54 protein-coding genes (2 of these 54 cut by a window edge) are annotated in these 56752 nt (G+C 58.4%); 26 read left to right on the top strand and 28 right to left on the bottom strand.

Going from position 1 to position 56752, the window contains the following annotated elements; all coding sequences use genetic code 11:
* The 3 genes from parC to ftsP form a co-directional block, all read left to right on the top strand.
* Positions 1 to 206: the 3' portion of a DNA topoisomerase IV subunit A gene (gene parC / locus QCD69_RS00520; protein WP_253458256.1), read on the top strand. It extends 2068 nt beyond the left edge of the window; 206 of the gene's 2274 nt are visible here — the last part of the coding sequence; the start codon falls outside the window, past its left edge; it ends in the stop codon at positions 204 to 206.
* 135 nt (positions 207 to 341) lie between these two features.
* Positions 342 to 1079: a 1-acylglycerol-3-phosphate O-acyltransferase gene (locus QCD69_RS00515; RefSeq protein ID WP_253458259.1), complete on the top strand. Its 738-nt coding sequence runs from the start codon at positions 342 to 344 to the stop codon at positions 1077 to 1079.
* A gap of 88 nt (positions 1080 to 1167) precedes the next feature.
* Positions 1168 to 2583, top strand: a complete 1416-nt coding sequence (ftsP, locus tag QCD69_RS00510) for a cell division protein FtsP (RefSeq protein WP_253458262.1) — start codon at positions 1168 to 1170, stop codon at positions 2581 to 2583.
* Between the two features lie 123 nt (positions 2584 to 2706).
* Here the strand turns inward: ftsP and QCD69_RS00505 are convergent, their stop codons facing one another.
* Positions 2707 to 2976: a YdgH/BhsA/McbA-like domain containing protein gene (locus QCD69_RS00505; protein WP_253458266.1), complete on the bottom strand. Its 270-nt coding sequence runs from the start codon at positions 2974 to 2976 to the stop codon at positions 2707 to 2709.
* A 408-nt stretch (positions 2977 to 3384) separates the two neighbouring features.
* Entirely contained in the window at positions 3385 to 4209 is an 825-nt protein-coding gene (dkgA, locus tag QCD69_RS00500) for a 2,5-didehydrogluconate reductase DkgA (protein ID WP_125287221.1), read from the bottom strand.
* A gap of 264 nt (positions 4210 to 4473) precedes the next feature.
* Here dkgA and QCD69_RS00495 point away from each other — a divergent pair, with 264 nt between their 5' ends.
* Positions 4474 to 5367 (top strand): AraC family transcriptional regulator, encoded by an 894-nt coding sequence (locus tag QCD69_RS00495; RefSeq protein ID WP_125287222.1) that lies wholly within the window; start codon positions 4474 to 4476, stop codon positions 5365 to 5367.
* Between the two features lie 36 nt (positions 5368 to 5403).
* Here the strand turns inward: QCD69_RS00495 and QCD69_RS00490 are convergent, their stop codons facing one another.
* Complete coding sequence (locus tag QCD69_RS00490) at positions 5404 to 6060, bottom strand: DedA family protein (protein ID WP_253458269.1); 657 nt, start codon at positions 6058 to 6060, stop codon at positions 5404 to 5406.
* A gap of 90 nt (positions 6061 to 6150) precedes the next feature.
* The gene (gene metC / locus QCD69_RS00485; RefSeq protein WP_253458273.1) at positions 6151 to 7353 is read right to left on the bottom strand and encodes a cystathionine beta-lyase; all 1203 of its coding nucleotides are present in this window, start codon (positions 7351 to 7353) and stop codon (positions 6151 to 6153) included.
* A 243-nt stretch (positions 7354 to 7596) separates the two neighbouring features.
* Here metC and exbB point away from each other — a divergent pair, with 243 nt between their 5' ends.
* A complete protein-coding gene (gene exbB, locus QCD69_RS00480) occupies positions 7597 to 8322 on the top strand; it encodes a tol-pal system-associated acyl-CoA thioesterase (RefSeq protein ID WP_253458276.1) in 726 nt (241 codons plus the stop codon).
* Between the two features lie 5 nt (positions 8323 to 8327).
* Entirely contained in the window at positions 8328 to 8750 is a 423-nt protein-coding gene (gene exbD, locus QCD69_RS00475) for a TonB system transport protein ExbD (protein WP_301250630.1), read from the top strand.
* Positions 8751 to 8854: 104 nt separating this feature from the next.
* Here the strand turns inward: exbD and QCD69_RS00470 are convergent, their stop codons facing one another.
* The 6 genes from QCD69_RS00470 to QCD69_RS00445 form a co-directional block, all read right to left on the bottom strand.
* Positions 8855 to 10174 (bottom strand): MFS transporter, encoded by a 1320-nt coding sequence (locus QCD69_RS00470; protein WP_253458282.1) that lies wholly within the window; start codon positions 10172 to 10174, stop codon positions 8855 to 8857.
* 139 nt (positions 10175 to 10313) lie between these two features.
* A complete protein-coding gene (locus QCD69_RS00465) occupies positions 10314 to 11312 on the bottom strand; it encodes a Csu type fimbrial protein (RefSeq protein WP_301250629.1) in 999 nt (332 codons plus the stop codon).
* Complete coding sequence (locus QCD69_RS00460) at positions 11309 to 13705, bottom strand: fimbria/pilus outer membrane usher protein (protein ID WP_301250628.1); 2397 nt, start codon at positions 13703 to 13705, stop codon at positions 11309 to 11311. The genes QCD69_RS00465 and QCD69_RS00460 overlap by 4 nt, the downstream gene beginning before the upstream one ends.
* Before the next feature lie 3 nt (positions 13706 to 13708).
* Entirely contained in the window at positions 13709 to 14425 is a 717-nt protein-coding gene (locus QCD69_RS00455) for a fimbrial biogenesis chaperone (protein ID WP_253458288.1), read from the bottom strand.
* Between the two features lie 18 nt (positions 14426 to 14443).
* The gene (locus tag QCD69_RS00450; RefSeq protein ID WP_301250754.1) at positions 14444 to 14923 is read right to left on the bottom strand and encodes a Csu type fimbrial protein; all 480 of its coding nucleotides are present in this window, start codon (positions 14921 to 14923) and stop codon (positions 14444 to 14446) included.
* 74 nt (positions 14924 to 14997) lie between these two features.
* Positions 14998 to 15564, bottom strand: coding sequence for a spore coat protein U domain-containing protein (locus tag QCD69_RS00445; protein ID WP_125287232.1), 567 nt, complete (start codon positions 15562 to 15564; stop codon positions 14998 to 15000).
* 539 nt (positions 15565 to 16103) lie between these two features.
* On the opposite strand from QCD69_RS00445, the gene QCD69_RS00440 reads away from it, so the two are divergent.
* Both QCD69_RS00440 and QCD69_RS00435 read left to right on the top strand, forming a co-directional pair.
* Positions 16104 to 18236 carry a putative bifunctional diguanylate cyclase/phosphodiesterase gene (locus tag QCD69_RS00440; RefSeq protein WP_301250627.1) on the top strand — a complete coding sequence of 711 codons (2133 nt, stop codon included), beginning with the start codon at positions 16104 to 16106 and terminating at the stop codon, positions 18234 to 18236.
* 57 nt (positions 18237 to 18293) lie between these two features.
* A complete protein-coding gene (locus tag QCD69_RS00435) occupies positions 18294 to 19721 on the top strand; it encodes an aminotransferase-like domain-containing protein (protein ID WP_301250626.1) in 1428 nt (475 codons plus the stop codon).
* Between the two features lie 4 nt (positions 19722 to 19725).
* Here the strand turns inward: QCD69_RS00435 and QCD69_RS00430 are convergent, their stop codons facing one another.
* Positions 19726 to 20208 carry a YlaC family protein gene (locus QCD69_RS00430; RefSeq protein WP_125287235.1) on the bottom strand — a complete coding sequence of 161 codons (483 nt, stop codon included), beginning with the start codon at positions 20206 to 20208 and terminating at the stop codon, positions 19726 to 19728.
* Positions 20209 to 20852: 644 nt separating this feature from the next.
* On the opposite strand from QCD69_RS00430, the gene QCD69_RS00425 reads away from it, so the two are divergent.
* The 12 genes from QCD69_RS00425 (at position 20853) to QCD69_RS00370 (ending at position 33509) form a co-directional block, all read left to right on the top strand.
* On the top strand, positions 20853 to 21755 hold the full coding sequence (locus tag QCD69_RS00425; RefSeq protein WP_301250625.1) for a hypothetical protein: 903 nt from the start codon (positions 20853 to 20855) through the stop codon (positions 21753 to 21755).
* Positions 21756 to 22433: 678 nt separating this feature from the next.
* On the top strand, positions 22434 to 23018 hold the full coding sequence (locus tag QCD69_RS00420) for a cupin domain-containing protein (RefSeq protein WP_301250624.1): 585 nt from the start codon (positions 22434 to 22436) through the stop codon (positions 23016 to 23018).
* A gap of 353 nt (positions 23019 to 23371) precedes the next feature.
* Positions 23372 to 25027, top strand: coding sequence for a malonate decarboxylase subunit alpha (mdcA, locus tag QCD69_RS00415; RefSeq protein WP_253458301.1), 1656 nt, complete (start codon positions 23372 to 23374; stop codon positions 25025 to 25027).
* Entirely contained in the window at positions 25027 to 25884 is an 858-nt protein-coding gene (locus QCD69_RS00410) for a triphosphoribosyl-dephospho-CoA synthase (protein ID WP_253458304.1), read from the top strand. The genes mdcA and QCD69_RS00410 overlap by 1 nt, the downstream gene beginning before the upstream one ends.
* A 9-nt stretch (positions 25885 to 25893) precedes the next feature.
* Positions 25894 to 26193: a malonate decarboxylase acyl carrier protein gene (gene mdcC, locus QCD69_RS00405; RefSeq protein WP_253458307.1), complete on the top strand. Its 300-nt coding sequence runs from the start codon at positions 25894 to 25896 to the stop codon at positions 26191 to 26193.
* Entirely contained in the window at positions 26186 to 27022 is an 837-nt protein-coding gene (locus tag QCD69_RS00400) for a biotin-independent malonate decarboxylase subunit beta (protein WP_253458311.1), read from the top strand. The genes mdcC and QCD69_RS00400 overlap by 8 nt, the downstream gene beginning before the upstream one ends.
* Positions 27019 to 27810 (top strand): biotin-independent malonate decarboxylase subunit gamma, encoded by a 792-nt coding sequence (gene mdcE / locus QCD69_RS00395; RefSeq protein ID WP_301250623.1) that lies wholly within the window; start codon positions 27019 to 27021, stop codon positions 27808 to 27810. Before QCD69_RS00400 ends, mdcE begins: the two co-directional genes overlap by 4 nt.
* Before the next feature lie 57 nt (positions 27811 to 27867).
* On the top strand, positions 27868 to 28824 hold the full coding sequence (locus tag QCD69_RS00390; RefSeq protein ID WP_253458318.1) for an AEC family transporter: 957 nt from the start codon (positions 27868 to 27870) through the stop codon (positions 28822 to 28824).
* A 2-nt stretch (positions 28825 to 28826) separates the two neighbouring features.
* Positions 28827 to 29429 (top strand): malonate decarboxylase holo-ACP synthase, encoded by a 603-nt coding sequence (locus QCD69_RS00385; protein WP_301250622.1) that lies wholly within the window; start codon positions 28827 to 28829, stop codon positions 29427 to 29429.
* On the top strand, positions 29426 to 30331 hold the full coding sequence (gene mdcH, locus QCD69_RS00380) for a malonate decarboxylase subunit epsilon (protein WP_301250621.1): 906 nt from the start codon (positions 29426 to 29428) through the stop codon (positions 30329 to 30331). The genes QCD69_RS00385 and mdcH overlap by 4 nt, the downstream gene beginning before the upstream one ends.
* A gap of 542 nt (positions 30332 to 30873) precedes the next feature.
* Entirely contained in the window at positions 30874 to 32100 is a 1227-nt protein-coding gene (locus tag QCD69_RS00375) for a cupin domain-containing protein (protein ID WP_301250620.1), read from the top strand.
* 137 nt (positions 32101 to 32237) lie between these two features.
* Positions 32238 to 33509, top strand: a complete 1272-nt coding sequence (locus QCD69_RS00370) for an acid phosphatase (protein WP_253458324.1) — start codon at positions 32238 to 32240, stop codon at positions 33507 to 33509.
* A gap of 41 nt (positions 33510 to 33550) precedes the next feature.
* Here the strand turns inward: QCD69_RS00370 and QCD69_RS00365 are convergent, their stop codons facing one another.
* From QCD69_RS00365 to QCD69_RS00355, 3 genes are all read right to left on the bottom strand, one after another.
* Complete coding sequence (locus QCD69_RS00365) at positions 33551 to 34078, bottom strand: hypothetical protein (protein ID WP_301250619.1); 528 nt, start codon at positions 34076 to 34078, stop codon at positions 33551 to 33553.
* A gap of 144 nt (positions 34079 to 34222) precedes the next feature.
* Entirely contained in the window at positions 34223 to 35749 is a 1527-nt protein-coding gene (abgT, locus tag QCD69_RS00360) for a p-aminobenzoyl-glutamate transporter (protein WP_301250618.1), read from the bottom strand.
* 204 nt (positions 35750 to 35953) lie between these two features.
* Positions 35954 to 37267, bottom strand: coding sequence for a M20 family metallo-hydrolase (locus QCD69_RS00355; RefSeq protein ID WP_301250617.1), 1314 nt, complete (start codon positions 37265 to 37267; stop codon positions 35954 to 35956).
* A 126-nt stretch (positions 37268 to 37393) separates the two neighbouring features.
* Here QCD69_RS00355 and QCD69_RS00350 point away from each other — a divergent pair, with 126 nt between their 5' ends.
* The 3 genes from QCD69_RS00350 (at position 37394) to QCD69_RS00340 (ending at position 39315) form a co-directional block, all read left to right on the top strand.
* Positions 37394 to 38305 carry a LysR family transcriptional regulator gene (locus tag QCD69_RS00350; protein ID WP_301250616.1) on the top strand — a complete coding sequence of 304 codons (912 nt, stop codon included), beginning with the start codon at positions 37394 to 37396 and terminating at the stop codon, positions 38303 to 38305.
* Between the two features lie 68 nt (positions 38306 to 38373).
* Positions 38374 to 38808, top strand: a complete 435-nt coding sequence (locus QCD69_RS00345; RefSeq protein ID WP_253458333.1) for an SRPBCC family protein — start codon at positions 38374 to 38376, stop codon at positions 38806 to 38808.
* Positions 38809 to 38823: 15 nt separating this feature from the next.
* Entirely contained in the window at positions 38824 to 39315 is a 492-nt protein-coding gene (locus QCD69_RS00340; RefSeq protein ID WP_253458336.1) for a GNAT family N-acetyltransferase, read from the top strand.
* A gap of 106 nt (positions 39316 to 39421) precedes the next feature.
* On the opposite strand, the gene ftnA is transcribed toward QCD69_RS00340, so the two are convergent.
* The gene (ftnA, locus tag QCD69_RS00335) at positions 39422 to 39928 is read right to left on the bottom strand and encodes a non-heme ferritin (RefSeq protein WP_253458339.1); all 507 of its coding nucleotides are present in this window, start codon (positions 39926 to 39928) and stop codon (positions 39422 to 39424) included.
* Between the two features lie 522 nt (positions 39929 to 40450).
* On the opposite strand from ftnA, the gene QCD69_RS00330 reads away from it, so the two are divergent.
* Positions 40451 to 40699 (top strand): helix-turn-helix domain-containing protein, encoded by a 249-nt coding sequence (locus QCD69_RS00330; protein WP_253458341.1) that lies wholly within the window; start codon positions 40451 to 40453, stop codon positions 40697 to 40699.
* An 18-nt stretch (positions 40700 to 40717) separates the two neighbouring features.
* Here QCD69_RS00330 and QCD69_RS00325 read toward each other — a convergent pair whose 3' ends face one another.
* From QCD69_RS00325 to QCD69_RS00285, 9 genes are all read right to left on the bottom strand, one after another.
* Positions 40718 to 42361 (bottom strand): methyl-accepting chemotaxis protein, encoded by a 1644-nt coding sequence (locus QCD69_RS00325; protein WP_253458345.1) that lies wholly within the window; start codon positions 42359 to 42361, stop codon positions 40718 to 40720.
* Between the two features lie 135 nt (positions 42362 to 42496).
* Positions 42497 to 44965 carry an insulinase family protein gene (locus tag QCD69_RS00320; protein ID WP_301250615.1) on the bottom strand — a complete coding sequence of 823 codons (2469 nt, stop codon included), beginning with the start codon at positions 44963 to 44965 and terminating at the stop codon, positions 42497 to 42499.
* Positions 44962 to 46095 carry a pyrroloquinoline quinone biosynthesis protein PqqE gene (gene pqqE / locus QCD69_RS00315; RefSeq protein WP_253458351.1) on the bottom strand — a complete coding sequence of 378 codons (1134 nt, stop codon included), beginning with the start codon at positions 46093 to 46095 and terminating at the stop codon, positions 44962 to 44964. The genes QCD69_RS00320 and pqqE overlap by 4 nt, the downstream gene beginning before the upstream one ends.
* The gene (gene pqqD / locus QCD69_RS00310; protein WP_125287256.1) at positions 46082 to 46366 is read right to left on the bottom strand and encodes a pyrroloquinoline quinone biosynthesis peptide chaperone PqqD; all 285 of its coding nucleotides are present in this window, start codon (positions 46364 to 46366) and stop codon (positions 46082 to 46084) included. The genes pqqE and pqqD overlap by 14 nt, the downstream gene beginning before the upstream one ends.
* Positions 46366 to 47118 (bottom strand): pyrroloquinoline-quinone synthase PqqC, encoded by a 753-nt coding sequence (gene pqqC / locus QCD69_RS00305; RefSeq protein WP_253458354.1) that lies wholly within the window; start codon positions 47116 to 47118, stop codon positions 46366 to 46368. Before pqqC ends, pqqD begins: the two co-directional genes overlap by 1 nt.
* Before the next feature lie 7 nt (positions 47119 to 47125).
* Positions 47126 to 48037 (bottom strand): pyrroloquinoline quinone biosynthesis protein PqqB, encoded by a 912-nt coding sequence (pqqB, locus tag QCD69_RS00300; protein ID WP_301250614.1) that lies wholly within the window; start codon positions 48035 to 48037, stop codon positions 47126 to 47128.
* A gap of 52 nt (positions 48038 to 48089) precedes the next feature.
* Entirely contained in the window at positions 48090 to 48161 is a 72-nt protein-coding gene (pqqA, locus tag QCD69_RS00295) for a pyrroloquinoline quinone precursor peptide PqqA (protein ID WP_071789594.1), read from the bottom strand.
* Between the two features lie 154 nt (positions 48162 to 48315).
* Positions 48316 to 49356 (bottom strand): dipeptidase, encoded by a 1041-nt coding sequence (locus QCD69_RS00290; protein WP_301250613.1) that lies wholly within the window; start codon positions 49354 to 49356, stop codon positions 48316 to 48318.
* A gap of 440 nt (positions 49357 to 49796) precedes the next feature.
* A complete protein-coding gene (locus tag QCD69_RS00285; protein ID WP_301250612.1) occupies positions 49797 to 50756 on the bottom strand; it encodes an AraC family transcriptional regulator in 960 nt (319 codons plus the stop codon).
* A 107-nt stretch (positions 50757 to 50863) separates the two neighbouring features.
* On the opposite strand from QCD69_RS00285, the gene QCD69_RS00280 reads away from it, so the two are divergent.
* Entirely contained in the window at positions 50864 to 52039 is a 1176-nt protein-coding gene (locus QCD69_RS00280) for an MFS transporter (protein WP_125287261.1), read from the top strand.
* A gap of 116 nt (positions 52040 to 52155) precedes the next feature.
* Here QCD69_RS00280 and QCD69_RS00275 read toward each other — a convergent pair whose 3' ends face one another.
* The 4 genes from QCD69_RS00275 to QCD69_RS00260 form a co-directional block, all read right to left on the bottom strand.
* Positions 52156 to 52344, bottom strand: a complete 189-nt coding sequence (locus QCD69_RS00275; RefSeq protein WP_253458365.1) for a YjfB family protein — start codon at positions 52342 to 52344, stop codon at positions 52156 to 52158.
* Between the two features lie 451 nt (positions 52345 to 52795).
* Complete coding sequence (locus QCD69_RS00270; protein WP_301250611.1) at positions 52796 to 53233, bottom strand: Shiga toxin A subunit; 438 nt, start codon at positions 53231 to 53233, stop codon at positions 52796 to 52798.
* Complete coding sequence (locus QCD69_RS00265; protein WP_253458369.1) at positions 53230 to 53592, bottom strand: tlde1 domain-containing protein; 363 nt, start codon at positions 53590 to 53592, stop codon at positions 53230 to 53232. The genes QCD69_RS00270 and QCD69_RS00265 overlap by 4 nt, the downstream gene beginning before the upstream one ends.
* Before the next feature lie 1857 nt (positions 53593 to 55449).
* The gene (locus QCD69_RS00260) at positions 55450 to 56031 is read right to left on the bottom strand and encodes a DUF4142 domain-containing protein (protein WP_253458373.1); all 582 of its coding nucleotides are present in this window, start codon (positions 56029 to 56031) and stop codon (positions 55450 to 55452) included.
* A 609-nt stretch (positions 56032 to 56640) separates the two neighbouring features.
* Between QCD69_RS00260 and QCD69_RS00255 the strand changes: the two genes are divergently transcribed.
* On the top strand, positions 56641 to 56752 hold the 5' end (the start) of the coding sequence (locus QCD69_RS00255) for an NAD-dependent epimerase/dehydratase family protein (protein WP_253458375.1). The gene runs 932 nt beyond the window's last position; only the first 112 of its 1044 coding nucleotides appear in the window; the start codon lies at positions 56641 to 56643; its stop codon lies beyond the right edge, outside the window.

Below are 56752 nucleotides of genomic sequence, written 5' to 3'. Positions count from 1 at the left end.
TGGCCTGGCTGCTGCTGCTGACGCCGCAAACCGCCATCACGCTGCACGTCGGCAAACGCAAGCTGACGCTGCGACCGGAAGACCTGCAGAAGTTCCGTGCCGAGCGCGGCCGTCGCGGCACGCTGCTGCCGCGTGGCCTGCAGCGTATCGATCGGGTAGAGGTGGACGGGCCTGCACGGCCTGAGGCCAGTGAAAGCGAAGAGTGATCCGGGCCGCGCCGCGCGGTGAAAAGCAGCATAGCCTGCTGATTTCAGGATATACTTCACCCGGCGCGCCCGATAAGGCGTAATGCCGGAGCGCCTGCCTTAAGGCGTCTCCGGCCCGGCAATAATGAGGATGTGATGCTGTCAATTTTTCGGATCGTCGTGACGATCGTTTATTCAATCCTGGTGTGCATTTTCGGCTGCATCTGGTGTTTGTTCAGTCCCCGTAATCCCCGCCACGTGGCGACGTTTGGCCATCTGTTCGGTCGCCTGTCGCCGCTGTTTGGTCTGAAGGTGGAAATCCGCAAGCCGGCAGGGGCGGAAAACTATCCTAATGCGATCTACATCGCCAACCATCAGAACAACTACGATATGATCACGGCGGCAAAAGTCGTACAGCCAACCACGGTGACGGTAGGCAAAAAAACGCTGCTGTGGGTGCCGTTCTTTGGCCTGCTTTACTGGCTGACCGGCAACCTGTTGATCGACCGTGACAACCGCAACAAAGCGCACGGCACCATTAACCAGCTGATCGACCAGTTTAAAAAGAAGAAGATCTCCTTCTGGATGTTCCCGGAAGGGACGCGCAGCCGTGGACGCGGGCTGTTGCCGTTTAAAACCGGCGCGTTTCACGCCGCTATGGCCGCAGGCGTACCTATTATTCCTATCGTGGTCAGCAATACGCACGATAAAATCAAGCTGAACCGGCTGCATAACGGTCTGGTGATCATTGAGATGCTGCCGCCGATCGATACCGCCGCCTTCGCCGACCAATCCGTGCGCAAGCTGGCGACCCATTGCCGCGAGCTGATGATGGAGAAGCTGGCTGAACTCAACGCGGAAGTCGCCGCGCGGGAAGCCGCAGGCGAAAAGTAAACCGATCGCCTCGCGGTCGGCACACGGCAAACAATCATAAAAAATGGATAGCGGCCCGCCGGGCCGCATTTTGGGTTACGGAGTTTTTATGTCCTTCAGTCGACGTCAGTTTATTCAGGCATCGGGCATAGCGCTGTGCGCCAGTGCGCTGCCTGCACGCGTACACGCCGCAGGGCCGGGTAATCCTTTGCCGGTGCCGCCGCTTATCGAATCCCGCCGTGGACAGCCTATCTTTTTGACGCTGCAACGCAGCCACTGGTCGTTTACCAGCGGCAGCAAGGCGCAGGTGTGGGGCTTTAACGGGCTCTACCTGGGGCCGACGGTCAGGGTCTGGAGCGGCGATGACGTCAAGCTCATCTACAGCAACCGGCTGAACGAAGCGGTGGCGATGACCGTTGGCGGGCTTCAGGTGCCGGGCGCGCTCGCCGGCGGCGCGGCGCGCATGATGTCGCCTGGCGTCGACTGGGCGCCGGTGATCCCGGTGCGTCAGGCCGCCGCGACCTGCTGGTATCACGCCAACACGCCTGGTCATATGGCGGAGCACGTTTACAACGGCCTGGCGGGTATGTGGCTGGTAGAAGACGAGGTCAGCAAAACGCTGCCGCTGCCGAACCACTACGGCGTGGATGATTTTCCGCTGATTATTCAGGACAAGCGTATCGATAACTTCGGTTCGCCGGACTACAGCCCGCCAGCTAACGGCGGTTTTGTGGGCGATACCCTGCTGGTGAACGGCACGCAGAATCCCTATGTGGAAGTCTCTCGCGGCTGGGTACGCCTGCGGTTGCTCAACGCTTCAAACTCGCGTCGCTACCAGCTAGCCATGAGCGACAAGCGGCCTTTTAACGTCATCGCCAGCGATCAGGGCTTTTTGCCCGCGCCCGTGGCGGTGCAGCAGCTTTCTCTGGCGCCGGGCGAGCGCCGGGAAATCCTGGTGGATATGAGCCAGGGCGACGAGGTATCGATCACGGCGGGTCAGGCGGCAGGCATTGTCGACAGGCTGCGCGGGCTGTTCGAGCCGTCGAGCATTCTGACCTCGACGCTGGTGCTGACGCTGCGTCCGACCGGCCTGCTGCCGCTGGTGACCGACACGCTGCCGATGCGTCTGCTGGCCGATCAGGTCATCGAAGGCGGCGTCAGCCGTACGCGCGAATTCCGTCTGGGCGACTCGGAGCCGGGCATCAACGGCGCGCTGTGGGATTTGGGCCGCATCGACGTCCAGGCGCAGCAGGGCAGCTTTGAACGCTGGATTATTCATGCCGACCTGCCGCAGGCGTTTCATATTCAGGGCGTGATGTTTTTGATCAAGAACGTCAACGGTGCACAGCCGATGGCGGAAGATCGCGGCTGGAAGGATACCGTCTGGGTTGACGGCAGCGTGGAGCTGTTTGTCTCCTTTACGCAGTCCTCTTCCGACCACTTCCCGTTTGTCTACTATAGCCAGACGCTGGAAATGGCCGATCGCGGAACGGCGGGCCAGCTGCAGGTACAGCCGGCGCCGTAGCGTAAAGCGCTGGTTGACCAGAGCGGCCAGCCAGCGAGGTTTTGCAAGGATCAAGTCAGTCGGCGCGCCCGACGGGAACCAAAGAAAGCGGGGCGAATTAAGGCAGGGAGGGCTGAGGAACGATTATTTCTTTTCCAGTACGATAGCCGTACCGCGCCAGTGGCTGGAATTGCCAGGACGGTCCAGCGAGGTAATATACATATATTCGCCGCCTTTTTTATCCACTTCCGTGCGCAGTGCCTCAAGCGCTTTTGATTTTCCACCCATCACGTTAGAAATGGATACGCGTTCTTTTTTAACGTAATTATCCAGTTCATTACGCGGCACGATCTGTGCGGCAAAAGCGGAACCCGTCATCAGCAACAGCAGGGCAGCCGAAATAATCTTTTTCATTAAATTTCTCCAGTAAATTAATCAGAAATATTTTCGGCTTCAGTATACTGATTTTGTGCGCAATATAATTCGGTTATTAATAATAAGAAATACCGGTTTGATTAGCTAAACCTATTATAAATATTACCAATGCATTATTTTTTAAATTTGGCGCAAACATTTATTAGCAAATTAAATTTACCTTGCTGTATTTATTCGCTTTTCAGAGGAGGGTAAAGTCTTTGCCGCTGCCGGCGCTTAATAATAATATTAACATTATTCAGAAAAAATAATGAAGGTGGTTTATCTGAGGTTTAAATTAACAGGGCATTACGTAAACAGTTCTTGTTTCTTAATGCATGATAAAGGCAGGTCGCGCGTCAGAAAGGCGGCCGCCCGTCTGTTTTCTGTCAACGGGCGGCCGGGCGCTTAGTTCAGCTCGTCAGGGTTGGGGCCAAGACGGTTGCCGGCATCCAGCGAGGCGATTTCACTGATTTCCGGTTTTTCCAGGCGGAAATCGAACACTTTAAAGTTTTCTTCAATGCGGGAAGGCGTGACCGATTTCGGGATCACCACCAGGCCGCTGTCCAGATGCCAGCGAATAACAATCTGCGCAGGCGTCTTGCCATATTTTTTCGCCAGCGTTTTGATCACGGCCTGATCGAACACGCCTTTACCACCCTGCGCCAGCGGGCTCCAGGATTCGGTCTGGATCTGATGCATGGCGTTCCAGGCGTGCAGCGTGCGCTGTTGCAGCATAGGGTGCAGCTCGATCTGGTTGATCACCGGACGCACGCCCGTTTCATCTATCAGCCGTTTCAGGTGCGCTTCCTGGAAGTTACAGACGCCGATGCTTTTAGTCAGCCCTTGTTTTTGCAGCTCGATCATCGCTTTCCAGGCGTCAACGTAGTTGTCCTTCGCCGGGCAAGGCCAGTGCATCAGATAGAGATCGACGCTTTCCAGCTGCAATTTCTTCAGGCTGGTTTCCAGCGCCTGCGGCGCGTTCAGCTGATCGTCATTCCACAGCTTGGTGGTCACGAAGATATCGTCGCGCGCGACCGACGTTTCCTGTAGCGCCTGACCGATGCCCTCTTCGTTTTTATAGATGGCGGCGGTATCGATCGAGCGATAGCCCACATCGAGCGCTTTCAGCGCAGCCTGACGCGCTTCGTCAATGCTTGCCTGCCAGACGCCCAGGCCGAGCTGGGGCATCATATTGCCATCGTGAAGCTTGATTACGGGTTGCTCTGCCATTGTTCTCTCCTTTGCAGCCAGGGGGGCCGACGCCTCTGCGCCGGCAAGTAACGCTAAGTCTGGTTAAGACTGCTGGTCTTAGTTTAGTTGAAATTATTAACCCTTTGCGCAATTCGGATTATTGAGCCGATAGCCAGCGTAGCGGCCAGTCCCGGTATATATCCTGCCCGTTTCTGCTTTCTTCTTGCCTGTTTCTCCAGGAGGCTGGACGATTACGCCAGGCTTCGGCATGATGCCGGCTCTGCTTTTTTTCAGGTGAACATCATGGATCGCACTATGCTGTGCGCACGGCTTGCCCGCCAGGTCGTGCAACTGATCGACGCAAAACCGGATGTGCAGACGCTGCTGCCCGATATCCGGCTTTTCCACGCCAGCCAGCCCAGCGGGCGCACGCCGGTGCTCTATTCTTCCGGTATCGTGATCCTGTTTCAGGGCAGAAAAACCGGCTATCTGGGCAACCATGTTTTCCATTACGACGCCACGGAATACCTGATGCTGACCGTGCCGCTGGCGGTAGAGTGCGAGACGTTCGCCACGCCGGAAGCGCCGCTGGCGGGCATGCTGCTGAATGTCGATCCGGTTAAGCTCCAGGATCTGCTGATTGATATTGGCGATGACGACAGCTTTCAGCCGCAGCCGCAGACGCGCGGCATTCACTCGTCGCCGCTGACCGAGCCGATGCTGTGTGCGGCGGAACGTCTGCTGGATGCGATGGCGGATCCGCGCGACGCGCGCGTGCTTGGCCCGCAAATCGTGCGGGAGATCCTCTATCACGTGCTGCTGGGGCCGTGCGGCGGCGCGCTGATGGCGCTGGTCAGTCGACACACGCAGTTCAGCCAGATAGCGCGGGCGCTGCGGCGCATCGAGCATCACTATACCGACAACCTGAGCGTGGAGCGGCTGGCGGCGGAGGTGAATATGAGCGTCTCCGCCTTTCATCACAACTTTAAAGCCGTCACCAGCACCTCGCCGTTGCAGTATCTGAAAAGCTATCGACTGCATCAGGCGCGAATGCTGATGCTGCATGAAGGCCTGAAGGCCAGCGCGGCGGCGATGCGGGTCGGCTATGAAAGTGCCTCGCAGTTTTCCCGCGAGTTTAAGCGCTATTTTGGCGTCACGCCGGGGGAAGAGATCGGCAGAATGCGTCAGATGGAATAAGAGGGCCGCCGGGCGACCCTCGGAAGGCGGGGTGCGCTAAGCGACTTTTTTCCGCTTAAAGAACAGCGCGAGGCTGCCAATCAGGCCGATGCAAAGCAGCGCCAGCGGCAGGATCATCAGAATGGACATCACCTGATCCTCATGGCGCTTGATAAAGGGCACCTGGCTTATCGCATAACCCAGCGAGACCAGGATGCCGACCCACAGCAGGCCGCTGAGCCAGTTAAAAAACTGGAAGCGCGTCTGCGTCAGGCCGGAAATGCCCGCCATGGTCGGCAGCAGCGTCCGCACGAAGGCCAGAAAGCGGCCAATCAGCAGCGCCATCAGCCCGTGCCGGTGAAACAGGCTCCAGGCGCGCTGGTGATACTGCGCGGGCAGGTGCATCAGCCAGCCTTTGACCAGGCGGGTATTGCCCAGCCAGCGGCCCTGCAGGTAGCTCAGCCAGCAGCCCAGGCTGGCCGCCAGCGTCAGGATGGCAACGGTAGGAATAAAGCCCATCACGCCCTTGGCGATCATCGCGCCAGCCAGCAGCAGTAAACTGTCGCCGGGCAGAAAGGCGGCGGGCAGCAAACCATTTTCCAGCAGCAGCGTGAGAAACATAATTCCGTAAACGATCCAGATTACATCGGGATTGGCGAGGGCAGCAAAATCCTGATGCCAAAGCGCCTGCACAATCTCATGGAGTACCGCCATTTTTTATCCTGTTTACCGCATCAATAGCACTAGTGTACTCGTAAATGGCCTGTCACAACGTGGTACAGGCCAGAGCTGTTGCCTTTTTGTTTAATTTTTTGACGATCCCGCGACGCGCGCGAAACCGGCGGCCAAATCCGCCAGCAAATCGTCAACATTTTCCAGCCCTATATGCAGCCGGATCAGCGTGCCGCTGAAGTCAACGCCGCCTGCCGGACGGATGGCGGCCAGCTCGTCGGGCTGGTTCGCCAGAATAAGCGATTCAAAACCGCCCCAGGAGTAGGCCATGCTGAAATGTTCAAAGTGGTCAAGGAAATCGGCCAGCTGCCGATCGCTCAGCCGCGCCTTCAGTACAAAGGAGAACAGGCCGCTGCTGCCGGTAAAATCCCGCCGCCAGAACTCGTGGCCCTTGCACTGCGGCAGCGCCGGATGGTTAACCACGGCCACTTCCGGGCGCTCGGCCAGCCAGCGCGCGACCCGCAGCCCGCTTTCTTCGTGCTGGCGCAGACGTACTGCCAGCGTGCGCAGGCCGCGGCTGGCCATATAGGCGGTGTCCGCGTCCACCATTTGCCCCATCAGATAAGAGTTTTCACGCAGCTGCGCCCAGCAGCGTTCGTTGGCGACGGCGGTGCCGATCATCGCGTCGGAATGACCAATCAGATATTTAGTCCCGGCCTGAATGGAAATATCGATACCAAAATCCAGCGCGCGGAACAGAATGCCCGCCGCCCAGGTGTTATCGATCATAATGACCGCTTCCGGCGCTTTGGCCCGCACGGCCGCCACGATGGCTGGAATGTCCTGCACTTCCATCGTAATGGAAGCCGGCGATTCCAGAAAAACGACCCGCGTTTCCGGCTTCACCAGGTCGCCGATTTCCGCGCCGGCGGTATGGCTGAACCAGGTGGTGGTCACGTTCATTTTACTGAGGATTTTGCTACAGAAATCCTGGGTCGGTTCATAGACGGAACCGGCCATCAGCACGTTATCCCCGGCGGAAACAAAAGCGAGAATGGCATTGGCGACCGCCGCCGCACCGCAGGGATAAAGCACGCAGCCCGCGCCGCCCTCCAGCTCGGTCATGGCTTCCTGCAGCGAGAAATGGGTCAAGGTGCCGCGACGACCATAAAACAGTTCGCCTTCCGCTCGCCCGGCCGTGGCGCGTTTCTTCTCGGCCACGCTGTCGAACACCAGCGAGGAGGCGCGCTGAATAACGCTGTTAACGGAACCCTGGGTATAGCGTTTGCGGCGGCCGGCGCTGATTAACGCCGTTTCAATATGTTTACTGGTCATCGGTCTGCTCGGTTTAAGGATCTCGCTTAACGTTAACACGGCTGGCGGCGGGGCGAAATTCGTCATCCCGCTACGTGACAAAGTTTCAGGAAAAACCCTGGCGATAAAAAGGAGATGGCGGGAAAAGTGTAAAAAGTATTGCGTTAAGGGTAAATAGTAATGATAACTACTATCAATTCGGGTTCGATTTGGTATGATCCGACCTGTATTTTCGCTATCGGTAACTGACGTTGGAGAGACAGCGTGACGAATGATTTGATGCAGACGGACCTCTCCGTCTGGGGCATGTATCACCATGCGGACATCGTGGTAAAAGTGGTAATGATCGGTCTGCTGCTGGCTTCGGTCGTTACCTGGGCTATCTTCTTCAGCAAGAGCGCGGAGCTCAGCTCGGCGAAACGCCGCCTGAAGCGCGAGCAGCAGGCGCTGGCGGGCGTTCGTTCCCTGCAGGAAGCGAGCGATATCAGCGCCACGTTTAACGCTAACAGCCTGACCACGCAGCTGTTGAAAGAAGCCGAAAACGAACTGGAGCTGTCGCAGCAGTCCGCCGACAACGACGGCATTAAAGAGCGTACCTCGTTCCGTCTGGAGCGCCGCGTCGCCTTCTTCAGCCGCCACGCCGGTCGCGGCAATGGTTTTCTGGCTACTATCGGTGCTATCGCGCCGTTTGTTGGCCTGTTCGGCACCGTTTGGGGCATCATGAACAGCTTTATCGGTATCGCCCAGACGCAGACCACGAACCTGGCGGTAGTTGCGCCCGGCATCGCAGAAGCGCTGCTGGCCACGGCTGTCGGCCTGTTCGCTGCGATTCCGGCCGTAGTGATCTATAACGTCTTTGCCCGTACGATCGCCAGCTATAAAGCCTCGCTGGGCGACGTCGCCGCGCAGATTATGCTGCTGCAAAGCCGCGATCTGGATCTGGCCGCCAGCGCGCCGCAGCATCCAACGCAGAAGCTGCGGGTAGGGTAAGCGTCATGGCCATGCGATTAAATGAAGATCTCGATAGCAACGGCGAAATGCATGAAATCAACGTTACGCCGTTTATCGACGTGATGCTGGTGCTGCTGATTATCTTTATGGTCGCTGCGCCGCTGGCTACCGTTGACGTTCGCGTCAATCTGCCAGCCTCTACCAGCAAGCCTCAGCCGCGCCCGGAAAAACCGGTCTACCTCTCAATCAAAGCGGATAAACAGCTGTTTATCGGCAATGAGGCGGTGACGCAGGAAACGCTGCTGTCGGCGCTGGAAAGCCAGACGCAGGGCAATAAAGACGCCACTATCTTCTTCCAGGCGGATAAATCGGTGGATTACGAAACGCTGATGGGCGTGATGGACAAGCTGCGTCAGGCGGGCTATTTGAAGATTGGCCTGATGGGCATGGAAACCGTCGCGAAATAATCGGCATCAGAAAATAAAAAATCCGTAACGATCGTTGCGGATTTTTTTTGCTTAAAATTTGGGGCAGGCGGCCGCAGCCTTGCGCTACGGCCGCACCTGCGGCGCTACATTTGCGCCACAGGCTCGCTGGTCTGGCGGGTTTGATACTGCTGCACCAGGCGTTTGATCAGCAGCGTGCCGAGCAGGCCGCAAACGGCAGCGAAGGTCAGCCAGACGCCGGGCATCGCCTTGTCGCCGGTGGCGTGGATCAGATAGCTGGACATCGCTGGCGTAAAACCGCCGAACAGCGCCGTCGCCAGGCTGTAGGCCAGCGAAAAGCCGGTCGCGCGCACCTCTGCGGGCATCACTTCCGCCAGATAGACCACCATCGCGCCGTTATAGCTGGCGTAGAGAAACGACAGCCACAGCTCGGCCTCCAGCAGATGAGAGAAGGTTGGCGAGCCGACCAGCCAGTGCAGCACCGGCCAGGCGGTGGCGATCATCAGTACGGTAAACAGGATCAGCAGCGGACGACGGCCGTAGCGATCGGAGACGGCGCCCATAATCGGCAGCCAGATCAGGTTTGACAGGCCAACGCACAGCGTCACCAAAAAGCTCTGCTTATCGCTCATCATCAGCACCGTTTTCCCAAAGGTCGGGGTAAACGCGGTGATCATATAAAACATCACGGTGGTGGTGACCACCATCAGCATCCCTGCCAGCACCAGCGCCCAGTTGCTGGCGACGCCGCGCACGATCTGACGCATGGAAGGGTGCACCTTACGCTGGCTGAAGGCTTCGGTCTCTTCCAGCATTCTCCTGACCCAGAACAGGAAAGGCACAATCAGGCAGCCGATGAAAAAGGGAATACGCCAGCCCCAGTCGGTCACCTGATCTTTCGCCAGCAGATGGTTCAGCCCCAGGCCCAGCAGCGCGGCGAAAATCACGGCGACCTGCTGGCTGCCGGACTGCCAGCTGACAAAAAAGCCCTTGCGGTTTTTCGGCGCGATCTCGCTGAGATAGACCGAAACGCCGCCCAGCTCCACGCCCGCCGAGAAGCCCTGCAACAGACGGCCCAGCAGGATCAGGATTGGCGCCGCCGCGCCCAGCGTGTTGTAGCCCGGCACGATAGCAATGGTTAAGGTGCCGATCGCCATCAGGCCCAGCGTCAGCAGCAGCCCTTTACGCCGTCCGTGATGGTCAATATAAGAGCCGAGGATAATCGCGCCCAGTGGCCTCATCAGGAAACCTGCGCCGAACGTCATCAGCGTTAACATTAGCGAGGCGAAAGGATCGTCACCCGGAAAAAAGGTTTTGGCAATCGCCGTGGCGTAGTAACCAAACACCATAAAGTCGTACATTTCCAGGAAGTTGCCGCTGGTCACATTGAAGATGGTGCGGGCGCTGCCCTGCGGCTTTTTCGCCGAAGAAGAAAAAGATGTCATCGCCTGTCCTTTCAGTTTTTCTTATCTTTTATCGCGCCCGCGCGGACATTAATGTGACAGGCATCACCGTTAAGGCGCCGGATGTATACGTATTGGTAACAAATAATTAACAATGCACTATCCGGGGGCAAACCGGGCCCTAAAAAGAAAGATCCACCACCACGCTGTCGCTGTAGTTGCCCGCAGGCGGCGTGGCCTGCGAAGTCAGTATGCGCGCCGTATAATTAAAAGTGCGGGTCAGGCCGTCGGTGGTAATGCTGTTGGCCGCCGAGCTGGCGACGCGCTCCGTACCTGTCGGCCCCCAGCGCGAGGTCGTGGCATTTTTATAAATTTCATAGGCGAGCCGGTTGTTGCCGCTGGCCATATAGCGCTGCGCGCCAACCGCATAGCCGCCGTTGCTCAGGCCAACCGTATAGGTGCTGCCTTTAGTGCAGATCACATTAATGGACTGCGAAACCGCGTTAAAACTGCCGACCAGCGGCGCGCTGCCAAAGCTGACGTTAGGCGCGGTAATAGTGGTGCAGTCGTTGGTGACCACCAGCGTGGTGGTGATGGGCACCGTGCCGGAACCGGTCTGCTGACTGCCCAACAAACAGGCGCCCAGCGCGCCAATGCCGGTACAGATGTTATAGCTGACCAGAATATTCAGCGTCACCGTGTAGGTACCGGCGGCCACCACCTGGCCGGTCAGCGTCCTCAGATAAAGCGGGATAGCGAAGTTCTGTCCGCCGCCTGTTCCCAGCAAATTAAGCAGCTGCGCCTGACTGTAGTTAACCGTGGTGCCGCCGATTAGCATCTCGGTGGCGCAGGCCGTATCGCTGCATACGCGCAGCGGAATAAGATCCGTCCCGGCGCTGGAGGTTTTCAGCGCGCCGCGCGTGCTGCTGGTGTAGGTGGCGCTGGCCAGCTGAAACCGGATGTAATCGCTGGACAGCAGCGACAGCACGCTGCCCGAACCGCAGTTGACGTTAACGGTGGCGGTGGTGTTGCTCACCGTGGTGTTTACCGTAAAAGAGCTGACGCTGCCAAAGGTAGCCGTAGAGGTCGGCAGCGTGCAGGCCGCCCAGCCGGATAGCGAGCAGAGCATCAGCAGCGAAAACAGCGCCAGGTGGAAGATCGATCTTATTGGCAAAGTCATGGTGAGGTTCCTGAGGCAGCGGAAAGGGCGCAGGTCAGCGGCCCGTAAGTTTGTAGCGACGTCGGGCGACCGCCCGGCACGTCGAGCTTCGCTTCGCAATGGCGTCCGTCCGGCGTTTCCGCGCGGAAAGGGTTAACGGCAGCCAGGTTTTCCATCCAGACGATACCGTCCCAGCCGACATAGGTCGTCGCGGCGCCCGCGCGAATAATTTGGGTGGAAACGGGCAGCGGTTCGCCGTTCTGGTCGTGCAGGATCACGCTGGCCGCGCGCAGCGGTTCAATCGGGAAATGCAGCAGATAGCCGCTGTTGCGCTTGACGGCAAAACGCTGCTCGACGCTGGAGGTGGTCATATCGGCCGGCAGATCCAGCGTGTCGATATCATATTTGGCCGGATAATAGGAGCTGATGCCCGGCACCAGCAGATGACCGCCGGCGTCCGTTTTGCCCATCAGCTGGTTTTCGTAGCGCACGTTGATATTGGGATAGTCGGTTTTCACCACCACAAAGGCATCGTTAACCTCATTGGCAGCGAAGTAGCTGCCGTCCATCAGCACCAGCGAGCCGCTCACGTCGGCCCATTCGGTGGTGTAATCGCCATCGCCGTAGAAGCCCGCTGAAGTCTCAATCTTCTGGTTGCGCCAGCTCAGGCTGGCCTGCTTATAGTCGCCGCCGCTGCTCTGGTTGGCCCAGGAGGCGTCGTAAGCCAGCCCGCCGTCGGTAGGCATGGAGCGCGAAACCGTTACGCGCTGCGAAGTGGTGCCCTGCTGGTCGCGATCCAGACTCAGGCTGGCGTTGCCGCGCTCGCTGAACGGGATCACCAGCGAAATGGTGCCCGTCCAGTCGCCCTGTCGCTGGTCGCGGCTGGCGGAAACGTAAAGGCTGCTGTTGCCCCAAATATTTTTGCTCCAGGAAAGGTTCCACAGCTGGGTGCGGTCGCCGCTGCCGCTGACGATGTCGATAAAGGCCGCGCCAAGGCTGCCGAAGCGATCGAGCGAGACGCTGGCGCTGTACTGGGCGCTGCGGCGGCTAAGGGTGTATTCCGTGCCCGCCAGGCCGCTGTTGCGATCGCCGTACAGCGCCAGGTTGCTGAAGCCCGCCGAGCGGATAATATGCTGCGTGCCGATGTTGAAGCGGCTGTTGCTGTACTGATAGCCCCAGCTGTATTGATTGCCATGTTCGCCGCTCATCTGGCTTTGCGCCAGCGCCGCATTGACCACGCCGAGCGACCCCAGCCTGACCTGGCCGCCCGCGCCGCCCAGCGCCAGCGCGTCCGCACCTTCGGCATGGCTTTCCAGCGTCAGCCAGTCGGTCAGGCCGTAGCGCCAGGAGCCGCTGGCGGCGGCGGAGCCATAGTCAAAGCTTTTGATGCCGTAATTATTGCGCAGCGCCCCGGCGGAAAAAGAGAAGTCAGAGAGGCCGGGCTTCAGCAGGCTGCTGGAGACGTAAAAGGGCATGGTGGTAGAGACGCGTCGCCCTGCGGCGTCGGTCGTTACCACTACCGCTTCGCCCGCGCCGTTAACAAACGGCATATTGGTCATCGACCAGGGGCCGGGCTGTACGTCATTGCTGCTGTTCTTATAGCCGTTGACGAAGAGATCGACCGTGGAAGGTACCGCCGCCTGGCCGGAGAAAGAGGGCAGCGGATAGGTCACCAGATCCGGGCGCACGGAGAAGTCGCGCGCGATCTGAATGCCGCCCAGCCGCACGCTGCTGCTCCACGCCAGTGAATCGGTGATCAGATCGCCCACGCGCCAGCTCAGCGAACGGGTTTCATCCTGATTGCTCCAGTAAGTGTCATAGCGCAGATAGCCCTCGTTCTGCGAGCCTGCCGTCTGGCCGGAAAGCTGCTGCTGCCAGACGCCGTTGCTGGAAAACTGTCCCAGCGCGCCAAACAGGCGAAACTCGTTAAAGGCGGAAAGGCGGCTGCCGCTGGCAGAGGTACGGCTGGTGTAGAGATCGTAGTTAAACAGCGCGCCGGTAGAGGTTCTGCCAGGAAAGCGCGGGCCGTTCCGCTCCTCGTTATTCAGTTTCTGGCGCGGCAGCCAGCCGGGCGGCACCGTCAGCAAGAGGCGCTGGCGGGCCTGATCGTAGTCGGCTTTTACCTGCGGCATGGCGGAAACATCCATCATCGACGAGGTGATCAGCGCCGAAGGGATGCCGGCCCGCTGCAAATCGCCGGCGCGCAGATAGTAATGGTTATCACGGAATTCCACCGGCACGACCTGGCCGTTGTCCTGCTCGTTGATCACCAGCCCCAGCATATATTGCTGGCTGGCGCCCGGCGCGTTTGGCGACGGCGGCGGCGGCAAAGTGGAATAGGTTTCCGCGCGACCGGCTGAAGAAAGCAGGTAGCTTAACAGGCAGAGGGCCAGGGAGCAGCGGCGCCCGTTCATCGGCTAGCGCGCAGAGCTGCCGCTGCGCCAGGTCTGGTTATTATCCAGTTCCGCGCTGAGCTGCGAGCGGTCAGACGCCGGGAAATTAAGCGGAAACGTATTGCTCGATCGCGCCAGCACGTAGCCGAACAGGCTGTTTGACAGCGTCCGGCCGCCCAGCGAAACGTTGCTTAGCCGCGCGTGGCCGCTGCCGTTATTGGTAATAAGCAGCGCTGACTTACCGTTCTGATTAACGAGGCGCCAGCTAAGGTCGGGGCGGGCCGTGTCGGCTGAAAGGCCTTCGCCATAGGTAAACAGCGGCACGGAATAGCGCATCTGGAAATTAAGGCCCGCCTGATTTTCGCCAGGCTGCTGCGGCGTAGGGATCTCATCCAGCAGCACCCGGTAAGCCCGCTCCTCGCCTTTGGGCGGCGGGGTCTGGTTAATCAGCCTGACCAGCTGCTTCTGGCCCGGCTCTATCCTTACCAGCGGCGGGCTGGCGACCACCGTTTGCTGCGTCTGATACTGTTCGTGTCCGTCCTGCTGCTGCCAGGTGAAAACCCTGACCTGCATCAGCGTGGTCGCTGCGCCGCGATTCTCCAGCCACAGCTCGGTGGCTTTATCGCCGCTGTGGATTTTCGGATCGATGGGCCAGATCAGCACCGAATTTCCTGCCCACGCGGGCAGCAGTGAGCTAACCGTCAGTCCGGCCAGCAGTGTGAAAATACGTAGCGTCTTCATGAAATACTTTCTCCCTGTTTACCAACTCAGCGTCACCGTCAGCGTGTCGCTGTAAGTCCCGGCCCGCCGAATGCCGCTCATCTGCAGCCGACCATATATCGGCAGCGTGATGTTATTGGCGTTACTGTAGGTCAGCGCCACGTTCTGATTGACCGGGATCGCACTTGCCGCACTGGCGGTGGCGCTGGTGTAAAGCGCATAGGCCACTAAATCGGTGTTATTAGCAATTTTAAGATTACGCGTGCTGGAATAATTACTGCCGCCGTTAATGCTCATGCTTAGCGCAGTGCCCGGCGTACAGGCCAGCGTAATCGTGGAGCTTTGAACAAAGCTGGCGCTGGCAGAAGCCGAACCGACGCCGGGGCGGGTGCCGAAGTTCAGCGTGCCGAACACGCCGGTATTGGTGCCGGAAATCACGCAGCCGTTCACTACCGACGCCGTCACCTGAAAAGTCTGCGTCGGCAGCGCTCCGGCCGGAAAGCTGATACAGCAAACCACGACACAAAGCGGGCTAAGCCAGCCCGCCGATGTTCTTTCCTGCCCCGACACGACGTGCTCCCTGCCGCCGTCAATCAGTAGTTCACGGCAACGTTAATCGTATCGGTATAGGTACCTGCCGGGATCGCTGCGTTAAAACCGCCGCCGGTAATACGACCGTAAATCGGGTAGTTGTCGCCATTGGTCGGATCCGTGGTGCCCGTGCTGGTCAGGTTAGTGTTGTTAGCGATGGGCGTGGTATAGGAAGTGGAGTTATAGAGCGTATAGGCAATGCCCTGCGTGGCGTTGCTGCCCAGCACCAGATAGCGAGGCTGCGCGGTTACTTCGCCAAACACGGTAGCGGGCGCGGCGTTGCTGCTGGTGAGCTGCACGTTATAGGTTTGACCAGTGGTGCAGCGCACAAAGATGCCGTTGCCCAGCGCGCCAACTAAGGTGGCGTTCAGGGTATCAAAGGTCGCGGCGCTGCTACCAAAGTCTAAGGTACCGAAGTTAACACCGGTGGTGGCGGTCTGGCCATTGACCAGGCAACCCGTGGTCAGGACCAGCGTGGCGTTGATAGTTCCCGTCGTGGTGGCGGCAAAGCCGGAAGAGGCCACGCCGAGACCCAAGCCGCAGCCCAGCAAAAAAAGCTTCATTTTCATAATCATTCCTTACCGATCAGACCAATGGAAGTGCTTTTTCGCCCGGTGTAAAAGCGTAAAAAATGGCCGCGATGCAGGTAAAACGCAGAGCCGGAAAGAGCTATGTTGGCCGCTATCCACGATAAAAGCCAGATTGACCAATTTCTGTTATGTTTAAAACTATAGAACAGCCTTGAACGCTGAGCTAAGCGAAACGCAAAATTTTGTTAATGAGTTGAAACAAAAGCAGACCTGCTTGCTGTAGCATGAAAAAAGACGCCTGACAAAAAATAATCAGCGCTGGCCCTGGGTTTTGCTGGGCAAAAAAAAGAGCGGATGCTAAGGTCGTTAAGCAAAAAAAAACAGATAATAAACCCGTTTAATTATAAGGAGATAGATGGGTTAAGCCCGAGTCCGCAGCCGGGCATGGCCGCTTTATGCCACCAGGGGTAAAGTTGACTACTCTTTAGCCGATACCGTAATTGTTGAAATCGATTTATCAGCTTTATTATTCCCTTACCCGGTGCCAGTAATCTGGCTTTTGCTTCAGAGATTTGCATATGCTTATGAGCTCCTACGACCAGCTACTGGTTATCGTCTCCATCTTTGTTGCCTTCCTGGCATCCTATACCGCGCTGGATATGGCGGGCAGGGTGGCAACCTCTACGGGGAAAGCGGCCCGCGTCTGGCTGGTTGGCGGTGGCTTTGCGATGGGCATCGGCATCTGGTCTATGCATTTTATCGGCATGCTGGCGATGAACCTGGCAATGGTGATGAGCTACGATCCGCTGCTCACGCTGATTTCCATGTTTGTAGCCGTAGTCGCCTCGATTTTTGCGCTGTGGATTGTCTGCTACGGTGAACTGGTCTTTGCCCGTCTGATGGTCGGCGCGCTGGCGATGGCCACCGGCGTGGTGGCGATGCACTATATCGGCATGGCCGCGCTGATGTTTGAACCGGGTATCGTCTGGGATTGGCACTGGATTGCGGTGTCGATAGCGATCGCGCTGGGCGCCTCAACGGCCGCGCTGTGGCTGGCGTTTAAGCTACGTCAGGGCGAAGGGCATTTAGCGCTGCTGCGCGCCGGCGCGGCGCTGATTATGGGCGCCGCCATCGCCGGGATGCACTACAGCGGCATGGCGGCGGCCAGCTTCCCGATGGGCAGCCACGCCACGCAGATGGGCGTGAACAGCAGTTGGCTGGCGATGCTGGTCGTGGTGGTGACGCTCTCTATTTTGGGTATTACGCTGGTGGTTTCCACGCTCGACGCGCGCCTGCAGGCCAGAACGTCGGTACTGGCTTCTTCGCTGGCGGAAGCCAACCGCGAGCTGGCCCAGCTGGCGCTGCACGACAACTTAACCCGCCTGCCTAACCGTATTCTGCTGGAAGATCGCCTCGATCAGGCGCTGAGCAAGGCCGTGCGGGAAGAGACCGCTTTCGCGCTGATGTTTATGGATCTGGACGGTTTTAAGGCCGTTAACGATGCGTTTGGTCACCACGTTGGCGATAACCTGCTGGTCGCGGTCACCGAGCGGATGAAAAATTTACTGATCGGGCACCATACGCTGGCGCGACTGGGCGGCGACGAGTTTGTGCTGCTGGTGGAAATCAGCGAGCCGAACGATGCCGCCGCCGTGGCCGATATGCTGGTCAAGGCTATCGACGAGCCGTTTTTGATTTCGCGTTACGAGCTGGTGGTGTCGCTGAGCATCGGTATTGCGGTCTATCCGGGCGACGGCAACGACGAGCGGGAACTGATGTTCAACGCCGATGCCGCTATGTACCACACCAAAAACAACGGCCGTAACGGCTATAACTTCTTCCAGCCGTCGATGAACACCATCGCGCAAAACCAGCTACAGCTGATCAACGATCTCTGGCTGGCGCAGGAGCACGACGAGCTGCGCCTTTTTTACCAGCCGAAATTCTGCGCGCCGCAGGGCCCTATCGTCGGGTTTGAAGCGCTAATCCGCTGGCAGCATCCGCAGCGCGGGCTGCTGTCGCCCGACATTTTTCTGCCGCTGGCGGAAAAAACCGGGCTGATCGTCAGCATCGGCAACTGGGTGATTAACGAAGCCTGTCGCCAGCTGAGCGTCTGGCATCGAATGGGCAATACGCAATGGTCGATAGCGGTCAACCTGTCGTCGCTCCAGTTTGAGCAGGCCGGACTGGTGGAAACGGTGGTCGCCGCGCTGAAGAAACATCAGATTTCGCCAGAGCTGCTGACGCTGGAAGTGACCGAGACTACCGCCATGCGCGATCCCGACGAAAGCGTGCGTATTTTAACCGAGCTGACCGAACTGGGCGTGAAAGCCTCGATTGACGATTTCGGTACCGGCTATTCCAGCCTGCTTTATCTGAAACGTCTGCCCGCCAGCGAGCTGAAAATCGATCGCGCCTTCGTTAACGAGCTGCATACGCAGAGCGAAGACGCCACTATCGTTACCGCTATCGTGGCGCTGGCGCAGACGCTGAACCTGAAAGTGGTGGCGGAAGGCGTAGAGACGGAAGAGCAGCAGGCCTTTCTCACCGGCCTGGGCTGCAACTCGCTACAGGGCTATCTGCTGGGCAAACCGGTTCCCCCTGAGCAGGTGCCGCACCTGAAGCTGTATGCGGGCAACCACGAGTCCAACCGCACGCCGGAACAGAAAAAAGCGGCGGAGGAGAAGATCCCGGTGTCAAAAGCTGTTTAATCGCAGCCCGGCTAACTATAATAGTTGCTCATTCCTGAGCACGGGCCTGTAACAGTTTTGGCAAAATATCTGCAGTTAATCGACCAAATCCAGCAGCAGATCGCCAGTGAGATCTGGCTGCCGGGCGAAAAACTCCCCTCGCTGCGCGAGCAGGTGGCGCAGAGCGGGATGAGCCTGATGACCGTTATGCACGCCTATCAGGTGCTGGAGAGCCAGGGCTGGATCGTCTCCCGGCCGCAGTCCGGCTACTACGTAGCGCCACGGGCGGAATTTCTCAGCCAGCCCGCCAGCCACCAGAAGGTGCAGCTCACGGAATCGGTCGATATCAACGACTTTATTTTTGAGGTGTTACAGGCGTGTCGCGACCCGGACATCATGCCTTTCGGCTCCGCCTTTCCCGATCCTGAACTCTTTCCGCAGCGCCAGCTGATGCGCTCGCTTTCCGCCGTTTCGCACTCGTTAAAACCGGCGGACGCCTTAAACAACCTGCCGCCGGGCAACGAGGCGCTGCGCAAAACGCTATCCAAGCGCTATGCGTTACAGGGCATACAGGTTTCGCCAGAAGAGATCGTGATCACCAACGGCGCGATGGAGGCGTTGAACCTGAGCCTTCAGGCGGTCACCGCGCCCGGCGACTGGGTGGTGGTGGAAAACCCCTGTTTTTACGGCGCGCTACAGGCTATCGAGCGGCTTCAGCTTAAGGCTGTCGCTATCGCCTCGCATCCGCAGCACGGCATCGATTTGACAGAGCTGGCCGCCACGCTGGCGAAGCTGCCGGTCAAAGCGTGCTGGATGATGTCGAATCAGCAGAACCCGCTGGGCTGCACGCTAAGCCGCGAGAAAAAGCAGGCGCTGGTGGCGCTGCTGGAGGCGCATCAGGTGACGCTGATCGAGGACGATGTGTATAGCGAACTCTGGTTCGGCAGCGAAAAACCGCTGCCGGCAAAGGCGTTTGAGAAACAGGACAGCGTGCTGCACTGCTCTTCTTTTTCTAAAAATCTGGTGGCGGGGTTTCGCGTGGGCTGGGTGGCGGCGGGCAGACACGCGCAGCGCATCCAGCGACTGCAATTAATGAGCACTATCTCAACCAGCGCGCCGATGCAGCTGGCGCTGGTCGACTACCTGGGCAGCCGCAGCTACGACGTGCATTTACGCCGGCTGCGCCAGCGGCTGGAGCAGCGCAAAAGCCTGGCGCGGCAGTCGCTGCGGCGGCATCTGCCCGCCAGCGCCAAAATCAACGACTCCCAGGGCGGCTACTTTTTATGGATCGAGCTGCCGGAAGCGGTTAACACCACCGAGCTGTACTATCGGGCGCTGCGCGAGAAAATCAGTATCGCGCCCGGTAAAATGTTTTCTACCAGCGAGCAGTATGCCAACTATTTTCGTTTTAATACGGCCTGGGAATGGAATGACTCGCGGGAGGCGGCGGTAGCGACGCTGGGCAGGTTGATTGCGGAAATGCTTCAGGGCCAGCGCTGGCCCTGACATATCAGACGGCAGAGGCGCGTTTTTGGCCCCAGGTCAGATGATAAACGTCGTAAAAATCGACTTCGCCTTTCAGCTGCAGCAGCTTTTGAATGCCTTGCTTAACGTTGTCCGGCACCTGGCTGCTGGCAAGGATATCCTGGATCGCCTTGTCGGACAGGGTACGCACATAATACCATTCGCCGTTATAGCACACGCGCAGATCGAGCGTATCGATATCCTCAAAGCGGTAGCGCGGATTGACATCCAGCAGCATCAGGCCGCTCATCAGCAGCACGAAAAAAGTGGCGCCCCAGAACGCAGGCCAGCCCAGAAACTCCGTGGTAAAAATCAGCGCCACGGTCAGGGCGTAGCAGACATACATCGACGCCCATAAGCCGGGATGACTTTTCAGAAAATTGAAGCTGAAACGCGGTCGGTTATCGCGCTGTTCTTCACGATTAAGGGTGTCGATTTCGCGCAGCAGGATCTGTTTAACGTCTTCCACTCTGAACCTCCTCTTGGTACAGGCATCAGTAGACCACACCTGGCGCAAGAAGGGCAGACACAGTTAATGCGAATAAAGCTATAACAGTTGCCCATATAACAACATTAACGTTCTTGTTACCAGAACGCGTCAGAACGGCCGCCGACTGCCGCAGGCGGAGCGCGCGGGGTGAAATGCTGACGGGATCGCCGCCGCAGCCGGAACAACAGCCTCTTTCAATTTATATACCTCTTTTTTTTCGGCATAAATAAGTTAATCGATAACGGGATCTATTATCACCAGGGGAAATAAATTGCCTGAAAGCGCAAGAAACATAATGAAAAAAGCGAGTGGCGCCTTGAAAAAGGCGGGCGACAGAAATCTGTCCGCGCCAGGTGCTAATACGCTTTTGTTTAATTTAATTACAGGTTTCGGCAATTAAAATGCGTGACGTGCCGATTTGTTATGGCCGCTGGCTTGTTATATGTTTGTACTCTCTTAATAACGGATGAAGCACCAGGTTAATTCTGTTTTTAAATATTAAGCTGCCTTCAAATAAACAGATAACAAGTTAAATCAGGTAAGGATTGCCAGGATGAAAATAGGGAAATATTGTTTTTTTGTTAATTATTTTGCTCAATCCAACCCGGGGCGGCGTGACAACGATGAAAAATAATTTTGCCAGCATCCATAGCAGAAAAGAAAATGGTACGGATAGCGCACGATCATTATTAACGGAAAGCGTGACGGCCAGCGTCTGGACGCCCGATTACGTTCTGCGCCTGCGGCAAAACATTCATCTCTGCGGCTGCTCTGGCTGCGACGGCGCCTCGCCGCTGCTGCAGTTTCGCTGGAATAACCACGTGCGCCACAGCGCGGATATCAGCTGCAACCGGGCGGCGGCGGAAATCCTGAGCCTGACGGCGTCCTGTACCCTGAGCGTCAGCGAAGACCTGGCCGAACATTTACCCGAACTCTCCGCAGAGCGTTTACAGATGAATCAGCACTGCCTGCGGCTGTTTGCCGCTTTCCGGACTGAGCCTGTGCTGTTGCTCTATGCGCTGTACGGTTTTATTCGCCAGTCTGGCCCGCTTGACCCGGAGCGGCGGGCCGCGCTGCTGGAGACGTGGCTACAGCCCGCCGGCCGCCAGCGGCTGGTGCAGGATTTTTGCCTGCAGCAGGATGAACACGGCTTTCCGCCGGTCGCCGGGCAACGTCTGGAGGCGCTGCCGATATGGTTACTGGTGGATAGCGACGCCAGACTGCACAAGCTGAAAGCGATGCGGAAAAAGGGTGAGGAGACGCTACGGCAGACGTGGCGCGGCCTGCAAAAAGCGAGCAGCGCGCGACGAAAGATCCTCGGTAATTTTCTGTTTTATGAACTCTGCCATAACTTTTTTCCCGGTCATCTCGTTACCGACTGGGAGAATAATTTTGCCGACCTTTGCCGGCGTGCCCTTAGCCTGCTCCTGCTGCTGACGGCGGTTTCACCTGAACTGGATAAAGAAAGCTTGAGCGCGCTTTTTGCCGCCAGCCATCGGGCTGCGCGCAGGGAAGCTTTTTCATAACAGGCGGCGGGCGGCCGTGAACAGGCGCCCGCTTCGGGCAGCTATAAACCGAGCCCGGCAATCAGGGTAAGCAGCATTATGTTCTGCATCAGGCACGGCGAGCGCCAGAGGCGGGCAATCGGTGGCTTCTGCGGTGGGTTTCCGCTTCTCTTTGCGGGAGCGCACAGGAGCAGTGGCCGTCACCGGCGCGTGCGTTTCCGGCAGCAGGATAGTATGCCAGAGTCATCGGCAGCTTTAACCGATATTGCCCGGCTTCCGCTGCTCGGCCGTTTCACAATGCAGCAGCGATGCTGCATCCGGATCAACCAGCCCGTGATGAATCAGATAGCGAGCAACCATGAACTAACCTCCTGGTTAGCCAGGGGCATTAGCGCGGTTTTCCCATTTTTCCGGTGATCAATCCCTTATGTTTATTAAGTGATTAAGCCGCCGTTTAATTTTATTTTCTTCTTTTTAAAACCAGCCTGTTTTTACTAAATCGTTTTTTTTTGGCAGGCGCGTGGGCTATTTTCGGAATGCAAAATGGCCTTACATTTTGCCTCCGAGGCAGGCAGGCGAATAATTTGAGTTAAGTGGAGAAAAATTAAGAAGTTATGTGATCAAAAACCGATCGTAATGATTGCATCTTTGCCGCCAGGTGCCACAATTAATTAACACCGAAATTACAGGAGGCATCTTATGCTAACCCATGCTGGTAACCTGCTTGCGATGATGTCTTTTGCAGCCGGCACCTTTTCTGCGGGTATGTCGAACAATCCGCAATATATGACCTTTCAGCCAGCCAGCGGCGTGCCGAACAATCCGCTGCCGCTGATTATCTATCCGCGCGCGGTGCCGGGTGAGGTGGAAGATGTGGCGGCCTGGTTTGAAGAAACGTTCGCCAGCCATCGCTGGACGCCGCGCTGGCGCTATCCGATTTATTCCTATACCCACTATCATCCCAACACCCATGAGCTGCTGGGTATCGGCGCTGGCTGGGCGCAAATCCTTTTCGGCGGCGAAACGGGCAGGGCGGTCACCGTTCACGCGGGCGATGCGATCCTGATCCCGGCAGGCGTTGGCCATCAGCAGCTGGCGGCCAGCGAAGATTTTTTTGCCGTCGGCGCCTATCCACAGGGCATGGAGCCGGTGACGCGACGCAGCGATCTGGAAGATGTGGAAGCCTCGCTACTGGCTATTAAGCGCGTACCTGTACCGCAGCACGATCCCCTCACCGGCGGTGAAGGCGCGGTGACTGAAATCTGGCATCCTTTACAGAACTGATCCATTCCCTTCTTCTCAGCGCGTCTGCCCCGTCAGGCGCGCTTTGCCAAATATTTTTTTAATAATGTCTCTTTTTTAGACGGGTACTGGCGTACGCGTCTCTTTGCCGAAGCGGGCCGCATCCACAGCGCAGCACTGGCCCGGCGCCACAGGTTCTGCCGCTAAAACAGCGCCACGCCCGGCAGGGCCAGCGGCAAGCTGTGAAAAAAATATTTTGTCATCGCTGGTTACCCAATTGTTTTTTCATCGGTTTGCGCAATCTTTCACCGGCGGCTACCTTCAAATTCATCCGCCGGATCGGCGCTGTCGTCTGCATAAGCCGATCCCCCGCCTACTGCGTTACGGAGGTTTACATGCTGCCGGGACAAACGTCCAACCGCGTATGGGATACACGTCGAAGTGAAAAAAAACGCCGCATCGAGCAGCTCGGTATCAACGGCAAAGTGCTGCCGACCGACGATCTGGTCGATTTGCTACAGAGGCTGATCGCGCCGGGCGATCGCGTGGTGCTGGAAGGTAATAACCAGAAACAGGCGGACTTTTTGTCACGTAGCCTGGCCGAAGTTAATCCGGAGATCGTGCACGATCTGCATATGATCATGCCCAGCGTCGGACGCAGCGAGCATCTGGATCTGTTTGAAAAGGGGATCGCGCGCAAGCTGGATTTCTCTTTCTCCGGGCCGCAGAGCCTGCGTATTTCTCAGCTGCTGGAAGATGGCCAGCTGGAAATCGGCGCCATCCATACCTATGTCGAACTCTATGCGCGGCTTTATGTCGATCTCGCACCTAACGTGGCGCTGATTGCCGGCTATAAAGCCGATCGCAAGGGCAATCTCTACACCGGGCCGAGTACGGAAGACACGCCCGCGCTGGTGGAGGCCGCCGCTTTTCACGACGGCATCGTTATCGCTCAGGTCAACGAACTGGTCGATGACGAGTGCGATCTGCCGCGCGTCGATATTCCGGGATCCTGGATCGATTATGTCGTCGTCGCCGACAAACCCTTCTTTATCGAACCGCTGTTTACCCGCGATCCGCGCCTGATCAAACAGGAGCATATCCTGATGGCAATGCTGGCGATCAAGGGGATCTATGCCGAGCATCAGGTGCAGTCGCTGAACCACGGCATCGGGTTCAACACCGCCGCCATCGAGCTGCTGCTGCCGACCTATGGCGAAAAGCTGGGGCTGAAAGGCAAAATCTGCCGCCACTGGACGCTGAACCCGCATCCCACGCTGATCCCGGCAATAGAGAGCGGCTGGGTTGAAAGCGTGCACTGCTTTGGCGGCGAGCTGGGCATGGAAAACTATGTCGCGGCGCGTCCCGACGTTTTCTTTACCGGCGCCGACGGCTCAATGCGATCCAACCGCGCGTTTTGCCAGCTGGCGGGGCAGTACGCGGTCGATATGTTTATCGGCTCCACGCTCCAGGTCGACGGCCTGGCTAACTCCTCGACCGTGACGCGCAGTCGGCTTTCCGGCTTCGGCGGCGCGCCGAATATGGGGCACGATCCGCACGGCCGTCGCCACGCCACGCCTGCCTGGCTGGCGATGATTGACGAGCCGGATCCGCTGGCGCGCGGCCGCAAGCTGGTAGTGCAGATGGTGGAAACCTTCCAGGGCGGCGGCAAGCCGACCTTTGTTGAAAAGCTGGATGCGGTCGACGTGGCGAAAGCCTCAGGGATGCCGCTGGCGCCGGTGATGATTTACGGCGATGACGTCACCCACGTGTTGACCGAAGAGGGCATCGCCTATCTCTATCGCGCCAAATCGCTGGAGGAGCGCCGCGCAATGGTGGCGGCGGTGGCGGGCATTACCGATATCGGCCTGGGCGTGGACGCGAAAAGAGTGGCCGATCTACGCCGCGAGGGCAAAGTCGCCTTCCCGGAAGATTTAGGCATTCGCCGTACCGAAGCCACCCGTTCGCTGCTGGCGGCGGGCAGCGTGGCGGAGCTGGTCGAATGGTCGGACGGGCTTTATCAGCCGCCGGCTAAGTTCCGGAGCTGGTAATGAAACCTTCTTCATGTTCGCTGAGCGATATTGAGCGGCAGGCCGCGCGGCTGGCGGAGCTGGCCACGCGCTGCCTGATCGACGAAGCCCGGCTGACGCCCAAGCCCGGCCTGGTCGATGGCAGAGGCAGCGGCGCGCATCGGGATCTGACGCTGGCGCTGATGGAGGCCTCGGCGCGCAGCCTGACGCCCGCGTTTTATGCTCTGGCGCTGCACTGCTGGCAGCGTCCGGCGGATATCGCGCTGCGGCAGCAGGTAGGCAGGCTGGGGCGTGAAGGCGAACGGCAGATGATGCAGGCGACGCGCGGCGTCAACACCCATCGCGGCGCGCTCTGGGCAACCGGCCTGCTGGTCAGCGCCAGCGCCATGCTGGCAGGTGAGGGCAGCGAGCGTCAGGTCGCGCAGGCGGCGGCCAGTCTGGCACAGCTGCCGGATGACGAGGCACCGAAACTCTTCAGCAAAGGGCTGCGCGCGACGCGCCGTTATCAGGTGCCCGGCGCGCGCGAAGAGGCGCAGCAGGGCTTTCCCCACATTATGCAACTTGGGCTGCCGCAGCTAAGGCACAGCAGGCACGACGGGGCGACGGAAGCGCAGGCACAGCTGAACGCGCTGATGGCGATCATGAGTTCGCTCAGCGATACCTGCGTACTTTCCCGCGCCGGGCTTTACGGGCTGGTGGCGATGCAGAACGGCGCGCGCGCCGTGCTGGATGCCGGAGGGGCGCAAACGCCGCACGGGCAGCGCGCGCTGGCCAGGCTGGACGCACACATGCTGTCGCTGAACGCCTCGCCCGGCGGCGCCGCCGATTTACTTGCCGCCACGCTGTTTGTAGACAGGCTGGGCGACACCACTTTCTGAGAGGATTTTATGGAACAGATCACGTTTACCCTGTCGGCCACGCGACAGCTCAGCGGTAAAGCGCTGGCGGGCGTGGTGGGCTCGGGCGATATGGAAGTGCTGTTTGTGGCCGGAGCGGGCCAGCAGCTGACGGTCAACCTGACCACCTCCGTCGACAACAGCGGAACACGCTGGCGGGCGCTTTTCGATCGCCTGAGCGCGTTTTCCGGGCTGCCGGCGGGCGAGATGACCATTCACGATTTCGGTGCGACGCCTGGCGTGGCGCGTATTCGTATTGAGCAGGTTTTTGAGGAGGCCGCAGATGCGTGATGACAGCAGCTTTATCGAACTTAAGGCCCGCCAGCGCGCGCGGCTGCTGCTGGACGAAGGCAGCGGACGCGAGCTGCTCGATCCTTTTGACGGCATTATGTCGCCCTGGCTGCCTGCGCAGGGCATCGTGCCGCAGGCCGATGACGGCATGGTGGTGATGAAAGGTACCATCGACGGTCAGCCAGCGGTGGTCGTCGCCATTGAAGGATCGTTTCAGGGCGGCAGCATGGGCGAAGTTTCCGGCGCGAAAATGGCGACGGCGCTGGAGCTGGCTGCCGAAGATAACCGCAAAGGTATTCCGACGCGGGCGGTGCTTTGCCTGGAAACCGGCGGCGTGCGCCTTCAGGAAGCCAACCTCGGCCTGGCGGCCATTGCGGATATCCACGCCGCTATCGTCGATCTGCGTCGCTATACGCCGGTGATCGGCATCATCGCCGGTACGGTAGGCTGCTTTGGCGGAATGTCTATTGCCGCCGGGCTGTGCAGCTCGCTGATCGTCACCCGTGAAGCGAGGCTCGGCCTCAACGGCCCGCAGGTTATCGAACAGGAGGCGGGTATTGCGGAATACGATTCCCGCGACCGGCCTTTTATCTGGAGCATGACCGGCGGCGAAGCGCGCTATCGCAGCGGGCTGGCCGACGTGCTGGTGCCCGACGGCGCCAATGCGGTGAAAAAAGCGATGAACGAAGCGATCGCGCGCGGCGTGCCCGCACAGCATCGTTCGGACGAGTACAGCTACTATCTGCCGCGCCTGAGCGAAATGAACACCGAGCGACAGGCCGATGCGCAGCAGGTTAACGAAGTCTATGCAAGGGAGGATCGCGGATGAGCGTCAGTCGTGGTGAAAAATGGCTCAGCCTGTTAACCAACGGGGCTGAAAGGCTGGGCGGACTTTGCCCTTCGGTGCAGGCGGCCGATGCGGCGCTGGGTGAAGAAACCGCGCGTTATATTGCGGTGGTGCCGGACGAGCAAAACCACTTTCCGCGCGCCGCTAAAGGCGAGGTCGGCCTGCTGGAAGGCTGGACGCTGGCCAAAGTCATCGATGAAGCGATCGTGGCGGATGCGGATAAAGCGCAGAAGCGGGCGATTGTGGCGGTGATTGACGTACCAAGCCAGGCCTATGGCCGTCGCGAAGAGGCGTTCGGCATCCACCAGGCGCTGGCGGCGGCGGTAGGCGCCTATGCCAAAGCGAGGCTGGCCGAACACCCGGTGATCGGGCTGATCGTCGGTAAAGCGATGTCCGGCGCGTTTCTGGCGCACGGCTACCAGGCAAACCGGCTGATCGCCTTTAACGATCCGGGCGTGATGGTGCACGCAATGGGCAAAGCGGCGGCGGCGCGCATCACCTTGCGCAGCATCGAGGCGCTGGAACAGCTGGCACAGACCATTGCGCCAATGGCTTACGACATCGGCAACTACCAGACGCTGGGTCTGCTGGAAGAGCTGCTGGATATCGCCTCGCCGGATGCGCCTGAAGATGACGATGTTCAGCGGGTTCGCGCATCGCTGGAGCAGGCGGTCAGCTCGGCGCGTAAAGATCCCGCTCTTCATCGCCTTAAGGGCGAAAACCGCCGCAGCTCCGCGCTGGTGCGCGAAAAAATGCGCGCGGCCTGGTAATCCAGCAAGACAGCGGGCAATCCTGCCCTGACGCGTTCAGCCTGCGAGGCGCAAGTTATGACTTACGTGATCGTTCATGCTCTGGCTCCAATTTTCGTCATTATGCTGTTGGGTTTTTACGCCGGTAAGGCAAAGAAGGTCGATAACCACAACGTTGCCCTGCTGAACGTTTTCGTCATGGACTTCGCCCTGCCGGCGGCGCTGTTTACCGCCACGGTGCAAACGCCCTGGGCAGGTATCGTCGGGCAGGCGCCGCTGGTAGTGGTGCTGGTGCTGGCGATGTGGATAGCCTACGCCGCCATCTATTTTCTCTGCACCCGCGTGTTTCACAAAGCGCCGCAGGATGCCGCCGTGCTGACGCTGACCGTCGCGCTGCCCAACTACGCCGCGCTGGGGTTGCCGATCCTCGGCAGCGTGCTCGGCTCAACGCCCGAAACCTCGCTGTCGGTCGCCGTGTCGATAGCCTGTGGCTCGGTGCTGATGACGCCGTTTTGCCTGCTGATCCTCGAGCGTGAAAAAGCGAAAACCGAGGGCACGCAGCACTCCAGCGCCGCGATGCTGCCAATACTGATGTGGCGATCCGTGATTAAGCCTATCGTCTGGTGTCCGCTGCTGGGCGTGGTGCTTTCCGCTTTTGGCTTTCATATGCCGGAGCTGCTGCTCTCTACCATCCGGCCGCTGGGACTGGCCGCTACCGCGACGGCGCTGTTTCTGACCGGGCTGATCCTCTCCGCACGTCAGATCAGGATCAATCAGGCGGTGATCGTCGCCAGCGTGACTAAACTGCTTATTCAGCCCTTTATCGCCTGGGGCATTGTGCTGGCGCTGGGGCTGCACGGCCCGCTGGCGATCACCTCGATCCTGATGATCGCGCTGGCGGCGGGCTTCTTTGGCGTGGTGTTCGGCAATCGCTTCGGCGTGGAGTCGCCGGATGCGGAAGCCACTCTGCTGATCACCTCCGTGCTGAGCATAGTGACGCTGCCGCTGTTTATTTCATTAACCGCAGGAATGTAGCAATGGACGTTCGGCCGCACGATCTGCTCTGGCTGAGCGATCGTGAAGCATTGCAGGGCGATTTGCCTGAATGGGTCGCCCACTGGCAGCCGGCTTTGCCGCTGGTGGTGCGACGCGACAGGGATGCGCAGGGACGTATTCCCGTCGGCGTACGCGGCCCGGCCCGCCATCAGCGCGCGGCGGGCTGGGTTGACGCTGCGGCTGTAGTGCGCGTGCTGTCGCCGGAAGCGCTTATCGATCGGCTGCCGCACACCCCTTTTTATACTTTGCCGCCCGTTCAGGCGGCGCTGCGGCTTGCGCAGGCGGACTGGCCGTGGGCATGGGGCGTCACCGGCAGCCTGGGCTATGCGCTGGCGACCGGCGAAGCCGTAATGCACGCGGGCAGCGATCTGGATTTACTGATCCGCGCGCCTGAGCCGCCCGCCGCATCGGCGTTGCAGCGCTGGCAAAGCCTTTGCGCCAGCCTGCCTTGCCGTGCCGATACGCAGCTGGAAACCAGGCTGGGCGGTTTTGCGCTGGCGGAGTGGCTGCGCGACGGCAAAGTGCTGTTGAAAACCGATGGCGGCCCTTTCCTGACCGCCGCGCCATGGGAGACGCCGCGATGAAAATCTTACTGACCTTTCCCGGACAGGGGCCGCAGCAGCCCGGCATGCTGCAAAATTTGCCTCAGGGCGAGGCAATCCTGAAAGAGGCCAGCGAAGCGCTGAATGAAGACGCCTCGGCGCTGGATTCGGCAGAGGCGCTGCGGCATACGCGCGCGGTACAGCTGTGCCTGCTGATTGCGGGCGTGGCGCATGCGCGGGAGCTGGAGCGACAGGGCCTGGCGTTTGCGATGACCAGCGGTTTATCCATTGGCGCCTATCCTGCGGCGGTAGTCGCGGGCGCGCTGGCCTTCGACGACGCGTTACGGCTGGTGGCGCTGCGTGGGCAGCTGATGGAGCAGGCTTATCCGGCAGGCTACGGCCTGACCGCGATTATCGGCCTGACCCAGAGCGAGCTGGAGCCGCTGCTGGGAGAAGAGAGCTGGCTGGCTAATATCAACGCGGAACGGCAGCTGGTGATTGCGGGCAGCGAGGCGGCGATGCAGGCGACGGCGGAAAGGGCGAAAGCCGCAGGCGCGCAGAAAACGCACCGGCTGGCGGTCAGCGTGCCTTCACACTGCGCGCTGCTGGCGGAACCGGCGGCAAAGCTGGCGGAGGCGTTTAAAGCGGTAACGATTGTTCGCCCGCGTCGCGCCTGGCTGAGCAGCAGCAGCGGCCGCGTGCTCTGGCAGCCGGCGCAGATAGCGGATGACCTCGCGTATAATATGTCGCGCACGGTGCGCTGGCATGAGGCGATGATAGCGGCCAACGAGCGCGACGTCCGGCTGGCGATTGAGGTGCCGCCCGGCGCGGTGCTGACCGGCCTGACCCGGCAGGCTTTCAGCGAAGGCGAAGCGCTTTCCCTGGAGCAGGGCGGCTACGAGTTGGCGTTAACGCTGGCGAAGCGGTTGCAGGCCGGCGGCTGAACGATCGCGCCCGGGGCAGGATGACCAGCTCTTACCGCCCGGTAAGCAGCGATAAAGGCTGCGCATCAGGATAAATGGCACTGACTACCCGGTAAACAGCGAAAAAGGCTGCGCGACAGGATGAGCGGTACTGATCATCCGGCAAACAGCGGTAAAGGCTGCGCCACAGGCCCGTGCGGTCGTGTCCGCAGCGTGATAATGCCGCCGCGATATTTTTCGTTCTGCGTAACCACGTAACCAGGTGTTGCGCTCTTCTCCTCCCTCTTAATAAAAATAATTGATGACGAAACGGTCAGGGCGGACATTGCTGCTGGCAAAAACGTTTAACAAAGCTGTAACGTCATGATTATGTTGTCGCGTAGACCAAATTTTATAAATTTATCTGAACTATCAAAAAAATTATTTGATGTGTTATTGCTTACATTTCAGCGTTTTTAAGCTTTTCCCCGGTTAGGTTCTGTTGATTTTTGTGTAGTTAAGCTTAAGTTCGCGTCCGCTATGCAGCGCGGCGCGCCTTAACCCTTCGACACAAGGAAGCAGACATGAATCCTATTACTCGTCGCAGCTTTATGACCTTTGCCGCCGGCAGCACCGTTGCGTTGGCGGCTGGCTCCGTTCATGCTCATGATCGCACCGTGGCCGCGCAACCCTGGACCGGCCAGATGGGCGGCAGCGATCCCGGCCCGCACGATCCGCTGCGTCAGGGAGAAAATCCCGATATCGTCAATCCGCCCGTTACCGACAGTGGCACGCTGCCCAACCTGCGTTTTTCCTATAGCGATTCGCACGTGCGTAAAGGCAGCGGCGGCTGGACGCGACAGATCACCGAGCGCGAGCTGGGCGTTTCCAAAAGCATTGCCGGCGTTAATATGCGCCTTAACAGCGGCGGCATCCGCGAGCTGCACTGGCATAAAGAGGGCGAGTGGGCCTATATGCTGTACGGCAAGGCGCGCATCACCGCGCTGGACGTCGACGGCCACTGGTTTGTGGACGACGTCGGCGTGGGCGATCTCTGGTATTTCCCCTCCGGCGTGCCGCACTCGATACAGGGGCTTGGCCCGGACGGCTGCGAGTTCCTGCTGGCGTTTGATAACGGCGGCTTTGACGAAGACAGCACTTTTCTGCTCAGCGACTGGTTTAAGCACGTGCCGCCGGAAGTGCTGGCGAAAAACTTTGGCGTGCCGGTGGAAACCTTCAGCAAGCTTCCTTCACCGGCCGATGAGTATATCTTCGCCGCCACACCGCCGGGCGATCTGCAAAAGGACGCCATTGCGGGCGCGACCCGTTCCACCACCGCTTTCAGTCACCGGATGCTGGCGCAGCAGCCCATCACGCTAAAGGGCGGCACGGTGCGGATTACCGATTCCTCCCTTTTTAAGGTGTCAAAAACCATCGCGGCGGCGCTGGTAGAGCTGCAGCCGGGCGCGATGCGCGAGCTACACTGGCATCCCAATACCGACGAGTGGCAATACTACCTGGAAGGCGAAGGACGGATGGGCGTGTTTGCTTCTTCGGGCCAGGCACGCACCTTCGATTTTCGCGCGGGCGATGTCGGCTACGTGCCTTTTGCGATGGGCCACTATGTGGAAAACACCGGCGACAAGCCGCTGCGTTTTCTGGAGCTGTTTAAAAGCAGCTACTACGCGGATATCTCGCTGAATCAGTGGCTGGCCTCGACGCCGCCGCAGCTGGTACGCCAGCATCTGCATCTCGACGACGCTTTTATGCAGGCGCTGGATAAAAGCAAAAAGCCGGTGGTCGGCGGCTAAAGAACCCGGCAGGCCGCAGGGAGGCGGCCCGATCGCTGTGCCAATTCGTTTCAAAATATAAGTTGTCACTTTCCTGTCATCAACCTCTTCCAGCATAAAAGCCGATAAAGCTAACCGACGTAAATTAAGGAACTTTTATGCGCTTTCGTTATTCTCTGCTGGCCAGCGCGCTGCTGCTGGCGCAGGCTGCTCAGGCAAAAACCACGCCCGTTGACTTCGATAGCATCCAGAGGATTGTTGAAACCACCACGCCCGCCAGCAGCGATGCCCGGTTCGCGGCCTTTGACGCTCAAATCCAGCAAGATCTGATCGGCGCGTTGCAGGGCGATGCCGCTAAGCTGACGCGCGCGCAGCTGGAGAAAACCGAGCAGAGCGATAAGCTGGCGGATCGCGGCTGGTTGAAGGCGAGCGGCTACGACTTTGCTAAAAAAGCCAACCAGCAGGCGGGCATCGCGCTGCTGAGCGCTTTCACCACGCTGCCGAAAAGCGAGCTGGACGCCAGCATGCAGCGCGTGGCGCAGGTTAACCTCGACGCGACCGACGGCCAGCGTCGCCAGGCGATTATTGATGCGGAAGGGCAAAACCATCTGTTTTTTCTGGCCGACGCGCTGGGGCCGAAGCTGGGTCAGGCCTTTCTGAACGCCTACACCAAAGGCGAGATGGGTAAGGCGGCGGCGCTGATCAAGGCCAGCGAAGTCAGCACCGGCGCGGCCAAAGCGCACTTTAACTATCCACGTCCTTTCCTGATGCCGGGCAACACTATCCATGCGGTGCCGGATACGGCAGTGGTGAAAGATAACCAGCCCTATCAGGCGAGCGAAGGATCTTTCCCCAGCGGCCACACCAATACGGCATGGACCGATGCGCTGCTGCTGGGCGAAATGGTGCCGGAACGCTTTGTACCACTGATGGATCGCGCCGCGCGCTACGGCTATTCGCGCATGGTGCTGGGCGTGCACTATCCGATCGATCTGATTGGCTCCCGTATGGTGGCGCAGCGTAACGTGGCGCACTATCTCAATGATGCAAAGTATCGCCCGCTGTTTGCTGAAGCGAAGCAGCAGCTGCGCGACGCGCTGGAGAAAGAGTGCGGCACCTCGCTCGCCGAGTGCGCGAAACCGGCTGGCGCGGCCGATCCTTACGCCGCGCCGCAGATGCAGCAGTTTGCACGTTTTGCCATGACCTGGGATCTGCCGCAGGAGAAAGTGAAGCAGGAAGCGGTTGTGGTGCCGGAAGGCGCTGAGGTGCTGCTGGAAGCGGCGCTGCCGCAGCTGAGCGCGCAGCAGCGTCGGCAAAGGATGGTGGCGACCGCTATCGCCGCAGGCTATCCGCTTTCCGGCACCACGCCGGAGCAGAACTTCTGGCAGCGGCTGGATCTCTCAGCGGCGGCTGATATGCATAAAGGATAAAAAAGGGGCGGCCATCGCCCCGGTTCCTCTGTAATGCGGCGCTATTTTTGCGTACTGGCTTCTGCCGCCGTTGGCTCCTCGCTTTTAACGCCGATTTTTGGCAGCGCGCCGAAATCGAGGGTTTTCCCTTTCAGCTCTTTCGCCAGCGCTTCGCTGATATCCGCTTCCGGCGCAAAGGCCAGTGCGGCCTGCGCAGGCAGGATCGCCAGCAGCTGGTGCTGCTCGCGGTACTTTCCGGCCGCCTCCGCTATCGCTTTCAGCGCGACGCCGTTAGCCCGGCGCTGCTCATGCTGCCACTCCAGATCCAGCAGCTGCCGATCGGCCAGCAGCGCGCTGCGTCGTTTCTCCTCCGGCAGCCTGGCGCCGTTTTCCTGCGCCATCTTCAGACCCTGTCGGAGCTGTTGATCGACCGTCTGCAGCCGCGTTTTCAGCTGATCCGCCAGCCCTGAATCCTGCATAACTTTATCAGGATTGATAAATTTCACCGGCCGCGTCTCTTGCCGATCGCAGCCCGTGAGCAGCGTGATAATTGCAAGACTCAGAGCCAGCACACTGATTTTTGGCTTCATTTCCTCTCCTTGTAGCCGGTTTCGGCATTTCCCTGCACGGGTTTCTTCAGGCGCTCAGACTATAAACGATAGCGCGTCCGGCGGCCGATATTTCCACCTTGTCCGTTGATTCACATCAACTTTATATCTGTTGTTCCATCGGGATCAGTTCGGCATTGTCGGCCATACGCCGGGACCGATAGGCAGGCCGAGCGCGTACCATGCCAGCAGCAGCAGGAGCCAGACGCAAAAAAACAGCAGCGGGTAGGGCGCAATCAGGACGTAATAGGTGCCCAGCTGCGCATCCTTGCGGTAGCGCTGCAAAAAGCCCAAAAACAGCGGCAGAAAAGGCGACATCGGCGCCAGCGGCAGCACGGCCGAATCCGCAATACGGAAAATCATCTGCGCAAAAGCGGGATGAAAGCCCAGCAGCATAAACATCGGCACGAAAATAGGCGCCAGAATCGACCAGATTGCCGAACCGCTGGCGATAAACATGCAGAGCAGCGCAGAGAGGAACATCAGGCCGATAAAGGCGGGCGCGCCGGTCATCTCTGCTTTTTCAAGCAGATCGGTCAGCCCCACGGCCATAAACTTGCCCATGTTGCTCCAGTTAAAAAAGGCTACAAACTGCGCCAGCGGAAAGACCATCACGATAAAACCGGCCATGCTTTTCATCGGCTCAATCAACAGCTGCGGGATGTCGTTGGGTCGCTGGATCTGCCTGGTCGCCACGCCGTAGGCTATCCCGGCTACAAAAAAGAACAGGATAATCAGCGGCACGATGCCCTGAATAAAAGGCGAGGGGATCACGCTGCCCGTCTGCGGATGACGCAGCGGTGCACCTTCCGGCACCACCAGCAGCGCCACCAGCGCGATAAACACCAGCGAAGCGATGCCGCTGATGCGCAGACCGCGATTTTGCAGCGGCGTCAGCTTCGCCAGTCCGTCCTGCGATTCGCCGCGCCAGGCGGGCAGGCGCGGCTCGATAAACTTGTCAGTCAGCAGACCGCCCGCCAGGGTTAAAGCCACCACCGAGCTGGCCATAAAAAACCAGTTATCCAGCACGCTGACGTGCACGGTATCGCTGACCGCCTTCGCCGCCTCGGTACTGATGCCGGAAAGCAGCACGTCGGTAGTCACGATCAGCAAATTGGCGGTAAAACCGGAACCGACGCCCGCAATAGCCGCCATCAGCCCGGCGACCGGATGACGGCCCACGGCGATAAACATCAGCGCCCCCAGCGGCGGCATCACCACCAGCGCGGCATCGGATGAGATATGGCTGAAAAAGGCGATAAACAGCACCATATAGCTGGCGTAGCGGGCGCTGACAAATGACGCCATCTTATGCATCAGCGCCTGAAGCAGCCCCACTTTTTCCGCCAGGCCCGCGCCGATCATCAGCGCCAGGATCGATCCCAGCGGTGTAAATCCGCTGAAATTTTTAATGATCCCCGGCAGGATCCATTGCAAACCCGCCACGCTCAGCAGGTTTTTAACACGAATGGCCTCGCCGTTGGCGGGATTGATCACCGAAACGTCCAGCCACGACAGCACGGCGGTTGCCGCCATCAGCACGATAATCAGATAAACGAACAGTAAGAACGGGTTGGGCACCTTGTTGCCGATGCGCTCAACCCAGCTGAAGACTCTGCCGGGACTTTTTCCCGGCGCGGTTGTATCACTCATGTTTTACCCTCTGTTGTGTTGGCTTTTTTATTGTCGGGCTGGGATCGGGCCCAGCCTCGGGCAGCGTCTGCGACGCCTTGCTGCAAAAGCACGTGCAAAAACCGTGCCTTACTGCCGGTGCGGTGCTATCTCCGCACGCGGCTTGTTACGTCATTAGTGCACCTGGCGATTAAAGCGGTGCGGTGCTGTCGCCATACGCGGTCGTTACTCGTTGGTAAAGCTGTCGATATGAAAGGCGAGGGCGGCCAACGTTTTGACCGCCGTCGCCATCACCGCCTCGTCAAAGTCGAATTTCTCATTGTGATGACCGGCGCTTAGCTGCGTGCCGAAAATGATGTAGGAAGCCTGGCCGCCGCGCGCCTTGACCCGCTCCATCATATAGGTAGCGTCTTCAGAACCGGCGGGCTGGCCCCGACTATCGACCAGTGCGGTCAGCTCCGGAATGCGCGCGGCCTGCTGGCGGATATAGTTCACCCAGGGCCGGGTCGGCTGGCAGCTGCGCGCCGCGCCCATCAGCTTTACCTCGTGCTGCACGTCATACATCGCCGCCGCGCCCGCCACCACTCGCAGCGCCTGCTGATAGATAAAATCATTGATGTCGTTGGTGGCGCCGCGCGTTTCCACCTTCAGCAGCGCGCGATCGGCCACGACGTTGCGCCCGGTTCCCGCCTGCAGCACGCCTACGTTAATACGCGAGCTGCCGCCGCTGTGCTGCGGCAGGTTATGCAGCGCCAGCGTGGCCTGCGCCGCCGCCAGCAGCGCGTTTTTGCCTTCTTCCGGCCGCGCGCCCGCGTGCGAGGCTACGCCGCGAAAAGCGATATCCATTTTGGTGGTCGCCAGAAAGGTATCGCTACCGCACACCAGCTCTCCGGCCGGCACGCCGGTGCCGATATGAATGGCGGTAAAAAAATCCACGTCATCCAGCACGCCCGCTTCCACCATCGATTTTGCGCCGCGCGTGCCTTCTTCGGCCGGCTGGAAAATCAGTTTGACGGTGCCGCACAGCCGCGAGGAAAACTGCTTCAGCACCTGCGCCACGCCCAGCCCGATAGCGGTATGCCCGTCATGGCCGCAGGCGTGCATCATGCCTTCGTTGCAGGAGGCGAAGCCTTCGGCGAAAGGTCGATGCGCCTGCGCCTGCATTTCCACCACGTCCAGCGCGTCCATATCAACGCGAAAGGCCATCACCGGGCCGGGACGCCCGGTCGCCAGCGTCGCGACGATGCCGCAAAAACCGCCGGAAAAGTGCGGCAGCCACTGCGGCAGCGCGCCCTGGGCCAATGCCCGCTGCTCCTGCTGCGCCAGCACCTCCGCAGCAGGCACTCCCATGCGCGCCTCCGCTTTAATCACCTCTTTGCCCAGCTGTAGCGACCAGCCCAGGCGGTGCAGCTCTTCGGCCACCAGCGTGGCGGTGCGGAATTCAAGCCAGCCGGACTCGGCGAACTTATGCAAATCGCGACGCCAGTGTTGCAGGCGGAGAGAGATCTCTTTTACAAAATCGGTTACGGCTTGCTCCATTTCTGGTTCCTTTAATAGCAGTACAAAAAATGCTGGTTTATCGACTCTACACAGTGGTTTCGGCGCGCAGAAGATGACAATATCTTTTGACTGATAAACAACGGTTATCACCCACAAGGAGGTTTTATGCCCGCATCGATCAAGCTGCACCAGCTTCGTGCATTTGTGGAAGTGACGCGTCAGGGCAGCATCCGGGCGGCAAGCCGGGTGGCGAAGCTTTCGCAGCCCGCGCTCTCTAAATCGGTGCAGGAACTGGAAGAAGCGCTGGGTGCGCCGCTGTTTATCCGGCAGCGGCAGGGCGTTCAGCTTACGGCGACAGGCAAAGATTTTTTTCGTCACGCCAGCCTGATCCTGGAGGAGCTGCGGGTCGCCCAGGAAGAGATCCAGCAGCGGCTGGGCCAGGCGGGCGGCTCGGTCAATATCGGCGTGGGCGGCAGCATCGCCCGCACGCTGATGCCAAAGGTGATAACTCAGTTTCATCACCTCTTTCCCGAAGTCAGCGTGCGCATCCTGGAGGGCCAGCTGGTGACCTTGCTGCCGGAGCTGCGTCAGGGCGAACTGGATTTCACCATCAATACCTGGTCTCCCGGCCATCAGGACAACGAGCTGAGCTACGAAACGCTGATGGAGCGCGACTACTGCGTGGTGGTACGCAAAGGCCATCCGCTGGCGAACGCCACCTCGTTGGAAGCGCTGCGCCACTGTAGCTGGACCATGCCTTCGCCCAACGGCAGCTACTATCAGCTGTTGCAGGATCTCTTCGCCGACAGCGGCCCGTTACCCGCTATCACCATCACCTGCGAAACTTTTATGGCCTGCGCCAGCCTGCTGGCCCAGAGCGATTTCGTCAGCATCCTGTCGCAGGATTTTTTTACCGATCCGCTGGTCGGCCATCGGCTGGTGGCGCTAAAGCTGCGGGAAAAAATGCCCAGGGCGACCTTCTGCCTGATCCGACGTAAAGATACCGCGCTGACGCCGATGGGCGCGCAGCTGGCCAGGCTGTTTCGCCAGCAGAGCCAGGCGCTGGTGCTGGCTTAGCTCTGACGGTCAACGGGAAAGAGCAGCAACATGCTAAAGTTAAATTTTTACGCTAAGAGGTTTCTACTATGTCGCACTCGTCCTATACCAGCCGCATCATTACCGCCACGCCAGAACAAATCTGGCCGCTGATTGCCGATTTTAACGGCCTGCCGAAAATCCATCCGGCTATCTCCTCCAGCGAGCTGGAAGATGGCGCTACCGAAAGCAAGGTCGGCGTGGTCAGAAAGCTGACGCTGCCCGATGGCATAGTGCGCGAGCGCCTGGTAAAGCTGGATAAAGCCAATTGGGAGCTGCACTACGCGATTCTGGACGGCATCATGCCTGTCACGGATTACGTGGCGGTGGTGAAGCTGACGCCGAAAAACGACGGCACCACGCTGGCGGAATGGTGGGCGGATTTCAAGGTTGAGGCGGGCCATGATGAACAGGAAGTAGCGCAGAGCATCAGTGAAGGCGTCTTCGCCACCTGTCTGCAAAACGTCGCGCAACAGGCTGGCTGAGTAAGGATCTTCGCCATGACGACGCGATTTATCGTGCAGCGCTACCATCCTCGCTACCAGGCGGGGGTAAAAGATCTGATCCTGCCGATCCAGAATCACGAGTTCGGTATTGCGATTTCGGCAGAGCAGCAGCCGGATCTCAGCGATATCCCGACCTTTTATCAGCAGGGTGCGGGCGATTTCTGGCTGGCGACGGTCGACGATCGGGTTGTTGGCTGTATCGGCCTGAAGGATATCGGCGAGCAGCAGGCCGCGCTGCGGAAAATGTTCGTGGCGGAAGACTGGCGAGGCAGGGAGCACGGCGTGGCCAATAGCCTGCTGCAAACGCTGCTCGCGCACGCTCGCGAGCGGCAGCTCCGTGACGTCTGGCTGGGCACCACCGCGAAATTTCTGGCGGCGCATCGTTTTTACGAGAAGCACGGCTTTAGCGAAGTGGCGCAAGCCGCGCTACCGGCCGCTTTCCCCGTGATGAAGGTGGACACAAAGTTCTACCGGCTGGCGCTGTAGCAGAAAAGCAGCCGGTTTTTGCCGCCAGTCACCAGCCTGACTGCGCCCTGCTGACCGGGCACGGTTTTGTCAACATCCTCAGGGGCGAACGCTTCGCCCCTTTTACTCAGGCCTGCTCGCCTGAGGTGCTCATCTGCATCAGATCTTTATCAACAAAGAACAGCCCTTTACCGCTGGTGCCGACCAGTGCCAGCTTATCCAGCACGGATTTGAACAGCTTCTCTTCTTCATGCTGTTCGGCCACGTACCACTGCAGGAAGTTAAAGGTAGAGTAATCCTGCGACGTCATTGCCGCATGCGCCAGCTCGTTGATTTTTGCGGTAATCAGCTGCTCGTGCTCGTAGGCCTGTTCCAGCACGTTGTTCAGCGAGTCAAAGGTCACCGGCGGCGCGGCGATGCTGCCCAGCACCGGCATGGCGCCGGTATCGCTCAGGTAGTTGAACAGGCGCTGCATATGCTGCATCTCTTCGCGGGAGTGCTCGCGCAGAAAGGCGGCGGCCCCCTCAAACCCTTTGTCGGCGCACCAGGCGCTCATCTGCAAATAGAGGTTGGCGGAAAAGAATTCCAGGTTTAACTGATCGTTCAGGCGAGCGGTCATTTCGGCAGTCAGCATAGCGGCTCCAGATATTAACAGGCAAAATAATTATTTGCCGCATTATGCACGGGAAGCAGAGAAATAAAAACCGCAGAAAAATATATTTTATATTTATCTGCGGCGAAAAATAAGGAGTGATAATTATTATCATCCTTTCTCATGTTGGGGCCTGCTGTAATGGTTTTGATAATTATTCTTGTTAGCTATTCGTTTTAAAAAAGGCGTCCTTTTAAGAGTATGCATAAGCTATACGAATTACTTGTTTACTTAATGATTTGAAAGGGTTTTCCATTGGTTAAATTCGTTTTTTTGGCGGAATAAATATTTAAAAACGCGCTTTTTAGCTGTATAACAGGGAAAGAATAAACGCCGCTTTTTGCAAAAATATAATAGTGGCGGTTGCGTGCGTTATCGCTGCTGTCTGGCGCCCTGCCGACGTGGCTGGACATCGTCAACGGCCGATAACGACGTGAAGCAGATAAATGATATGACGGGCGGCTCAGCCGCGGACAACGGTTTAACTCATAAAAGGGATGCATAATGGAGCTAAAGGACTGGCATACCGCAGACATTATCGCTGCGTTAAAAAAAAGAGGCACAAACTTATCCGCGCTTTCACGGCAGGCGGGACTGGCGTCCTCGACGCTGGCTAACGCGCTGCGCCGTCCGTGGCCGAAAGGCGAGCGGCTGATTGCTGAAGCGCTGGACATCGCTCCCGAGAAAATATGGCCGACACGCTATCAGCATCCGGTGCGGCCACATAAGTATCACAATCAGAACGGCCGGTAAGCCGTCGGCGACGCTCGCTTAAAACGTTTCCCAGTTTCCTTCACCGGCTGCCGGCTGCGTTTTTTTCAGGGCTTTTTCGGCAGGTTTTGCGGCTGGCGCGCGCGCGTGGCCGGTCTGAAACACGGCAACGGCCTGAGCCAGACGGGTCGCCTGGTCCTCCAGCGACGCGGCGGCGGCGGCCGATTGCTGTACCAGCGAAGCGTTCTGCTGCGTGACCCGATCCATCTCCGTGACCGCCTGGCCAATTTGATCGATGCCGCGACTCTGTTCGTCAGAGGCGGAAGCGATCTCTGCCATAATGGCGGTGACGCGTCCCACGGCATCGACGATATCGTGCATGGTTTCTCCGGCGGTGGTGACCTGAAGCGAACCGGCGTCGACGCGGCTGACGGATGCTTCAATCAGCGTCTTGATCTCTTTCGCCGCCTGGGCGCTGCGCTGGGCCAGATTGCGCACTTCGCCCGCGACCACGGCAAAGCCACGGCCCTGTTCGCCCGCGCGGGCAGCTTCCACGGCGGCGTTAAGCGCCAGGATATTGGTCTGGAAAGCGATGCCGTCAATCACGCTGATGATATCGGCGATTTTCTTCGAGCTGCCGGCGATATCGCTCATGGTTTGCACCACGCCGTCCACCACCTTGCCGCCTTTGATTGCGGTTTGCGACGCGCTCGACGCCAGCTGTGAGGCCTGACGCGCGTTTTCTGCGTTCAGCTTCACCGTGGCGGTCAGCTCTTCCATGCTGGCTGCGGTCTGCTCCAGCGAGGCGGCCTGCTGCTCGGTACGGGCGGAGAGATCGTTGTTGCCCATCGAAATTTCGCTCGCGCCGGTGTAGATGGCGTCAGAGCTTTCCCGCACGTGGCTGACGGTAACGGTCAGCGCCTGCTGCATGGCGGAAAGATGGGCGGCCAGCCTGGCTATTTCGCTGCGGCCTTCCACCGTCAGCGTGCGGGTCAGCTCGCCTTCGGCAATGTGCTGAATATGCTCCTCAACCTGCTTCAGCGGCCGCAGCAGCACTTCCTTAATCACTTTCCAGATGACCAGCACCAGCACCAGCAGCAGCAGGATCACTGCCGCCAGCGTCCACATCATATTCGTAAAGCCCTGCTGATTGACCTCAATGCCCGTCGCCAGCAGCTTCGCGTTCTGTTCGCGCCACTGGTTATAGCTGGCTTTCAGGCCGTCCTGCGCCTGCTGCGCATCCAGATTGCCGTAAGCCTCGTAGTTATTCGCGCCGAGAAACTGGACAGACTGCTTCATGGTGTCATGCAGCTGCTGATAGCTGCTGGCCACGCTGGCCGTTATCTCGCTGCTTTGTCCGGGTTGCGCAGGCGCACGCTGATAACGTTCAAAGTGCGCCTGCGCCTCGTTAAGCAGGGCAGTGGCGTTGGTCAGCAGCTTGTCGATGGCCGCCAGCGTGGCCGGATCGGTTTGCTTTTTCAGAATACGGATAGCGGCACGGTTAATGGTGACGCGCGTTTCAAGCAGCGTCTGCCAGGTGTCGCTGAGCTGGTTCTGCTGCTGCGTCAGCACGCTGGCGTGGTTGAAATTCTCTTTGTCCTGGCTAATAGCGTTAAATGAGAGCGCGCTGGAAACCAGCAGCAGCCCGCTGAAAATAACCAACATGATAACGATGCTGGTCACAACTTTAATATTTTTTAGCATACTGCGTACTCGGAAAGGGGAGTCGATAAAGGCTTATCGGTAGTCACGCAGGGAAACTTTATGGCGCGCGGGCGTCAGACGGTGAATAAAATATAAGCTGAATCGATTAGCGTGAGCGCCTGGCAAAAATTTGCTTTAGGCGCTGTTGCTCAGCCGCCACCAGCGGGCGCAACTGGCGGTCAGCTGTCGATAAGCCTGACGTAGCCGATCGGGCGAGGGCCGGGCAAAACTGAACGGCAGGTTAAGCTGCTGATAGAGCCAGTGAGCGGTAATGTGCTCGCGGTTTTTCGGCACGCTTTCGGGCAGGGAAGGCAGCAATGACAGCCAGCTGGCGGCAAGCGTTTCGGTGGTCTGGCTATCTACCGTTGCCGCCATATCGGCGATAAACCGATCGATATGCCCGAACAGTTCTGCCGTGCTTAAAGCAGGTGATTGCAGCGCAAACAGCAGGCCGGCCTGTCCGGCGGTCTGATGAAAACGGCAGCTGACTACGTAGCCGATGTTGGCCTCGACCCGCAGCCGTTGAAAAAAGCGCGGCTCAAACAGCGTGGCGAGCAGCTGCCAGCTGGCAAAGCAGACCGCGCTGGCCTCGGCGAGCGGGCAGAACACCAGCACCGCCGCATCACGGCTTGCCGTCGGGCAGGAATAGTGCGGCTGCGTGGGGAAAACGTGCGGCGGTGACTGCGCCGGTTCGACCGCGCCCGGCAGCCTGGTCAGCAGCCGCGCCAGGTCTGCTGCGCTGTTGGCCGCGCCGCCGTAAAGCGTGGCCTGCCAGCGTAGCGCCGACAGCGCATCCGCTGACGTGCTGTTCAGCAAATCGGGCAGGTGCGCCAGCAGACAGCGGATGGCGATATCGTCAGCCTGCTGCGCCTGATAAAAAAGCCGTTCGCCAAAAGCCTGGGTGGCGGCTGGCGGATCTGTCAGCGCCTGTATTGCCCGATCCAGCGTAGCGGCCAGTAATGCATCTTGACCGCTGAGCCGCAGCTGCCACAGACCGTGCTGGCGGGAAAAGGCCAGCTCGCCGCCGCCGTGCAGCGCATCGCCCATCGCGGGCTGAAGCGCGGCCTCGATCAGCGCGGCGCTACGTCGATCTGGCAGAAGGCCAGGCTGGACGCTAAGCAGCAGCGTTGGTTCGACCGGCGCGGCAACCAACGCCAGCGTGCTTTTCGCTACCGGTAACGCGGGCGTGACGGGCGTGGAGGCTGGCGAATAGAAATGCAGGGCGGGCGGCGTTTCCGGCTCCGGCTCCGCCTGCGGCCAGTCGATAGCCGCCAGCCGTAGCGTAAAGCCCTGCGCGCGGACGGACGGCGCGCTGACCGCAGGCGATACCCACAGCCGGCTGAGGCTTTGCGGCAGGGGTAGCGGCGTGGTCGACTGCGCAGGCGGAAAACCCAGCGCCAGATCGCGTAGCTGGTCGAGAGGAGAAAGCTGGCTGAAACGCCGCTGCGTGAGGTTGGCATAGTGCGCCCGCTGCTGCTGCGTCAGGCCAGAAAGCTGCGCCAGCCAGCGGCGGAACAGCGCTTCTATACGGGCGCACTGCGCCAGCTGAAGGCCGCTCAGCTGAAAGCGCACGCTGGCTACCGACTGCCGCGCGCTGCGGTAAGGCTCCAGCAGCGAAATATCGTCGCACAGCCCCTGTTCGCGCAGCGTCGCCAGCAAACTGCCTGACGCTTTGTCGGTCAGCAGCTCGCGCAGCAGCGTCAGGCTGGCGGGCTGCGGGTCGTTGAGGAGAAAACTCAGCTGGAGATGCTGCGCTGCGGCGCTTTGCAGCGCAAAAGCCCGCTGTGGGGCCAGCCGTAACAGCGGCGGCGCGGCAGGCAAGGTTTCTGCGCGAGCAAAAGCCCTTGGTGCGGTCGGCCGTAACAGCGGCGGCGCGGCAGGCGCGGTTTCTGCGCGAGCAAAAGCCCTTGTTGCGGTCGGCTGTAACAGCGGCGGCGCGGCAGGCACGGTTTCTGCACGAGCAAAAGCCGCCGCGGCCTCTTCGGCCATGGCTTCCAGCTCCTGCAGCGGCTGCGGGCCGCTCAGCCAGAGTTCCAGATTGCCGGTATGGAACCAGCATTGATGCCAGTCCCGCAGCGCCTGCTGGAGCGCGACCGCGTCGTCGCCGAAATGGCGCTGGCTGCCGACGTGAAAATCGTGCAGGGGATGGGGCGCGGCGAAGGCCTGGCTCAGCGCCGCCTCGCACAGCGTCGGGCCATGGCTTTGCAGCATCCGATACTCCGCCTCGATCGCGGCCGCTTCTGCGGTAATCGCCTCGGTAGCCAGCAGCGGGCGCGCCAGCATATCAGACAGCCTGCACAGCGCCTGCCCCAGCCGCTCGGGAGCGATCTCCACAAACCAGGCGGTGAAATGTGCCTGAGTGGTGGCGTTAAGCCGCGCGCCGTGGGCGGGCGCCCAGGCCATCAGCCGCTGCTCCTGCTGATAACCGGCGCTGCCGGCGAACAGCACATGCTCCAGCAGATGCGCCAGGCCCGGCCAGCGTGCGGGTTCGTCAAGGCTACCGGCGGAAAGCCGGAACAGCGCCGCCGCCCGCGCGGCTTCCGGCTCGTGGATCAGCGTGATCCGCAGGCCGTTTGCTACGCGGGAAGAGGAATGACCGTTCACGCTTCGGTTTTAAAGATCAGCTGTGAATTGGTGCGGTTGCGGAACTGCAGCTGGCTGATTTGAATATTGCTGCAGTTGGCCTGCTCACGCGCCTCAAGGATCTGGCCATGATGCGGCGATTTGGCGCAGACGGGATCGGCATTGTCCGCGTTTCCGGTCAGCATAAAGGCCTGGCAGCGGCAGCCGCCGAAATCCTTCTCTTTTTCAGAGCACGAGCGGCAGGGTTCCGGCATCCAGTCGAAGCCGCGATATTTGTTAAAGCCGAACGAGTCGTACCAGATTTCCTGGAGCGTATGCTCCAGCACCGACGGGAAGGCGATCGGCAGCTGGCGCGCGCTGTGGCACGGCAGCGCCATGCCTTCCGGCGTCACGCTCAGGAAAATCGCGCCCCAGCCGCCCATACAGCCTTTCGGCCGCTCTTCATAGTAGTCGGGCGTCACGAACAGCAGGTTAGCGAAGTTGCTGTTGTCCTTCATTTTTTCGCGGTAGCGCTGCACCACGGCTTCGGCGCTGGCGATCTGCTCGCGGGTAGGCAGCAGGCCCTCGCGGTTCAGCTGCGCCCAGCCGTAAAACTGGCAGGTCGCCAGCTCGACGTCGTCGGCCTCCAGCTCGATCGCCAGTTCAATAATGCGATCGATCTGGTCGATGTTATGGCGATGCAGCACAAAGTTCAGCACCATCGGGTAGCCGTGCGCCTTGACCGCTTTCGCCATCGCCAGCTTTTGCTGGAAGGCTTTTTGCGATCCCGCCAGCGCCGCGTTCAGCGTCTCGTCGCTTGCCTGGAAGCTGATCTGGATATGATCGAGACCCGCTTCGGCAAAGGCGTCGATCTTTTTCTCGGTCAGGCCAATGCCGGAGGTGATCAGGTTGGTGTAAAAACCCAGATCCCGCGCGGCACGGATCAGCTCGGGCAGATCTTTACGCACCAGCGGCTCGCCGCCGGAAAAGCCCAGCTGGACGGCGCCCATCTGGCGGGCCTGTTTAAAAACTTCTATCCATTGCGCCGTGGTCAGCTCCTGCTCCTGCCGGGCGAAATCCAGCGGGTTTGAGCAGTAGGGGCACTGCAACGGACAGCGATAGGTCAGCTCCGCCAGCAGCCAGAGCGGCGGATTAGGCTTAAGCGAGTTCACGGAAAATTATCCACTTCTGTTCGACGGCCTGCATAAAGAACGCTTTGACGTCCTCATCCACGCCGCCCGCATCGGGAAAACGAGCGTTCAGTTCGGCAATCAGCGCGGCAAGCGGGCGTTTACCGTCCACCAGCTGCAAAATCGCGGTGGCGCTCTCGTTCAGCTTCGCCATGCCTTCCGGATACAGGATCACGTGGCAATCCTGCGTCGGCTCCCACTGCAGGCGGTAGCCACGGCGAAACGCAGGTATCTGCTGGTCGTTAAGGGTCATTACAGCAATCTCTCTTTATGCCAGACGGGCTGGTCGGTCACGGTATGGTAAGGCGGACGATGCAGCGCGTAGGCCAGGGTCATAGCGTCCAGCATACTCCACAGAATATCCAGCTTGAACTGCAAAATAGACAGCATACGCTGCTGCTGTTCGGCCGTGGTGAAGTAGTCCAGCGCCAGCGCCAGCCCGTGCTCGACGTCGCGGTTAGCCTGGCTCAGGCGGCCGCGAAAATAGCCGTAGCCTTCGGCTTCGATCCACTTATAGTGCTGTGGCCAGCTGTCCAGGCGCGACTGGTGGATTTCCGGCGCAAACAGCTCGGTCAGCGAGCTACAGGCCGCTTCCTGCCATACCGCGCGGCGGGCGAAGTTAACGTAAGCATCCACGGCGAAACGCACGCCGGGCAGCACCATCTCTTCCGACAGCAGCGTCTCGCGCTTGAGGCCGACCGCTTCGCCCAGGCGCAGCCAGGCTTCAATCCCGCCTTCGCTGCCCTGATGACCGTCGTGATCCAGAATACGCTGTACCCACTTGCGGCGCGTCTGCGGATCCGGGCAGTTCGCCATAATGGCGGCGTCCTTCAGCGGAATACTGGTCTGGTAGTAAAAACGGTTCGCCACCCAACCCTGGATCTGCTCACGCGTCGCCTGGCCGTTGTGCATGGCGATATGGTAAGGATGATGGATATGGTAATAAGCGCCTTTGGCGCGTAGCGCCTGCTCGAACGCTTCGCGCGTCATGGGAGTCTGTTGCATGATTTTCTCACAGGTCGATACGCATACCGTCCCAGCTGACTTCGATGCCGTGCTGCGTCAGCGCCTGACGTTCAGCCGACTCTTCATCCAGGATCGGGTTGGTATTGTTGATATGAATAAGGATTTTGCGCTCGGCGGGCAGCGAAGCCAGCAGCGCTATCAGGCCCTGCTCTTCGGCCAGCGCCAGATGACCCATATCCTTACCGGTATTGCGGCCCACGCCGGTTGTCGCCAGCTCGTTATCCTGCCACAGCGTGCCGTCGATCAGCAGGCAGTCGGCTTTTTGCAACCAGCCCAATAGCTCGCTGTCCGGCTCGCCCAGACCGGGCGCATACATCAGCGTTTTTCCGCTGCGGGTATCTTCAATAAACAGCGCGACATTGTGGCCGGGCAGCGGTCTGCCGCGATACTGCGAATAGGGCGGCGCGTTGCTGAGCAGCGGGATGGCGGTAAACCGCAGCGCCGGACAGACCGCCACGGAGAAAGGTTCGCCGGGCTGAATCGCGTGATGCACCAGGCCGCCGTTCCAGTGCGAAAGCATGGTAAAGATGGGGAAACCGGTGGTGAGATCGTCGTGCACTTCCGGCGTGCACCAGACCTGATGCGGACAGCCCTCGCGCAGGCTCAGCAGGCCGGTGGTGTGATCGATCTGACTGTCGGTCAGGATAATCGAGCCGATAGCGGTGCCGCGCAGGACGTCTTTCTTATTCAGCGCGGGCGTGGCGGCGATCTGATGAGCGATATCCGGCGAGGCGTTGCACAGCACAAAATCGACGCCGTCGTCGCTGATGGCGATGGAAGATTGCGTACGCGCCGAGGTTTTCAGCGTGCCGTTACGCACGCCCTGACAGTTTCGGCAGTTGCAGTTCCACTGGGGAAAACCGCCGCCGGCCGCAGAGCCAAGAACGTTAATTTGCATGTGTAGACCAGAAAAAAAGAGAGGAAATGCCCACCTGAGTGGGCATAAGGGCTTAGCGGTTGGAGATGTACAGCGTCACTTCCAGGCCTAAGCGTAAATCAACAAACGTTGGTTTAGTCCACATAGCGGAGCTCCTCATGGTGTTAAGGGAAAAATCTGCCTGTTAAGTTCGGCAGGTAAACAGCTTATTGTCAAATATCGCCCTGCGGCGGCGCAAATGTTGCACCTGTGTCACAGTGATATCAACCCTGTAAGCCGCAGGGATTAACGGGGGAGCGTTATTCTCCCCAGGTTTTCTTCAGCACACGTAACCAGTTACGCCAGCAAATCTTATCGATCAGTTCGGGCGAATAGCCCGCCTGCTGCATTAAATCGACCAGCTTCGGCAGTCCGGCCGCATCGCCCAGTTCGTCCGGCACGCTGATGCCGTCAAAGTCAGAACCGAAGCCGACGCGATCTTCGCCCAGCTTTTCCAACAGCGCATCAAGATGCTGCACAATCTGCGCCAGCGGCGTATCGCTGTCGCGCTTGCCGTCGGCGCGCAGAAACGCATTGCCAAAGTTGACGCCGACAAAGCCGTCGCTCTGCGCAATTGCGGCCAGCTGAGCGTCGGTTAAATTACGCGGCTGCGGGCAAAGCGCATGAACGTTGGAATGGGTGGCGACCAGTGGCGCATCGCTGATCTCCGCCACCTGCCAGAAAGATTTCTCATTCATATGCGACAAATCGATCAGCAGCTTTTTCTGATTAAGCACGCGCAGCAGATTGATCCCGACAGGCGTCAGCCCGTCGCCGCTGTCCGGCGAGCCGGGAAAACCGCCGGTCACGCCGGTGCCGAAGCGATTTTGCAGATTCCACAGCGGGCCGACGCTACGCAACCCGGCGGCAACCCAGCGGTCAAGCTGGCTGCACTCGTCATCCAGCGCCTCTGCGCCCTCGATATGCAGCACCATCGCCAGCACGCCCTGCGCGATACAGCGCTCGATCTCGCTGGCGCTGCGGCAGATACGGGCCTGCCCGGCTGAGCGATCGGCAATCTGATGCAGCAGGGCGATCTGCGCTTCGGTAATCGCCAGCGGATCGTGATCCTCTTTCTGCCAGCCCGTATTGCTTTGCTTCACGTACTGCGCTGGCGGCACAAACACCGCAAACAGGCCGCCGGCAAAGCTGCCCTGGCGCATTCGCGGCATATCCAGGTGACCGTGCATCGTGCCGTGCAGGAAATCCGCCACGGCATCGCCTGTTTCCTGCATCCACAGGCGCAGCAGAAGATCGTTATGGCCGTCAAAAACGGGTTGAGCAGAGGTCGATAGCGTCATTGTTATGAATCAGAAGGTACATTGTTAAATAAATGATACCTCAAAGCGCCGTGCCGGGCCTGCTGAAAAGTGCGGTTATGGCGCTAAAACGCATTAAACGGCAGGGAAAAGTGTAAAGAATTGCGGTAAGGGTAAAGAGGATGTTGGAGAGGACAGGGAAGAACAAAGCTGCCGACGAACGCCGCCTACGGTGTTAAAGCTCTTGACGTATAAAGCTCAGCAGTTATTTATTCACTCCCTTCGGGCTTCCGGCGCGCTGATATGCCGCACGATAAGGCGGTGGCGGTTGAGCAAATCCGCCCTTCGCTGACCGGACGCGGCCTGACCCGCTCGCCAAAAGACAGTATGCAGCCGTCGGTTAAAAACCTGGGCGACAGCGTGATGGATAGGGTACGCCTCCTGTTTTTTGTAGTATGCAGGAAGGAGCCGCTTACAGGCCGTCAGGCCTGCTGCTCCGCTCTTCGGCTCTCTTCCGCCCGCAGGGCGCCCGGCGTGGTGCCGGTGGTGCGCTTAAACGCCCGGCTGAAAGCGGCCAGCGAGCCGTAGCCCAGCCGCCAGGCAACGCTCTCTATCGCTTCGCCGTCGCGGCCAATCCACTGCGCCGCCAGCTGCATACGCAAATTGGTCAGATAGCGTACCGGCGTCATGCCGGTGACCGCCAGAAAGCGCTCGGCAAAGACCGAGCGCGAGCTGCCCATCTCCGCCGCCAGCTGCGCCACCGTCCAGTTTTTGCCGGGATCGCGGTGTAGCGCCACCAGCGCTTTGCCTAACTTAGGATCGCGCAGCGCCTCCAGCCAGCCGCCCGCCGCGCCACAGCCCGATTCCACCCAGCCGCGTACGATAAACGCCGCGACCACATCCGCCAGCCGCGCCAGGATGCCCGCATAGCCCGCTCTTTTGCCCAGCGATTCCCGCTCCATCGCTTCCAGCATCGGCTGCACTTCCGGATATTTATGGATCAGCGTATCCGCCAGCAGCACTTCCGGCATCGAGCCGATCAGCATCTGCATACCGCCCAGGTCGAACTCCATACAGCCGCTGAATATCAGCGTGGTTTCTTCGGTGGACGCGCAGTCTTTAATACAGCAGACGTTGCCGCAAACCGGCGTGGTATTGAAAGCGCGGATGTCCTTGCAGGCCACATCGGGCGAGGAGAGCAGCACATGATCGCTGCCGTGCGGCAGCAGCAGCGCATCGCCCGTATTCAGGGTGCGCAGCTGGCCGTTCTGCGTCCGCAGCAGCACCGGGCCGCGGCTGACGAAGTGGAACTGCGCGCGGCCCGGCGCTTTAACAAAGCCAACGCCAAACGGCGCGGCGAGTTCGATACGCCGATACTGTAGCCCCAGCAGGCGCATCCCGTAGAGCAGCTCGCTGGTGAGATCGTGGCCTTCTGTGGTCATGGCAGCGCTTCCCGGACGATTAATCAATAATGACGGATTTTACATCATAGACCATCCGACACCAGCGCTTTAATCTTGCTGCCATCGAACGATTAAAGAGATTTTCTATGACAACACCAATAAAGCCTCAGTGGGGAGCCGTGTTCTCTATGGCGCTGGGCGTATTTGGCCTGGTAACCGCCGAGTTCCTGCCCGCCAGCCTGTTAACGCCGATGGCGGCCAGCCTGGGCGTGACGGAAGGCATGACCGGCCAGGCGGTGACCGTGACGGCCATTTTCGCGTTGGTAACCAGTTTCTTCAGCGCTTCCCTGACCAGCAAGCTGGATCGCCGTGGCGTGATGCTGCTGTTTTCCGTAATGCTGATCGTTTCTAACCTGCTGGTCGCCTTCGCGCCGAACCTGACCTTTATTCTGGCGGGACGAGTGATTTTAGGTATTGCCATCGGCGGCTTCTGGACGCTGGCGGCGGCAACCGCTATGCGGCTGGTGCCGGAAGCGATGATCCCGCGCGCGCTCTCCATTGTTTTTAGCGGCGTGTCGGTTGCCACCATCGTTGCGGCGCCGATGGGCAGCTATTTCGGTCATCTGATCGGCTGGCGTAACGTGTTTGTCGCTGCGGCGGCCATCGGCGTGCTGGCGCTGGGCTGGCAGCTGGCGGCATTACCAAAAATGCCGCCTAATCCGCTGGCTAAAAACAGCTCGATCCTGTCGTTGATTAAGCGTCCGGGCATGCAGACCGCGCTGCTGGCGATTATTCTGGTTTTCTCCGGCCATTTCGCCTTCTTTACCTATCTGCGACCTTTCCTGGAGAGCGTAACCGGCGTGGACGTCAACGGGCTTTCCGCTATTCTGCTGGGCTTTGGCGTGGCGAACTTCGCCGGTACGCTGCTGGCGGGCCTGCTGCTGGAGCGTAATCTGCATCTGACGCTGATCGGCATGCCGCTGGCGATGGGGCTGATGGGCGTGGCGCTGGTGGGATTAGGTTCCGCGCCGGTGATGGACGCGCTGCTGGTCGCGCTGTGGGGCATGGCGTTTGGCGCCGTGCCGGTTGCCTGGTCAACGTGGATCACCCGCACCATGCCGGAAGAGGCGGAAAGCGGCGGCGGTCTGCTGGTGGCGGCTATTCAGCTGGCTATCACTATCGGCGCAGCGGCCGGCGGTATGATCTTTAACGTTACCGGCGCTAAAGGCGTGTTTATGGGTAGCGCGCTGCTGTTATTGCTGGCGACCATGACCATCTTTATGGCGCTGCGCGTGAAAGCACCCGTGCAGGACAGCGTATAAAACAAGCTGGTGCGGTAGCTGATGCCGATCGGTTAATGATGCTGTAGTGGTGCAGAAATCCGGAAACGTCCTGTTTCCGGATTTTTTTACGTCGTGCTCAGGATTGTTGCCGCTAATCAGGCGGTGGTATTGATGTTGCGACCGACTGCGGGGTTGGCAGGTAACTGAGGGATGGAATCAATGATCCCGGCCGCCACAGACTGCTGATTATCCAGGGCTTTCTTTAGTACGAGCGTGCTTACTTTGTTACCGAGTTCCATGTTATCAAGGCCGGTAGCCAGTGATGCAATTTGTGATACATCCATCTTGCTCTCCTGATTAATATGACTGCCCAAAGGGTAAAAAAGGCTTTCAGAAGCCTGAAAAAGCTATCGGCATTTGAGCGCAAATCTTTAGCGATACCCTGGCGGAGCAGGCATGGCGGCGTGGTGCAGGCGCGTCTTGTTTATAGCGGCCTGAAAGCGTTGCATGGTGAGGTTTTGCTGGTTGTTAAGCCGCAGGCAGCCAGCTGGGTAAATGCCTGGTCGTGCTGTCGAAGCTGGCGTTTGAGGCGTATTGCCGTTCGGCGGCCCCAACCGCCGGGTGCTCAAATGCTGGTATCAGAGCTGAACCAATCGTCCTGGCCACGCAACGGAAAGCCTTTTTTGAAAAGCTGGTGGCGAAATGTGAGATCAAAGAAAGCTATGCTGACACATAGTTCAGAAATGTGACGCGTTAATGGTAAAAAGCCCCTGCGCCAATACACAGGGGCAATAATCAAAACTCGCGCTTGACAATAATATAACCATTAAAATTGACAGAGCACTCGTCATCATTAATTAATAGCGAAGCTAAAGTGACAATGTGTTTATTTTTGTGGTTAATATAATCATACTTTACAATTATATTTTTAGCATTACTTTCCATAAACATTTGTTTTCCTTTATCGAGCGAAAAAAAATGTGTTGGTTCTGTACTATAGTTCTTTCTTGCCAGAGTTTCAGCAAGCTCAGGCGTTACATTGTTAGTACTCAGGAGTGACAACTTTGTTTTATCAACTAAAATGTCACTTTCTTTGATATCTAAATCTGCAACAAGAGCATCGGTCATACTTACCCCGACGCTTCTGTTAATATCAAGGCATGATTCAGGTGTTACGCCCGCAGATGCATTAGCACAGATAATAAAGGTAAAAAGAGCGGAGTTTTTTATCATTTCACAATTAACTCCTGATCATGACTTTCAGCAATCTTTTTCCTGTCATATAACCTGGTAACAATACAACCGTTAGATGCTGTCCCTTTACCATTATCACCATGAATAAGGAAACCATCCCGGTCACACATGCTATTCCCTGGATGAGGAGTTAAACGTATGACATGTTTCCCCGCTTTTGGATGCGTGGCTTGCATTCGCCCAATATGGTATTTTCCTCGAGGCAGAGGGCCTTTAAATTTAACGCATTCAAATGCTACATCATCTTTATACCCCCGCGCACCAGCGTACATAGCCTTAAACTGGAACTTACCATTCAGGTAAAAAGATTTAGTCATCACTTCATAAACCCATGCCATTGTTACTCTCCTTGTTTACACCAACTGTTGATTTACTCCTGCAACATGCATTTTAAACAGAATTCATTTACTGGTTTCCATAGCAGATAAAGGAAATTGAAGGATCTTATAACAATAATCAAAAGAGGGATTGATTTTGTCCGAAATTGGCATAGTATCTCTCCAAAGTAGGATTTCTGTGCATACGCCACTTATGAATTGCAAACCTCGCCACGGCGGGGTTTTTTGCTGTTAGCCCTGTGGCAAACGCGGCATACAATTATCACTGTGATGCTTCAGCCCACTTTTAATATTACTCTTTTAATTTGTGATGGTGTTCAACCTTTTTTGTTTTTTTATTTAATTGCCGCTCCAAAAAGTTCTTAATTTATTTTTATTAAATATATAACTGCCTGTATATATTGTTTTTTATTGTAGCTTTAGGCAAATGGTTACATAGATTGACGAATCCCTGACAAAAGAGTAAACCTGTTTATGCCTTATCAAGAAGCAAATGGTGGGGCATATATTTAGGTTGATAATTGGAGGAATGATAGCCGGATCATTGGGCGGTTTGGCTGGTATAGCCGTAGGGCTGGCTGGTGGCGTTATCTCTGGTGGATGTTTCAAGAATAGCGGCAACGGCGGAGGCGGTGGTTCCGGTTCAAACAATTCAAATTGTTCTGGCGACTCTTGTTCCTTTTAAGGACGCTTAAAGTGAAAGAGAAATTGATTTACTGCCTCGCTATTTTTTTTGGGGTGCTTCTGGCATCATCGCTATTGAGTGGTGCAAAGGTAATGTTTACTAATTGGTATGCATTCCCTGAAGAAATATCACGCTTCAGTATAATGATGATTTGCTATATTGGTGTGGTTAAATTTATTCATTTTATTTTTTCGATCTTGATTAAGAAATAAACGTAATTTATATAAAAAATTTCACTTTAAATATTATATTATATGGCCGCCAGATGCGGCCTTTTTAATGCTTGTTAGAATGGCTATTTGTTTATAAAAGGAAAGCTTTCCACGTATATATTGCAGGCTTACTTCGGTGGGCCTTTTTTATTTAAGGTTTTTATATGACAGAACAGTTAAGCACCGGTGCAACCTCCGGATAAGTCGCTGGCTGGGGGCTCATTACTTCCACGCTGGCAGGTTTTATAACGTCAGTAGATTATTCAATCACATTCGGAGCACTTGCGGACGCGATCTGTATTGTCGTCACCGGGCTAATCCTTTTTTATGGCAATTTTGCGCTGCTTTGGCTTTTCGGGCATTACAAGGCGTCGGCATGGCAGGCCACAGCCGTGAACCTAAGGAAATGGCGACGCAGTAAATATAAATACTCAATAGATTTACAGCGGCTTTTGCATATTTTTCCCACGAAAGGCCGGCCGCAAAATACGTTGGTAGCGTCAAATATGAAAAACCACACGCTTGCCTGAAAGCAGCTCTACGTCCAGGGCGGTTTTGTGATAAAAGAGGGCGCCTTTTGTAACCGCTTATACGGGGTTATGGTGACAGGCAGTAATATGAGCCGATCCCGGCTGTATTTACTGCTTCCAGGCTAGTCGGGGGAAGCTGCGCCAGGATAAGAATTGCTGTCCTGAGCGCATATTTTAGTGATGTCCGTTGGGAGCCAGAAGCGTTCCTTCGCCATGATTCCGTATATCCTGTCGAACAGCTGTCTGGTATTAACACATGCAGTGAACGTCTGTTTGCGACCACGCAGGTGCGAGCATTGAACGGCACGCTTAGAGTAAAGATGCCGCCCGTTCTGCGGCACCACCAACAATGACGCCTCCGTGCCTTTCAGCGATATGTTGAACAAGGCCCGTGCCTGGTCGAAGGACAGTCGCCCACTGAACAACCTGTTTACTTACCTGCCGACATCGACATCTGTTGGGCGGACTTCAGGTGCTGCTCAACGACCGGCGTATGCGCGTCGGCCAGGGCCTTCACATCCGCATCCTTAATCTGCATGGCGTCACTTTTCAGCTTCGCCAGCACCATCTTGTGGTCTTTAGTGCCGGCGTTTTCCATATACATCTTGTCAAATGCGTTGCCGCTCTGCTTTTCCAGTTTAGCGGCTATGGCCTTGTGGCTGGCGTCCGGCTCAGTCGGCAGCGTCACGCCCTTTTGCTGGGCGACGGCCTGTACTTTGGTCAAGGCGGCGCCGTGATCTTCGACCATCTGCTGAGCGAATGCTTTGACATCGCTGCTTTGGGCCTTGCTCAGCGCGAGCTTGGCAGCGGCGATTTCATTGATATTGGCCTGCGCCATGTCTTTCACCGCTTTTTCGTCGCCGGCACTGAGTTTGGCGCTCGATCCTGCCTGGCCCGCGGCGACATTCTGCGCGGCGCTCGTTGGCGTCTGGGCCTGCACGCCGACAGTGTTGAACATAGCGGCCGCTGCCGATACGGCCAGCAGCATTTTCAGGGTTTTACTCTTTTGCATGTTGTTCTCCTGATGGTCGTGGGTAGGGTGGGTATTTGGGAACTAACCGTGCTCAGATTCGTAGGTAAATTACACCAGCAATGGTCAGTATAGTGGATCATCGGGGCGAGTCAGGGTCTGCAACGAGAACGGCAGCAAATGATGGAGGCAAAAAAGCGGGAATGGCACCTGTGTCACGCGCCAGAAGTTGATAGGGGCGTAGGCGGCAGGCCGGAAAATTCTGTGCTGTAAACGTGTACAGAGAGAAACGTTTCTGTGGCCCTGCGCCTGTTCATCATTGTTTGACTCATTCTGTTATATAGATCACTTTTTAATAACAGCGTTCGGGCACGGCGCCGTTTTCCGGCAGCGGTAAACCCTTTGTATGCTGTTGCCGGGTACCGGCAGGGCCAGAGGCCTAGAGCATAATAAATTTTTGATAAAAATCAGGGTCGTTTTTCGGAAGAGAAGGGCTGTATCGCCCGATTTTTTGCAGAAAAGCTGTCGGCTTTTGGCCTGAATGGTGCGTCCGGGACGAGGAAAAGACGATCCGCTCAATTTTCTGCCTGGGCCTGCTGCGCCCGAAAAACGCAGCTACATTTTGTTATCTGAAATCAAGCGGAGAACTGTATGAATAACAAGCACGTATTGCTGGTCGGTGCAAGCGGCGTAGTTGGCTTTGCCGCTCATGATTCCTTCCATAAAGCGGGCTGGCAAATCACGACTCTTGGGCGTTCGCCGC

Origin of the sequence: Erwinia sp. PsM31, from assembly GCF_030433775.1 — a bacterium.
Taxonomy (GTDB): Bacteria; Pseudomonadota; Gammaproteobacteria; order Enterobacterales; family Enterobacteriaceae; genus Erwinia; species Erwinia aeris.
The sequence above is the reverse complement of the archived record's forward strand: the minus strand, read 5'-3'. Positions and strand labels throughout refer to the sequence as shown.

Bases quoted from the DNA above. Each gene is read 5' to 3' on its own strand.
- QCD69_RS00285 (WP_301250612.1), bottom strand. From the start codon at position 50,756: ATGACCACAGAAGGCCACGATCTCACCAGCGAGCTGCTCTACGGGATG.
- QCD69_RS00515 (WP_253458259.1), top strand. From the start codon at position 342: ATGCTGTCAATTTTTCGGATCGTCGTGACGATCGTTTATTCAATCCTG.
- pqqC (WP_253458354.1), bottom strand. From the start codon at position 47,118: ATGCAACAGACTCCCATGACGCGCGAAGCGTTCGAGCAGGCGCTACGC.
- QCD69_RS00460 (WP_301250628.1), bottom strand. From the start codon at position 13,705: ATGAACGGGCGCCGCTGCTCCCTGGCCCTCTGCCTGTTAAGCTACCTG.
- QCD69_RS00355 (WP_301250617.1), bottom strand. From the start codon at position 37,267: ATGGAGCAAGCCGTAACCGATTTTGTAAAAGAGATCTCTCTCCGCCTG.
- QCD69_RS00495 (WP_125287222.1), top strand. From the start codon at position 4,474: ATGGATCGCACTATGCTGTGCGCACGGCTTGCCCGCCAGGTCGTGCAA.
- QCD69_RS00390 (WP_253458318.1), top strand. From the start codon at position 27,868: ATGACTTACGTGATCGTTCATGCTCTGGCTCCAATTTTCGTCATTATG.
- QCD69_RS00265 (WP_253458369.1), bottom strand. From the start codon at position 53,592: ATGGCATGGGTTTATGAAGTGATGACTAAATCTTTTTACCTGAATGGT.
- QCD69_RS00365 (WP_301250619.1), bottom strand. From the start codon at position 34,078: ATGAAGCCAAAAATCAGTGTGCTGGCTCTGAGTCTTGCAATTATCACG.
- QCD69_RS00445 (WP_125287232.1), bottom strand. From the start codon at position 15,564: ATGAAAATGAAGCTTTTTTTGCTGGGCTGCGGCTTGGGTCTCGGCGTG.
- QCD69_RS00370 (WP_253458324.1), top strand. From the start codon at position 32,238: ATGCGCTTTCGTTATTCTCTGCTGGCCAGCGCGCTGCTGCTGGCGCAG.
- mdcC (WP_253458307.1), top strand. From the start codon at position 25,894: ATGGAACAGATCACGTTTACCCTGTCGGCCACGCGACAGCTCAGCGGT.
- QCD69_RS00270 (WP_301250611.1), bottom strand. From the start codon at position 53,233: ATGATAAAAAACTCCGCTCTTTTTACCTTTATTATCTGTGCTAATGCA.
- dkgA (WP_125287221.1), bottom strand. From the start codon at position 4,209: ATGGCAGAGCAACCCGTAATCAAGCTTCACGATGGCAATATGATGCCC.
- mdcH (WP_301250621.1), top strand. From the start codon at position 29,426: ATGAAAATCTTACTGACCTTTCCCGGACAGGGGCCGCAGCAGCCCGGC.
- ftsP (WP_253458262.1), top strand. From the start codon at position 1,168: ATGTCCTTCAGTCGACGTCAGTTTATTCAGGCATCGGGCATAGCGCTG.
- QCD69_RS00455 (WP_253458288.1), bottom strand. From the start codon at position 14,425: ATGAAGACGCTACGTATTTTCACACTGCTGGCCGGACTGACGGTTAGC.
- mdcA (WP_253458301.1), top strand. From the start codon at position 23,372: ATGCTGCCGGGACAAACGTCCAACCGCGTATGGGATACACGTCGAAGT.
- QCD69_RS00330 (WP_253458341.1), top strand. From the start codon at position 40,451: ATGGAGCTAAAGGACTGGCATACCGCAGACATTATCGCTGCGTTAAAA.
- QCD69_RS00375 (WP_301250620.1), top strand. From the start codon at position 30,874: ATGAATCCTATTACTCGTCGCAGCTTTATGACCTTTGCCGCCGGCAGC.
- QCD69_RS00410 (WP_253458304.1), top strand. From the start codon at position 25,027: ATGAAACCTTCTTCATGTTCGCTGAGCGATATTGAGCGGCAGGCCGCG.
- QCD69_RS00350 (WP_301250616.1), top strand. From the start codon at position 37,394: ATGCCCGCATCGATCAAGCTGCACCAGCTTCGTGCATTTGTGGAAGTG.
- QCD69_RS00275 (WP_253458365.1), bottom strand. From the start codon at position 52,344: ATGGATGTATCACAAATTGCATCACTGGCTACCGGCCTTGATAACATG.
- QCD69_RS00505 (WP_253458266.1), bottom strand. From the start codon at position 2,976: ATGAAAAAGATTATTTCGGCTGCCCTGCTGTTGCTGATGACGGGTTCC.
- pqqD (WP_125287256.1), bottom strand. From the start codon at position 46,366: ATGACCCTTAACGACCAGCAGATACCTGCGTTTCGCCGTGGCTACCGC.
- QCD69_RS00425 (WP_301250625.1), top strand. From the start codon at position 20,853: ATGAAAAATAATTTTGCCAGCATCCATAGCAGAAAAGAAAATGGTACG.
- QCD69_RS00260 (WP_253458373.1), bottom strand. From the start codon at position 56,031: ATGCAAAAGAGTAAAACCCTGAAAATGCTGCTGGCCGTATCGGCAGCG.
- QCD69_RS00385 (WP_301250622.1), top strand. From the start codon at position 28,827: ATGGACGTTCGGCCGCACGATCTGCTCTGGCTGAGCGATCGTGAAGCA.
- ftnA (WP_253458339.1), bottom strand. From the start codon at position 39,928: ATGCTGACTGCCGAAATGACCGCTCGCCTGAACGATCAGTTAAACCTG.
- QCD69_RS00440 (WP_301250627.1), top strand. From the start codon at position 16,104: ATGCTTATGAGCTCCTACGACCAGCTACTGGTTATCGTCTCCATCTTT.
- QCD69_RS00400 (WP_253458311.1), top strand. From the start codon at position 26,186: ATGCGTGATGACAGCAGCTTTATCGAACTTAAGGCCCGCCAGCGCGCG.
- QCD69_RS00470 (WP_253458282.1), bottom strand. From the start codon at position 10,174: ATGACATCTTTTTCTTCTTCGGCGAAAAAGCCGCAGGGCAGCGCCCGC.
- exbD (WP_301250630.1), top strand. From the start codon at position 8,328: ATGGCCATGCGATTAAATGAAGATCTCGATAGCAACGGCGAAATGCAT.
- QCD69_RS00290 (WP_301250613.1), bottom strand. From the start codon at position 49,356: ATGACGCTATCGACCTCTGCTCAACCCGTTTTTGACGGCCATAACGAT.
- abgT (WP_301250618.1), bottom strand. From the start codon at position 35,749: ATGAGTGATACAACCGCGCCGGGAAAAAGTCCCGGCAGAGTCTTCAGC.
- mdcE (WP_301250623.1), top strand. From the start codon at position 27,019: ATGAGCGTCAGTCGTGGTGAAAAATGGCTCAGCCTGTTAACCAACGGG.
- QCD69_RS00340 (WP_253458336.1), top strand. From the start codon at position 38,824: ATGACGACGCGATTTATCGTGCAGCGCTACCATCCTCGCTACCAGGCG.
- QCD69_RS00490 (WP_253458269.1), bottom strand. From the start codon at position 6,060: ATGGCGGTACTCCATGAGATTGTGCAGGCGCTTTGGCATCAGGATTTT.
- QCD69_RS00345 (WP_253458333.1), top strand. From the start codon at position 38,374: ATGTCGCACTCGTCCTATACCAGCCGCATCATTACCGCCACGCCAGAA.
- QCD69_RS00420 (WP_301250624.1), top strand. From the start codon at position 22,434: ATGCTAACCCATGCTGGTAACCTGCTTGCGATGATGTCTTTTGCAGCC.
- pqqB (WP_301250614.1), bottom strand. From the start codon at position 48,037: ATGCAAATTAACGTTCTTGGCTCTGCGGCCGGCGGCGGTTTTCCCCAG.
- QCD69_RS00465 (WP_301250629.1), bottom strand. From the start codon at position 11,312: ATGACTTTGCCAATAAGATCGATCTTCCACCTGGCGCTGTTTTCGCTG.
- metC (WP_253458273.1), bottom strand. From the start codon at position 7,353: ATGACCAGTAAACATATTGAAACGGCGTTAATCAGCGCCGGCCGCCGC.
- QCD69_RS00280 (WP_125287261.1), top strand. From the start codon at position 50,864: ATGACAACACCAATAAAGCCTCAGTGGGGAGCCGTGTTCTCTATGGCG.
- QCD69_RS00325 (WP_253458345.1), bottom strand. From the start codon at position 42,361: ATGCTAAAAAATATTAAAGTTGTGACCAGCATCGTTATCATGTTGGTT.